A 46,210-nucleotide genomic window follows, 5' to 3' on the forward strand; every position below is an offset into this window, starting at 1 on the left:
AATACTTTTAATGGAGATGTTTTAAATGATACTGATGGGCTTATATCTGGAAATAATTTATCATTTAAATCAACTTTAGAAAATAATTCATATATTTTTATAGATAATAAAGCTAGTTTTAATGAAGTGATTAATAATGCTGTTATGGATGTAAATAATGCAGAATTTATTGGCGAAGTAATCAATAATGATACTATCAATGGGGATTTTTTAGAATTTAAAAATAATCTAAAAAATAATCAAAATAGCACTATTTCTGGAGAGAATTTAACTTTTGCAAATACTTATAATGATGGTATGATTTTAGGTGATATTACTACTTTTAATAAAGAATTAGATAATGATATTAATGGCTGGGTTATTGGAAATGATATTACCTTTAATGATAGGGTTATTAATAATGGTGATTTAGTAGGAAGCAATTTTAAGTTTAAAAATCAATTAGAAAATACTTTAAATGTAGATAGTATTTATTCTAGTTTTGAAAAGATAAATAATAGTGGATTTTTTACAAGTTATAAATCTACTTTTAATAATACCATTACTCAAAGCGATAATGCGTATTTTTATGCTAACGCATCTGCTATTAATGCTGATATTTTAGGTGGGGATATTGAGATTGCTTATAGTAATTTAGCTAATGAAGAATTAAAAGTAAAAAATGCGAAAATCAATAATTCTACAATTAATTCAAAAAATATGATTTTTGATAATTTGATTTTAAATTCTTCATCAATTTATGGTGGTTTTAGAGCTAAAACACTAGAAGCTAATAATAATAATTTTGTTCTTTATTTTAATGATGGTTTTAGTGGGGCTATTGTCGTTGATGAAGAGATAAAAGGCGTAAATAATGATATAAAAATTGTAAATTATCAAAATAATTTAGGATTTTTTCCTTTACTTTTAGCAAGGAGTAGTAAGGATTTAAGTAAAGATTTTGCTGTATATACTATAAAAGGCTTTAGTGTTTTTGGTTTTGATAAAGAAGTAATAGTAAAAAAAGAGCAAAATGGAGCTTTTTTGCTTGGGATAGGGGATTTTAACTCTTTAAATATTAGCGATATTAATGAATTATTTGATGATAAATATAAAAAGAATTTAGAAAATAATGCAATAAATAAAATTACAGCAAAAAATCCTGATATTGCAAAAATTGGTGTGGATAAAAAGCTAATTAATAATATAAAAAATAAATTCTATAAAGAAGATTTATTAAATTATTCTATTTCAAGATTAAATTTTGATAGCAAAAGGTTTGATTATTTAGATTATGAGTATTTAAGTGGGGATATAAATGATATAAATTATTGGCTAAATCTAATAAAAATAAATAAATCTAATGAATATAATTATTTTTATAATAATTTAGGATTATTTTTATATAGCTTAAATAATGAAAGCAAAAATCATAAAATCTATGGCGGCGGATTTTATGCTAATTTTAATTTTGATAATTTTTATATAAATACTGATTTTAAATACAATGAGCACGAAGTTGCGATAAATCTTGATGATTTAGGGATTATAAATAAAGATTATTTTAGCGTTAATTCAAAAGTAGAATTTGGATTAAGTTATGAAAATTATTTTGTATATAAGCCAAATATTGCTTTTGTTTTTGAATACTTACCAAAGACAAAATATAAAAATGAATATATAAAAGCTTTATTTAAAAGGCAAAATAATTGCTTTTTAAAATTAGGTTTTGCTTTAGAATACCTTAACAATGATTTTGCATTTTCGCTAAATAGTAATTATTTTAAAAGCTTAAGCAAGGATAAATTGCTTATTATAAGTGATGGATATTCTAAAGAAAATCTATATTTTAAAAATCTTAATAGTTTTGAGCTTGGAATACAAACTAAGTATTTATTAAATGATAGTTTAAGTTTGGATATTGATTTAAGTAAGCAGTTTTTTAAAGAATTTAATTCTTATTTTTTTAAGATTGGTTTTGGATATAAGTTTTAGGCAAAATTATATATTTTGCCTTTTTATAAATTAAACATATGATTTAATGGGCCTCTGCCACTTCCTAAGTTTGGAGCAAATTCCATTGCATTTTGTGTATATAATTTAGCATCTTTTACAGCTTGTAGTTTAGAAAGTCCATTAGCTAAATTAGCAGCTATAGAAGCACTTAAAGTACATCCTGCTCCGTGATCGTTTGTGGTATTTAAAGGTTTGCCGTAAAGCTCGTAAAAGTCTTTTCCATCATAAAAATAATCTATCGCTAAATCAAAATATTTTCCACCTTTAGCAATCACGCTTTTAGCACCTAAGTCTATTAATTTTTTAGCAGCATCTTTTAGTTTTTCTTTAGAATTAATCTCAAATCCACATAAAAGTTCGGCTTCTAATTTGTTAGGCGTTAAAATATCAGCGAATTTGATAAACTCATTTACATAAAGCTTAAAATCTTCATCTCCTATTAATCTAAAACCACTTTTAGCAAACATAACAGGGTCAATTACTATATTTTTAGGTTTATATTCTTTAAATTTTTCAATAGTTAATCTTATTAAATTAGCATCCCCCATTAATCCTGTTTTTAGTGCTTTTGGTGGAATATCTTTAAATACTGCATCAAATTGAGCCGATACAATATCTTCATTCATAACACAAGCACCATAAACTCCTTGAGTATTTACAGCATATACTCCTAAAACTACTGCCATTCCAAAAGTTTTATGCATAGTAAAGGTTTTTAAATCAGCTTCAAGTCCGCTACCACCACTGCAATCACTTCCTGCAATTGTTAGAACTGGATTTAACATATAAACTCCTTATATTGGTTAAAAGAGAAATAATACTCTAAAAATTTATAATTTTATTATAATATTTGCCTTTTTTATAAATTTATTAGGAACAAAAATGTTTAACCTTGATATAAACTTATTTTCTTACATTAGCGTTAGGGCTTTTTTAGCGTTTTTATTATCGTTTATTATTACATTAATTATTATGCCACTTTTTATTTCTTGGGCAAAGAGTGTAGGGGCTAATCAGCCAATTTTAAGTGATGCACCACTAAATCATCAAAAAAAATCTAATACTCCTACAATGGGTGGGGTTGTTTTTATTTGTGCTGCTTTATTATCTAGTCTTGTTTTTACTACATTTAATGTTTATAGTTTTAGTGCGATTTTGTGTATTGTTTGTTTTGGTGCTATTGGAATAATTGATGATTTAGGCAAGGTATTAAAAAAGGCAAATAAAGCTGGGTTAAAACCACGCTCTAAAATGATTTTAATGTTAATTGCATCTTTAATAACAATATTACCTATTATGATATATGGGAATTTTAGCACAGAACTTTTTGTCCCATTTTATAAATATCCTATAATTGATATGAAGTATTTTGCTTTATTATTTTGGGTATTGGTGTTAATTTCTAGCTCAAATGCTATTAATCTAACTGATGGACTTGATGGACTTGCTTGTGTGCCTAGTGTGTTTTCACTATTTACATTATCAGTGTTTTTATATCTTAGCTCAAATGCTGTTTATGCTAATTATTTATTGTTACCTAGAGTAAGCGGGAGTGAAGAATGCGTTGTGATTGCACTTGCATTAATTGGTGCTTTACTAGGATTTTTATGGTATAACTGCCATCCAGCACAAGTATTTATGGGAGATAGCGGTTCTCTTACATTAGGAGCTATTGTTGGATATTTAGCGATAATTTCAAAAAATGAGATTTTATTAATTTTAATAGGTTTTGTTTTTGTTCTTGAGACTATTAGCGTTATTTTACAAGTTGGAAGTTTTAAAATATTTCATAAAAGGATTTTCAAAATGGCTCCAATTCATCATCATTTTGAGCAAATTGGTTGGAGTGAAAATAAAATCATAGTTAGGTTTTGGCTAATTGCATTTATTTGCAATGTTTTAGCGTTAATTACTATTAAATTAAGGTGAGTTTTATGTTATCAATGTTTGGATATGGAAATGTTGCTAAGGCGATTACAAGCACTTATAAAAAGGGTGAATGGTATATATATGATGATAAATTTAGCGTTTGTAGTGAAGATGAATTTGGTAATAAGCTTTTACCTACAAGCTATTTTAATCCTGATAAAAGTAGCATAGAAGTAGTTAGTCCTGGAATTGCGCCTAATCATATTTTATGTAAAAGTGCTAAGAATTTAACAAGTGAGATTGATTTTTATAACGAAGCTTTAGGGCTTAGTATTTGGGTTAGTGGGACTAATGGTAAGACTACTACAACGGAAATGATTTCTTATTTGCTTAATATTGAAGCAGGAGCAAATATAGGAAAACCAATTGCATTAATGAATCTTAAAGCACCTTTAGTTGTCCTTGAGATGAGCTCTTTTGCCCTTCATTATACTAAGGTTGCAAGACCTGAGCTTTATGTATTATTACCTATTTGTGATGATCATATTTCTTGGCATGGAAGCTTTAATAATTATGAAAAAGCAAAACTTGATTTAATTTTTAGAATGAATAAAACAGCAAGTATTATTGTGCCTAAAAAATATGAAGAGTATTTAAAGAGTGCAAATTGTATTAAATATTTTTATGAGAATTCTAGTGATTTAGCTAAACTTTTTGATATTGATTTAGCTAGATTAAATTACAATGAGCCGTTTTTATTAGATGCGTGTTTAGCGTTGGCTGCTTGTAAGATTATTAGTGGCAAAATTGAATATGAAAAAATATCTAAGTTTAAAATTGGTCGTCATAGAGTTGAGATTTTTAAAGATAGCAAAGATAGAATTTGGATTGATGATAGCAAGGCTACTAATATTTCAGCTGCACTTGCTGCTATTAATAGTTTTAAAGAGCCTTTACATTTAATTGCTGGTGGAGATGCTAAAGGTCAAGATTTAAATGAGTTTTTCTCAAAATTAGATAAAAATATAAAGCTTTATTTAATAGGCAAGAGCGATTTTAGCGATATTGCTAAAAAGCACGGATTAAACCCAATTAGAACCAATCTAAAAGAAGCTGTAAGTATGATTTATAAAGATTTAACAACTAAAGAAATAGCATTATTAAGTCCTGCGTGTGCTAGTTTAGATGAGTTTAGTTCTTATGCTGAGCGTGGGGATTTGTTTATAAAATATATGAAAGATTTAGATGTTTAGCTTTTTAAGACTTGCAAAAAGTGCTTTAATTACAAGTGAGTATAGTGTGAAAAATAATAAATTACTTTATAAAAATAAAGAATTTATAATCCAAGATGAATTAAAAAATTGCGAAAATACTTATTTTGTAGTTGCTATTGATAGAGTGATTTTATTTAAAAATCAAAATGAAAATAATTTTGATAAGGCTAAAAAAAGACAAATAAAAGCGATAAGTCTTAGTTTTTTAGTAATGATTTTATGTTTGATAATTTTATTTTTTCAAGAATTTGAAACAGGAATTTCATTTTTAAGTATTGCTAGTATTGTAGTTTTTATACTTTCAATACTTAATTATTCGTTTTTAAAACAACAAATTTTCGCATTAGAAAAAATTTAAGCATAATTTAAGAATTATCATATATAATAACGGCTTTTACTTCGGTGGTTGGATAGCTCAGTCGGTAGAGCAGCAGACTGAAAATCTGCGTGTCGGCAGTTCGATTCTGCCTCTAACCACCATTTTAAATTTCCCACTTTTTATTATTTTTTTGTTTGAGAATTTGAAATAGGAATTTCAAAATAATTTTTCTATACATTAAATATTTTTTCATATACTCCCCAAATGATTAAGGCAAAAAAGAAATTCGGACAAAATTTTTTAAAAGATGAGTTAGTAAAACAGCAGATCATCCAAGCGATACCCAAAGATTTAAAAGCAAAATTAATTGAAATTGGGCCTGGCTTAGGTGATTTAACTGCTCCAATACTTAAAAGCGGTTTTAAATTAACAAGTTTTGAAATAGATGATAGTTTAATTCCTATTTTAAACGAGCGTTTTAATAAAGAGATTTTAAGTGGAGATTTTACGCTAATAAATGCTGATGTTATGAATGTAAAAATTAGCGATGAGCCTTATTTTATATGTGCTAATTTGCCGTATTATATTAGTTCTCAAATTATTATAAATGCTTTATTTGATGATAACTGCATAGGTATGCTTGTGATGATTCAAAAAGAATTAGCAGATAGATTTTTTGGGATTGATTATTGTGCTTTAAGTGTTATTACGGATTTACTTTGTGATAAAGTTAATGTTTGTGAAGTGCCACCTAGTGCATTCACTCCTATGCCAAAAGTAAATTCTAGTGTAATTAAGCTTATTAAAAAGCCTAGTTTGTTGGATAAAAAAGATTTAAAAGCTTTTAATTCTTTTATCAAGATAGCCTTTAATCAACCAAGAAAAAAAATGCTTAGTTCATTTTCAAATAAAACAAAGGTAAAACAAGCATTAGATAAGCTAGAAATTGATGAAAACAAAAGAGCTCATGAAATATCTGTTAAATCATTCTTAGAACTTTTTAAATTACTAAAGGATGAAAATGAATATTGAAGATTTAGAAAAAACAAAAGTAGCAAGAAGTTATGAAAACGCTGAAAACGAAGATGAACTTTTAGAAGAATTAGAAGAAGAAATTGACGATAAAAAAGCTAAAAAGAAAAAAAAGCGTAAGAAAAAAATCTTACCAGCTTCTTTAAAAGGTGATTTAGATTGGCAAAAAGCCTTAGCTGAATCGATGAAAGAAAACGAAAAAGCTCAAGAAAAAAGGCTATATCCTTGGATAAATTACAAAGGTAATGCAAGTGTTAAATTTACTCCATTAGGCGGACTTGGTGCTATTGGTGGAAATATGAGCGTAATTGAGTATGAAGATGAAGCTATTATCATTGATGTTGGAATGAGCTTTCCTGATGCTGATACTTTAGGTGTTGATATTGTAGTTCCTGATTTTTCTTATATTAGAAAGATAAAAGATAAAGTAAAAGCTGTTCTTATCACTCACGCTCACGAAGATCATATTGGAGCAATGCCTTATTTTTATAAAGAATTTGATTTTCCGATTTATGCTACGCCGCTTCCACTTGGAATGATTTCAAATAAATTTAGCGAACACGGGCTTAAAGATAAATGCAAATTATTTAGACCAATTACAAAAAGACAAATTTATGAAATTGGCTCTTTTAAAGTTGAGTTTATGCATATAACTCATAGTATTATAGATAGCTGTGCATTAGCTATAAATACTCCTGCTGGAACTATTATTCATACGGGAGATTTTAAGATTGACCATACTCCAATAGATGGTTATGCTAGTGATTTACATCGTTTAGCTTATTATGGCGAAAAAGGTGTTTTATGTTTATTTAGCGATAGTACTAATAGTTACCGCGAAGGTGTAACTAAGAGCGAAAGCACCGTTGGTGGGACTTTTGATTTGATTTATTCAAGATGCAAAGGTCGTGTGATTATGAGTACATTTAGCTCAAACATTCACAGAATCCATCAAGCAATCACACACGCACTTGTATATAATAGAAAAGTTTGTATTATAGGTCGTTCTATGGAAAGAAATCTATTTACAGCAATTGAGCTTGGATATTTAAAATTTGATAAAAAGATTTTTATAAGTGCTGATGAGCTTGATAAATATCCTGATGAAGAGATATTAATAGTAACTACAGGCTCACAAGGTGAGAGTATGAGTGCATTATATAGAATGGCTACAAGCGAACACAAACATGTAAAAATTAAGCCTAATGATCAAGTAATTATAAGTGCTAAAGCAATTCCTGGTAATGAAGCAAGTGTATCAGGTGTAATTGATTTATTAATGCGTCATGGAGCAAGTGTTGCTTATCAAGAATTTAGTGAAATTCATGTAAGCGGTCATGCAGCAAGTGAAGAGCAAAAGCTAATCTTAAGACTTGTAAAACCTAAATATTTCTTGCCTGTGCATGGAGAGTATTCTCATATCAGTAAGCACAAAGCTAGTGCAATTGCTTGTGGTGTGAATGAAAAAAATATATATTTATTAAATAACGGCGATCAAATGGAGATTAGCTGGAATAAATTAAGAAGATTAAAAACCGTTAAAACAGGTAAAACTTATATAGATAATCAAGTAGATAGAGAAGTGCATGATGATTTATTAAATACTAGAAAAAATCTTGCAGAGCATGGAATAGTGCAGCTTAATCTTCATATTAATATGGGTGCAAGGACACTAAATCACGCACATATAATCAATTTTGGTTTAGTATCAAATAAACTAGCTCAAGATTTTGCAACTGATGTTAGCAATTATATTAAATTATTTATAGCTGATGCAAAAGATACTTTATTAAAGGATAAAAAGGCATTTGAACCTGCACTTAGAAATGCACTTAAGAAGTATTTTTTCAAAAAATATAAAAAATATCCGTATTTATTATTAAATATTCATTAAGGATAAAATATGCTAGAAATTGCAAAAAACATTCTAAAGCGAGAAGCCTTCGCTTTAGAAGAAGCGTCAAATTCTTTAGATGAGAGTTTTTGTGAAGTTGCTAAGATAATTAGTGAATGCAAAGGGAATTTAATCATTGTTGGAGTTGGTAAAAGTGGTATCGTTGGACGCAAAATTGCAGCTTCGTTTGCTAGTTGTGGGGTAAGGTCATTTTTTATTCATGCTAGTGAGTTAATGCACGGAGATTTGGGAAATATTTGTAAAGATGATGTGGTAATTTTAATTTCTTTTAGTGGTAAAAGCGAAGAAGTGTTAAAAATATTACCATTTTTAAATGATAGAAACGCTACTTTAATTAGCATTTCTCAAAGCAATTCTCCATTAGCAAATGCTTGTAGTTTCAATATTGCTACAAATTGCAATGAAGCAATCACAAATCTACCAGCACCTACTAGCTCAACTACTCTAACTCTAGCTTTAGCTGATGCGCTTTTAGCTTGTGTTATTAATTTAAAAGATTTTAGCGTTAGTGATTTTGGTATAAATCATCCAGGTGGAGCATTAGGTAAAAAGTATTATGTAAAAGTTAGTGATTTAATGCATAAAAACAATCTACCGATAATAAGCAAAAATGCTAGTTTAAAAGACGCTATTATTTGTATGAGCAAGGCAAGTTTTGGTTGTGCTTTATTAGTTGATAATGAAAAATTAGTTGGATTTTTAAGTGATGGGGATTTAAGAAGAGCTATGGCTAAGGATGATTTTTCTTTAGAGCAATTAGCCTTAGAATATGCTAGTAAAAATCCTAAAACCATAGAAAAATCAGTTTTAGCACATAAGGCGTTTTCTTATATGAAAGAAAACAAAATATCAATTTTAGTAGTTCTTGAGAATGAAAAAATAATAGGATTATTACAATTATTGGATGAGTGATGAGACTTAATAAATTTATAGCACACAATAGCAAGTATTCAAGAAAAGAAGCTGACAAATTAATAAAAGAAGGCTTAGTAAAGATTAATAACAAAGTTTGCTTAGAAGACTGGAGTGAAGTTGGAATTGATGATAAAGTTTTTGTAAAAGGTAAAAGAATTTATAAAAAAAGTGAATTTAGCGTCATCGTATATCATAAAGATAAAGGCGAATTAGTAAGCCACAAAGATGAGCGTGGAAGAGCCTTAATATATGATAATTTGCCAAGAGATTTTAGACATTTTAATCCTGTTGGAAGATTAGATTTTTCATCAACGGGCATACTTTTATTAGTAGATAGTCCTGTAATAGCTGATTTTTTAATGCAAAGTAACTTAGAGCGTGAATATTACTTAAAAATTAAAGGAACTATCACAAAAGAAGTAATCAATGCTATGGAAAATGGACTTGAGATTGTAAATAGCTTAAAAGGAGCACACCCAAAAAGCAAAATCACAAATCTTAGTCTAAAGCCTTTTTTAGAATATGAGATTTTTGGAAGTAGTGGTGGATATACAAAACTAAGAGTTATTATTGATGAAGGCAAAAATAGAGAATTAAGACGCTTTTTTGCTGAATTTGATTTAGAAGTAGTGGAGCTTAAAAGGGTTGCTTTTGGTAGGGTTGATTTGGGTGTGTTAAAGCCTAAAAAATATAGATTTTTAACCAATAGCGAATACGAAGATTTAAGAAGCTTTTTAAAAGAAAATAAGGTGTATTATTAATGAAAGAATTAAATAATTTACATAAAGAATTTATAGAGTTAAGACATAACATACACGCAAATCCAGAGCTAGGATTTAATGAGTTTAATACCGCAAAATTAGTTGCAAATAAACTAAAAGAATTTGGTTATGAAGTTTATGAAGGCATAGGAAAAACAGGTGTTGTAGGAGTATTAAAGAAAGGAAATTCTACTAAAAGCATAGGTCTTAGAGCTGATATGGATGCACTTAGTATAGAAGAATGCACAGGACTTGATTATGCTAGTAAGAATGGCTGTATGCACGCTTGCGGACACGATGGGCATACGGCAGGATTATTAATGGCTGCTAAGTATTTAGCAAGTGCTAATTTTAATGGAACTCTTAATTTATTTTTTCAACCTGCTGAAGAATGTTGTGATAATGAAATGCTAAGCGGTGCTATGAGAATGATAAAAGATGGAGTTTTAGAACGCTTTAAGGTTGATTATATTTATGGAATTCATAATATGCCAATTTCACAGATGAAAGGCTATGAAAATAAGAAATTCTTTATGAAAAAAGGCGTAATGATGGCAGGTGTAAGTGCTTATAAAGTAGATTTTATAGGCTTAGGCGGACACGCATCGGCTCCACATTTATGCAAAGACCCAATAAGCGTTGCAAATAATTTTGTAAATGCTTTATATACTTTTAAATCTTTAGAATTAAAAGATAGCGTTGTAAATGTTACAGGCTTTCTAGCAGGGACTACAAAAGCATTTAATATAATCCCAAATGAAGCTAGTGTTATGATAAATGTAAGAGGTCTTAGCAATCAAGAGCTTGAATTTATTGATACAAGAATTAAAGAATTAGCAACAAACTTAGCAAATGCTTTTAATATAAAAGCCATAGTAAAAAGAGCTGAAAATATAAAAGCTACTATTAATAACGATGAAGCACACGAGTTAGCAAGACTTGCTGCGATTGAGAGTTTTGGTGAAGATGAATGTGAGTTTGAACACCCGCATTTAATGGGTAGTGAAGACTTTTCTGCATTTTTAGATGAGGTTAAAGGAACATATGCTTTTATAAATAACGGAGATAGTGCAAATCTTCATCATCCAGAATATAATTTCAACGATGAAGTATTGCTGCTAGCTAGTAAGTATTTTGCAAATTTAGTATTAAATTATTTAAAATAAATTTATTTTTATTAAAAAATTAAATAAATTTATTATTTAGCCGATATAAAAAAGACTATATTTAAAAGGAGAAGATTATGAATGTAGGTTCTGTTAGTAATTCAGGTTTTACGAGTGGCTTACCAAAAAGTGTAAAAACTCAAGATGATGCAAGAAATGCTATAAAAGATAATTTAAAAAATATAGGCATTGACTTAGGAGATAGGGATTTAAGTAGTATTAGTGGTAAGGATATTACAAATGCTTATATAGCACAAAGTATGCAAATTAGCTTTTCTCAATTTAATACTCAAGGAAGCATATTTAGTTTTTCAAAAAATGAAATGCAACTTAATACTTTTCTTGGAACTTTAGGTAAATTAGGTGATGGTTTTGAGAATTTACAAAACTTAACTCCTGCAAAAGCTAAAGAATTAATTAGCGAAGATGGCTATTGGGGTAGTAAGCAAACTGGCGATAGAATAGCTGGTTTTGTTCTAGCTGGTGCTGGAGATGATATTGAAAAGCTAAAAGCAGGTCGTGAAGGAATTATGCGTGGTTTTAAAGACGCCGATAAGACTTTAGGTGGTTTTAGTAAAGGATATGCTGATATTGCAAATGCTACAATTGAACGCGCTGTAAAAGCTATAGATGATAAAATAGCTGAATTAGGCGGCAATGTAGTAGATATAAAAGCTTAATTAAATGCCTATTTTTAGGCATTTAATACTTATAAATATAATTAATTTTAAAATCTTAAAAATAAATATTCTTATATTAAGACAATTTAAAATAAAAAATTTTCATACTAATTAGATAATTCAATCAATTAATTTTAGCTTTTATAATAAAGTAAAATCATTATATTTTGCACTTATAATTAATTATGAATAATTAAATTCTTAAACTTTTAATAATAAATATTTATTAATACTATAAAACAAAAATTATTCTTTATATAGCTCAATAATTAATACTATTTTAAAACAACTTTAAATAAAATTACTATTATTTTATTTAAAGGATTAAAGATGATTTCTTTTTTAAGACCTGTCAAAAAGGATAGGGTGATTAAAGATGATGAGTTGCTAAGCACTTATTATAAGTATAGAAAGCTTTCATTAAGTGGCGTGTTTGTTGGTTATATGGGATATTATTTAGTAAGAAATAATATTACCCTATCTACTCCATTAATTAAGACTGATTTAGCAGTAAATAATTCTGATATAGGTTTAATTACTGGTTCTATGCTAATTGCTTATGGTATTAGCAAAGGCGTTATGAGTGCTTTAAGTGATAAGGCTGACCCAAAAAGATATATGGCTTTAGGTCTTATTTTATGTGCGTTAATTAATGTATTATTAGGCTTTTGTAATGCTTTATATGCTTATGTAGGTGCTGTTATTGCACTTGGAGTTTTTCAAGGAATGGGCGTTGGACCTAGTTTTATTACTCTAGCTAATTGGTATCCTAAAAAAGAAAGAGGAATTTATACTGCTATTTGGAATATAAGCCATAATATTGGAGGGGGTTTGGTAGCTCCAATTATTTCTAAATCTGTTTTAATATTATCTCCTGTATTAGGGATTGCTGCAGCTGATTTTAATGCTACTTATTGGAAAGTAAATCACTTTTATGTCCCAGCAATTTTAGCCTTGTTAATTAGTGTTTATGTTTTATACGCTGTTAAGGGTAATCCTAAAAATGAAGGGTTAAAAGAATTAAACGAGATTAATAAATTAAGAGGTTATGAAGAAGATATTAAAAACTCAGCTTCAACTACTGATTTAAGTAGTAAAGAAATATTTGTTAAATATGTTCTAAAAAACCCTAATGCTTGGTATGTTGCTTGGATGGATACTTTTGTTTATATGATTAGATTTGGGTTGATAAATTGGCTTCCTATTTATCTTTTATCTGTAAAAGGCTTTAGTAAAGAGCAAATGCATACAGCGTTTTTATTCTTTGAATGGGCTGCAATTCCATCAACAATGTTAGCAGGAATTATATCTGATAGATTATTTAAAGGATATAGAATGCCACCTGCAATTCTTGCTGTTTGTATAATATTTTTTATGATTATTGGATATTTTACGAGCGATAATATTTACTACACTATATTTTTTGCAGCAGCAGCTGGGTGTTTAGTATATGTGCCACAATTTTTAGCAAGTGTTCAAACTATGGAAGTTGTTCCTGCTTTTGCTGTAGGTTCTTGCGTTGGTCTTCGTGGATTTATGAGCTATGTCGTAGGAGCTTCTTTAGGAACTATGCTTTTAGGTGCTATGGTTGATGCTTTTGGTTGGAATGCAGGTTTATATATGCTTTTATTTGCTTGTATTATGTGTATTGTGTTTTCTTTACTTTGCCACTTTGGTGCTAAGAATAAGAAATTTTAATTTATGAGATTATATTTTTTATTATAACGAAGTTCTAAATTCTTAGAACCAATTAATCCGCCTTGATGAATATATAAGATATTTTCTTTTAGTTCATCAAGGTTTTCATAAATTGCCTTTAAGCAAACGCTATCATAAAGCAAATCAAACTCAATATCGCTAATATTTTTTGTTAAAATAAATAGCTCTTCATAAAGATTTGCAAAATGATATTTTCTAGCAGTTTTTAATAGTTTTAGCTTGGAATTTGGATTAAGTTTGTTTATTTGTTTTACAAAATATTCATTAGCATTTACGCAAGATGCTGTAAAAACTCTAGCATTTGAGAGTGTGCTTAGATATTTTTCAAGATAAATCGCACTTGTATAAGTCCCACTTGCTAATACCACATCACAATCTAATTCATTTACAATTTTTGCTATTTCTTTTGCCATTTTATAAAAGCCAAATCTAGCATAATCTTCACAAACACCTTCGCTAATTAAAAAGCTATTATTATCATTTTTATGCAAAGTTTTTGCAAATTCTTTAGGATTATTCGCATAATAAATCACAGCATTATTTTCTAATGCACTTTTTAAATTCCCACTAATTTCGCATCTTCTAGCACAGACAAAAGAAAAATTATAATTATTATTTTTAGTCCAGAGTGCTAGTGCTTGCATAGCATTTGATTGACTTGAACCATAGCAGATTATGTGTTTATAAGGGAGTTTTAAGTCTTTAAATATATCTAATTTTCTTGCTTTATTGCCGTTAATTTCGCCTAATAAATCATCTCTTAAAATAATCATATTTTTATTAAAAATCTTAAGAGTTGAAAACATTTAATACCTTGATAAAATCTTTTTCCTAAAGCAAATCTTAGAAATTATTAGCGAAGTGAAAAATACAAAAGTAATAGTATAAAAATGATAATTTAAAAACATCATCATAGGAACTAGATAAATTATCAAAAACACAAGCATAGCTAAATACTCGTGGCTTTTTTCATACCTTGAGCTAATAATACTAAATGCTAGTGCGTAATGAACACTTGCAATAGGAAGTAGGCTAAGTAGGACATAAATTACTAATTCTTTTGATTTTGAAGGGGTTTTATAATCTTTCCAATAGTCTTTAAATGATTGAATATTGGTAATTTTTGAATTAATTAAGGTGCTAAAGCTAAGGTTTTTAATCTTTGCAATTTCTGTATTTTGCTTGAAATTATATAGCATTACATTGTCTAAATTAAATGTGATTTTATTATCTTCGTTTAGGATTGTTCCTTGATTGGCTAATAATATTTGTTCGTTTTTAGAATTTGTTTTTGGCAAATATAAAACAATATTTTTATAAATTCCATTCTCTAATTCATCTGCAAAATATATATAATCTCCTAATTTTTGACCAAAATTAGCATTTTTAAGATTAATTTTAGAAAAGGCTTTTTTATAATCAATAAAATTATCATATAAAGAAAAGCTAAGTGGCATTAAAACTATGCTAATTACTAATAAAACCAAACTTACTATAAAGGCTAAAAAGCTAATAAAATTAGCTATTTTTCTAGGGTTTAATCCTAGAGAAAAAAGCATAATTATTTCGTTTTCTTTAGATAATCTTAGAATACACATAAAACAGGTAATAAAAAAGCTAATAGGAGTAGTAAAAATGATGAGTTTTACACTCATAAGAGAATATAATTTAAATAATTCATATAAGCTTAATTCTATATAAGAAGTAATTTTTGCTATTTGAAATAAGACAATGATAGAGCTTACTAAAAATAGCGTTAAAAATATTGATAAAAAAGAGCCTATGAATTGTCTAAATAAATATTTTTTAATCATTGCACATAATCTAAACAAAATTGCCCAACGCTAGGGAAAAACCATACTAAAGCAAGTCCTATGCTTAAAAATGGTATAAAAGGAACTTGTATATTTTCCTTGCCTTTTATTCTAAGATACATAAAAACAGGCAAACTCACAACAGCTCCTAAAAATATAGCCACAAAACCAAGTTTAATTCCTAATAACGCTCCAATTAATGCCATTATTTCAATATCAGCTTCGCCCATTACTTGAATACATTCATCATCGCTTTTTGCTTTTGCATTCATTATGCTCTCTATTAAAGATTTTAGCAAATACGCACCACCTGCAAAGATTAAAGCATCTTTAAAACTACTTATTGAATGAGTATAAATTAGAGCAAAAATCAAAGTTAGCATTAAAGTAAAGCTAGGCACAGCAAGGTAGCGAACATCAATAATGCAAAGTGCAAATAATAAGCTAAATGATAATGCTAAGCAAATAGAATAAGCAAGATTTTCTAAACTACTAATATCTATGCAATATAAAAATATAAAGCCAACAATTAGCTCAATTAATGGATACTGAATGCTTATTTTACTTTTACAAAACCCACATTTACCACCTAAAACTAGCCAAGAAATAATAGGGATATTGTGATAGAATTTCAATTTGTTATTACAGCTTCCACAAGAACTTGGCGGATAAAAAACACTTTTTCTCTCAGGTAGTCTTAAAATCAATACATTTAAAAACGAGCCAAAAACAAGCCCAAATATAAAAACTAAAATACTAAACTCCACCGAAATTCCTTTTACAAATTCTATAATTTTTAATAATTTCTTTTAATTCATCTTCTTTAAAATCTGGAAACAAAGTAGGGGTAAAAACAAACTCTGCATAAGCACATTGCCAAAGTAAGAAATTTGAAATCCTAAAATGTCCGCCCGTTCTAATCAATAAATCAACATTGTTTTTAATATCTAAATATTTATTAAAATTATTTTCATCTATTTCTTCATCACTTGCTTTTAATTTTTTAAAAGCTCTTAAAATCTCATTTTTTCCGCCGTAATTTATGCCTAGATTAAAAATAATTCTTGAGTAATTTTTAGTTTTTTCTTCAAACTCATTAATTAAATTCTTAGTATCCAAATCAAGAACACTAATATCTCCAAAGCTTTTAAATCTAATTTCGTTTTTTATAAAATTGTTTAATTCACTAGATAAGTATTCTTTAAGTAGTTTGAAAATAAACTCAATTTCTTCTTTAGGTCTTTTCCAATTTTCGGTAGAAAATGCAAACAAACTAAGCTCTAAAACGCCTTCTTCAATACAAGCTTTTACCAATCTTTCAATAGTTTTTGCACCTGCTTTATGCCCGAAACTTCTTAATAAACCTTGATTTTTAGCCCATCTACCATTACCATCCATAATGATTGCTAAATGATTTAACTCGTTCATAAATTTCCTTTATAACTAAGGCTAAAAAAATCATCTTTATAAGTAGTCAATTCTACATTTTGCGAATATTCAAAGCAGATTTTTTGAACCTTAGAAAAGCTAGTTAATATTTTATTATCATTTAAAAAAAGGCTTAATTTAGCAAAAACATCATAATAAATTGCTAATTCATTTTTTTTCTTTCTATATTCAATTAATATAGGTTTTCCTTCAAGCAAACAAGGTAAATATAAAATATCTTCATTCAAAGCAAAAAGCATTGTTTTATAGCATTCATAATCTGATTTTTGATTTGTTTGGATTAATGAATTAATTAGCGTGTATTTAAAATCATCTCTAAAAGCGATTTTTAATAACTCAAAACAATCATAATCAATATAGGCAAAAACCTTATCAGCTTGAAGATTTTTAAAGACTAAACTATCATAAATTTCAGCTAAATAATAAGTGTTTGGCTCTAAATTAATGTTTGATTTTGTGGTTAATTCTTTTTTACCAATTAATAATTTGTAGCGATTAAACATTAATTTATCAATTACTTTAAATTTAATTGGTAAAACATCATTAAACATCAGCTTTTACTCTATCAAAAATAATTTTTGCTAAGTTTTCTTTAGTATCAAAATACCCTTCACTAATGCCTGAATAATCACAGAAAAATATTTCGTTTTTACTTGAGCCAAATTGAGTATGTTCTCCTAAAATATTAAGACATAATAAGCTTAAACCTTTATTTACTAAAGCTTTTTTTGCATTATCATAGGCAGTCTTTTCATCACACTCTAGCTTAAAGCCGATTTTTTTACCAGAAAAATTAAAAGTAGCTAATAAATCATCATTAGGTCTTATTTTGATATTAAATTCTTCATCAAATTCATCTCTTTTTATTTTTCTTTCTTGTTTGATAGGGATAAAATCACTAACTGCAGCACACATAAATAAATAATCAAATTCTTTATAATCTTGCATTAAGGCTTTTAATTCAGCACTTGTATCGTAGCTTAATTGTGTGAAATTTTCATTTTTAATCTCATCACATCTAGCTTTTAAATACACCACATTTGCACCCCTTAAATAAGCTTGTTTAGCTAGTGCATCTGACATAGTTCCACTTGAATAATTTCCTATATTTCTTACCAAATCAATGCTCTCACGAGTGCCGCCACCTGTTATTAAAATATTTTTTCCCATATAGAATTTATCTTTATAAATTTCTCTTAAAGTTGCTAGAAAAATATCTTTTGTATTAGCTAAAGCTCCTATGCCAAATTCTTTACAAGCTAAGGTTTTGCTAATTGGCTTTACTATTTTTACACCTAAACTCTTTAAATATTCTAAGCTTTTTTGTGTTTGACTTGCTAAATACATATTAGTATTTGCTGCAGGTGCTATTATTAGTGGTTTGTTTGAAGCAATTAAGGTGCTTAAAAATACATTATCACAAACTCCATTAGCTAGTTTATTTATTGAATTAACACTAGCAGGAGCAAATACAACAGCATCACAATCTTTTGAAAACATTATGTGATTTTTATCATTTTCCCAGCTTTCATTCTCACTTGTTAAAACGCTCTCGCATAATGCTTCATAAGCTAATTTATTTACGAATTTCAAAGCCCCATCACTTAATAAAGCTTTTACTTTAATTCCTTCTTCTTTAAACATAGAAATTAATTCAAAGCTTTTATAAAAGCTAATACTTCCACTAACACATAATAATACTTTCATTAAAAATCCTTAAAATTATTAAAAATCACGCCTTTATTACGCTCTATAAATAAATCTTTTGCTTTTAATTTAGCAGCGTCTTTATTGCTAATCGTGCTACCTGCTGCAATTAAAGTATCGCTAGGTATGTTAATTGGTGCTATTAGGTTTGAGTTTGAGCCTATGAAGACATTTTTACCGATTTTGCTTAGGTGTTTGTTTTTGCCATCGTAATTACAAATTATTACACCACAGCCAATATTTACACCGCTACTAATCTCGCAATCTCCTAAATAAGCTAAATGCCCAGCTTTTACATCTTCTAATTTTGCATTTTTGCATTCTACGAAATTACCGATTTTACTATCTTTAATAACGCATTTTGGACGAATTCTAGCCATTGGCCCTATGCTTGAATTAATTATCTCACTATTTTCTATAACGCTATTTGCTAAGATTTTTGAGCTTTTTATAATAGAATTTGCCTTAATCACAACTCCACTTTCAATCTCACAATCATTACTAATTTGTGTATCAAGCTCTATGAAAATACTATCTTTATTATGCATAATAACGCCATTTATAAGCAATTCATCTTTTATTCTTTTTTGCATAATTTGCTCGGCTTGTTCTAAATCTAATTTATTATTAATGCCTAAAAACTCAATCTCATCAAAGGTGCATTCACTAACGCTTATTTTATCATCTATAGCCATTTTGATAATATCAGTTAGATAATATTCTTTTTGAGCGTTGTTGTTGTTTAGCTTAGGAATGTAAGTTTTTAATATATCTTTACTGATTTTATAAATTCCAGCATTACATAAAGTGCATTTTAATTCTTCATTGTTTGCATCTTTTGTCTCTACAATTTTACTTATTTTGTCATTTTCTTTAATCACTCTTCCGTAAGAATTAGCACTATATTTATTAAAAGTGCTTAAAACTATTTTAGAATTTGTATTAGCTATAATTTTTAGACTATTTTGTGTGATTAAAGGCATATCAGCATTTAAAATCAACGCTTCTTCGTATTTTGGCTCATAATTTATTAAAGCCCCGCCTGTGCCTTTATGATTTTGCATATCTTGATATATATATTTTAAATTAGAATAATCTTTTAAATGCTCTTTTATAGCGTCTGCTTGATGGTGTAAAATCAAAGTTATATCATCACTAAGTTGCAAAGCATTTTCAATAATAATTTTAATTAAAGATTTACCACAAATTGTATGCAAAGGTTTTGCTAAATTACTATTCATTCTAGTGCCAAAACCAGCTGCTAGTATTACTATGCTTAATTTCATATTTTTCCTTTAGATTTTAAGAAAATGTTAGCAAGTTTTGGATAACATTTTTAAAAACTATTTAAGGAAATTAGTGAAAAAACTATTGCTTTTATTATTGTTTTCAGTGTTTATTTACGCTGATACTCCACTTAGCGTTCCTACATTAAATCTAAATCTAAGCGCACCAGAAACGCCTAGTCAATTAGTAACTACTTTAAATGTAGTCATAGTTTTAACTATATTGGCTTTAGCTCCTAGTATTATATTTGTATGCACTTCGTTTTTAAGATTAGTTATAGTGTTTTCGTTTATGAGACAAGCTATGGGAACACAAGCAATGCCGCCTAATACAATTTTAATATCTTTAGCACTTGTGATAACTTTTTTTATAATGCAACCAGCTGCTAATAAATCTTATGAAACAGGAATTAAGCCTTATTTGGAAGAAAAAATAGGCTATGAAGAAGCATTTGCATTAAGTGTTAAGCCGTTTAAAGAATTTATGCTTAAAAATACTAGAGAAAAGGATTTAGCACTATTTTATCGCTTAAGAAATATTGATAATCCTAAGAGTATTGATGATGTAGATTTAGTAACTTTAGTTCCTGCTTTTATGATTAGTGAATTAAAAACTGCATTTGAGATAGGATTTTTGCTATACTTACCTTTTTTAGTAATTGATATGGTTGTATCATCAGTATTAATGGCTATGGGTATGATGATGTTGCCGCCGGTTATGATATCTTTACCATTTAAAATTCTAATTTTTGTCTTAGTTGATGGTTGGAATTTATTAATTGGTAATTTGGTTAAAAGTTTTACATAGGAAAAAATATGAAAAAATTATCTTTAATTTTATTAAGTCTTAGTTTGCTGAATGCAACTAGCTTAAAAACTATGCTAGAAAGTATTGAGAATAATGAGCAATTAAAAGCTAAAAATTATGAAACTTTAAGCAAAGAAGAAAGTGCAAAAAGCGTAAAATACAAATACTATCCTAGTGCTACTTTACAAGTTGGATTTGTTAGTTTTGATTATGATAGATATATAATAAATCCAAATAATTTAACAAATGTAAGTGTAGCAATAGATGCTTTAATTTATGATGGTAAAAGAAATTCTAATATAAATCTTGCGAAAAAAAATCACGAATTAAGTCAAATTGAATTAGAAAAGGCTAAAAATGAATTGGAATTTAATTTAACAAGTTTATATTATTCTTATTTAGCTTTAATGGAAAATATTGAATATAAAGAGCAGAATTTAAAATATTTAAATGCAAGTTTAGATAGACTAAAAAGTCTTAATAAAGTAGGTTTAAGACCTAATGATGAATTAGAAATCTTTAATGCAAAAGTTGAATTAAATAAAAGTGAATTAGTTAATTTAAACTATCAAAAAGATGAGATATTAAGTAATATTTATTTGATAACTAATAATAATTTTATTCCTACAAAAGGCAGTGCTATTATTTATGAAGATAGTGCTAATAAATCTTATGATATTAAAATAAATTCTTTAAAAGAAGAGATGAGCGAGCTTAATAAGGATTTATCATTAGCACCATTTAAACCTACTATTTTTGTAAAAAATATTGTGGGATTTTCAAAAAATAATTTCAATTATTCTTTATATGCTCCGTTTGATATGATAGTAAAAGAAAGAGTAAAAGAAAAAATGTTTTCAAATATATTTATGCTAGGTTTATCTTGGAATGTTTTTTCTTTTGGAGCTGATAAAAAAGCTTATGAGAGTGCAAAACTTAGTAATTTAGCTGCTAAAGAAATGAATATATATAGCAAAAAATCAGTTAGTGAAAAGGAAAAACTATTAATTCAAAAAATTGCATCTATACAAGAAGAAATAAATGCTAATGAAAAGCTTTTAAATGCTAGCAAAATTGCTTATGAGAGTATTGCTAAAAAATATGAAGCTGGACTTGTTGGATATGTTGAATATTTAAATTCTTTAGAAACTATGCAAGGAGCTTTGGCGAAGCTTAGCTTAAGTAAAGCTAAATTTGAAATATCTAAGGCAGAATTATTACTTGCTAAAGGTATCATTATTAAAGATTTTGTAATTGATTTATAGGAGAAATATTGAAAAAATTAGTAATTTTATTGATTAGTATTAATTTATTTGCTGATTCTATTTATGCGAGTTTTGATGTGGTTGCTCAAAAAAGTGCTAAATTATCATTGCAATCTTTTGGTATTGTAAATAAAATAAATGTAGATGTTGGTAGTAGTGTAAAAAAAGGCGATGTTTTATTAGAACTTGATAGCTCAATTGAGCAAGTTGGATTAGAAGAATCAAATGTTCAACAAAAATTAGCAAATGAAGCTTTAGTTTTAGCTACAAGCACTCTTAAAAGATATGAACAAGTAAAATCAGTATTAAACGAACAAATTTTAGATGAAATTAACTTTAAAAAAAGTGAAGCAGAACAAAAATTAAAATCAGCAAAAATGTCTAGTAAAAAATATGAAACATTAATAAATCAAAAAAAATTAAAAGCCCCTTTTGATGGAATAATTACGGCAAAATATATTGAAGTTGGAGAAGGCGTAGCAAGCCCTAATCAGCCATTATTTATTTTGGATAGTTACCCTGAAGTTAAATTACTTTTAAGTTTTGATGAAAAGTATTCTGATAAGGTTAAAGTAGGTAATACTTATGAATATAGTATAAATGGTTTAAATATGAAGGGTGTAATTAGTAAGGTATATCCAAATATAGATATAAAAACTAGAAAAATTTATGCAGAAGTCTTAGCAAATGATATACAAATTGGTTCATTTGGAGATGGTTATATTATTACGGATAAATAAATGTTAAAAATTGCAATTAATAGACCTGTTACTATTTTGATGACTTTTTTAGGGTTATTGATTTTTGGTGTTATATCAATTTTTACAATGCCAATTAATTTATATCCTAATGTTGATATTCCACTTGTTAAAATCACTACATTTGCAAATGCTGATTTAAGCTATGTAGAATCTCAAATTACTAAAAAGTTAGAAAATCAAATTTCAGGTGTTAGCCAGATAAAAAGAATTAGTTCAAAAAGTTTTAATAATCTAAGCGTAATAGTCGTAGAATTTGAACTAGGTAAAGATTTAGAAATAGCAGTAAATGATATTCGTGAAAAAATATCAAAAATGAAATTAGAATACCCACCAAGTGTTGAAAAAGTCTCATCAGATGCAGGTGCAGTTATGAGTATTTTTATCTCATCTAAAGATTTAAACGATAAAGATTTAATGCAGTTGATTGAAGATGATTTAGAAGGTGATTTCCAGCGTATAAAGGGCGTTGGAGAAGTTAAAATGGTAGGTTATTTAAAAAATAACATAAAAATAGATTTAAATTTAGATGAATTAAATAAATACCATATTAATTCTTTAGATGTAGCAAAACTAATAAAAATGCAGAATTTTAAAACTTTTTTAGGAAGTATTGAAAATGAAGCTAAAAATATAACTATTAAAGGTTATTTCGACTCAAATAGTATAGAAGAATTAGAGCAATTAAGAATAGCTCCAGGAGTATTTTTAAAAGATGTAGCAGATATTAGTATAGGATATACTTTAAAAGATAGTTATGCTCATTTTAATGGAGATAATGGGGTTTTAGTAGAGCTTAAAAAAATCACAGGTCAAAATAGCTTAGAAGTTGCTAAAAATATTAAACAAGCCTTAATAGGTATTCAAGATTATCATAAAAATATAGAATTTGAAGTTGTTTATGATAAATCAGAAAATATTACAAAGCATATAAATCAAGTTGTATTTGATATGTGTTTAGGGGTGATTTTAACAATTTTAATAGTATTTTTATTTTTAAGAAATATTAGTGCTACTATTATTGCTAGCATTGCAATTCCTACTTCAATTATTTCAAGTTTTTTTCTAATAGATTTATTTGGATACGATTTAAATCGTTTGACATTAATAGCACTTACTTTATCTATTGGTATATTCGTAGATGACGCAATAGTTGTAATTGAAAATATTAGTAAAAAAATTAAGGCAGAGAAAAATGCTTTATATGCAAGCTATGAAGGTATTAAGGATATTGCTTTTTCTGTATTTAGTATCAGTATAGTTTTATTATGCGTGTTTATTCCGATTTCGTTTATGAATAGTATTTCTGGTTTGTTTTTTAATACATTAGGAATGAGTGTTGCCTTTGGAGTAATTATATCGTTTTTAGTTTGTGTATTTTTAGTCCCAACCATTAGTGCTAGGTTTTTAAATACCAACGAGAGTAAATTTCACGATAGAACAGAAAAATATTTTATTAAATTAGAAAGTTGGTATGAAAATACACTTGATACTATATTAGAATATAAAAAGATTTTTATAGGTATTATTTTAATTTTATGTGCTTTATCTTTTTCTTTAGCACCTAAAATAGGACTTGATTTCTTACCTATGGAAGATGATAGCGAACTACAAGTTCAAATAGAATCTAAAAAAGATTTATCAATAGAAGTTATGGAAGCTAAATCTTTAGAAGTCTTAAAGCAAATTAAAGAAAATAAAAATGTAGATTATGCTTATTTATTAGTAGGCTACGATGATGCAAAAGATAGAAAAAAATCTAAAATATATGTTAAGCTAAAACCTTTAAATGAAAGAACCGAAAGACAAAAAGAAGTAGTATCTAATCTAAGAGATAGTTTGAGTTTAAAAGAATTTAAAATCAAAGTTTTAGAAATACCTAAATTTGAAGGTGCAGGTATTGATGAGCCAGTTCAATTTGTATTATTGGGTGATGATTTTTCTTCTTTAGTAAGTGCTAGTAGAAGAGCAAAAAATATTTTAAGCGAATTAAAAGGCGTTGTTGATATTAGCGATGATATTGATGCTTATGCAGATGTTTTAGCTATTTATATAGATAAAGAAAAAGCAAGAAAATTAAATGTAAATACCCAAGAATTAGCAGGGATAATTCAAACTTCTTTTGCACACGCTAATGTCGGGGTATTAGATGGTTTAAAAGATAGTAAAGATATATTTATTCAACTTGAAAAAGTATCTAAAGAAGATATGAAATCGCTTGAGAAAATACAAATAAGAACTATGGATAATAATTTAATTAGCCTATTAAATGTAGTAAATATTAGGCTAATTAAGGATAGTAGTAGTATTAATAGACTTAACAAAACTCGTTCAGTAAAAATTACTGCAGGGGTTGATAGAGTTTCTTTAGATGAGGTAAAAACAAAACTAGAAACTAATATGAGTAAGATTATGCAAAATACTGGATTAAGATATACTTTTACTGGTTTTATTGACCTTTTAGAAGAAACAATGATAGGGTTTGCTATGGTTATGCTTTTATCATTTTTATTAATTTATTTAGTATTAGCAGCCCTTTACGAAAGCTTTATTGTTCCATTTGTAATAATGATTACAATGCCACTTGCGTTTGCAGGAGCTTGTATTGGTCTTTATTTGACAGGCAATACATTTTCTTTATTTGTTTTGGTTGCTCTTATTTTGTTATTTGGAATGGTTGGCAAAAATGCAATTTTATTAATTGATGTTGCAAATAAATTATGTGATAGCGGAATAGGGGTTAAAGAAGCTCTTAAAATAGCGGGCAAAAGTAGAATTAGAGCGATATTAATGACTACGATTGCTATGATTTTTGCAATGCTACCTTTAGCTATTTCACACGGAGCTGGTTATGAGAGCAATTCTCCTATGGCAGTTGCAGTAATTAGTGGTCTTATTAGTTCAACTATATTAACACTTTTTGCTATTCCTGCAATTTATGAAGTATGCTATAAATTAGATAGAAAGTTAAAAAGAATTTATAAAAGAGATTTAATTTAAGGTTTTTTATCTTTTGGATAAAAAACCTAAGTTTTAAAATGAATAGCCTAATCCTATTCCAAAATTAACACCTTTACCTACTAAATTATTATCATAGCCTACTTTTACTTGAGTATAAAATCCATTAAGTTGTCTTGAAATACTATAACCTAATGATATATCTCCTGCTAGGACTGATTTTTCTTTTATATTATTGTTTGTGTAGTGCTTAGTAAATAATCTCATTCCAAGTATTAAATTGCTGTCCAAATACGATTTAGCAGCAATTCCTAGCGTTAATAGATTTGATTTTAAATTCTTATTAAAATTAGCGTTTTTTATAATATCACTACTTAAATTATATTTAGCCTTTTCATATCCTACACCGCCTAATAAAGAAAGTGATATATTGTAAATATCATTATAAAATCCATATCCACCTAAAGCTGTGAAATTATATAAATCAATATCAGTTTTGCTTCCTTGATTGCCTATAAAAAACCTTGAATATATATTAAAATGGCTAAAGTCTATTCCACCTACAAAATCATTATCATAATTATCCATTTTATATAAATATACACTTGCGTTTAAGGTGCTAGATAAATCATTATCAAAAATATTATTTTTGTCTTTAATACTTGCACCTAGAGTGTTAAATTCTATAAAAGTTTGAGATATTAATAAATTGCTACAACAAAGTAAAGAAAAAATGATTTTTTTCATAAAAACTCCTTAAATAATTTATACAAATAATATTTGCATAGGTAATTATATTTTAAATATTATATCTATGGATAATATAAATAATAATTTTTATTAATTAGTATTTTTATTAAATAATAAAGCTTTTTTGATTTATAAGATACAATTTTAAATTCTTTTAATAAAAATATAAATATTTATGATAATTTTAAGTCTTTATTATAAGTAGTATATTTTGTAGATAAAAATAAGGCTTTAGGTAATTTTTGTGATTAAGCATATTAAATCATATATTATTTTTATATTTTTTTAAGGATATATAAAATCTCTTTTACATGGATTTTACGATTATTTAGATTTCTACTTGCTCTAAAGGTATTATATTTTTGCTCTAATATATTTAAGCTACCAAATTTTAAAAGAGTGTTTTTAAATTCATCTTCACTTATTATGCCTTCGTTGTTATATGAGATTAAAATTATTTTTGCTTTTAGATTGTTTATTAGCTCAAAAAAGCTTTCGCTGGCTGTTTTTTTAGAATTATAAACGCTTTTATTCCAATCCTTTGTAATACCTGAAACCTTAGAAATATCTTGTGGTTTAATATAATTTGTAATTAGATTTAGCATAAAATAATTTGAGCCATAAGGGTGCTGATTGTAAGGCGGGTCGATATAGCACAAATCACAATCAAGCTCGTTTGCTAAAATATTTGCGTCGTTTTGAAACACATTAAAAGCTACATTATGGTTTGAAAAAATAGGCATTGCTAATTCAATATTAGCAATAATTCTACTAAGAGCATTTTTGCCACTTCCGCCCCATTCTCCTATGCCGTTTTTATTTTTATAAAAGCCTTTAAAAACACCACTTGTATTTACTTTTACACTAGCTTCATATAAAAGTGGTGCTAAAAAGTATTTTTTATATTTGTGATTTTCTAGCAATAATCTTGCTGTATCAATATAACTAGCATTATAATTTGTATAAAAAGCTCTATCATTTTGAGTGATATTTAGCTCATCTTTAGGAGAGTAAAGCTCTCGTATAAAGCCGTTTTCATTAAAATTATTAATGATTTGTTCTTTTAGTTTTTTATGCTCTATTTCAAGCTCTTTATAAAAATTATTATCAATATTTGATAAATAGCATTCATTGATTGCTTTGCTATAACTTTCTAAATCATTTGCTATTAAATAGCTTGAGTGTTGTTTTAAAAATCTTGCGACAATGCCACTACCACTAAACAAATCAACCGAGCTTAATTTATCTTTTTTAAGCTCGGTTTTTGCATATTTTACGCCTTTTTCAATAAAGCCTAATAATGAGCGTTTATTGCCTAAATAAGTAATTATTTGTTCGCTTAAATAGGCTTTGTTTTCTTGCATTAAAACGCTTTTTTAGCTAGATTTATAACAGCTTCGTTAAACTCACTAACTTTAGCAAATTCTAAGCCTTGAGCAAGTGCTGCGGTGCCATAAGCTATAAATGCTAGATTTTTAAGGCTATCTTCGTTATTTTCGTTTATTAGTTTTGCTACTAATTCGTGTTTTGCATTTAATTGTAAAACGCCTTTAGCATTCATTTTTTCTCCGTTAAATTGAGCCATCATTTTAGCCATCATATATTCTTGGTCTTTAGTATCATAAACTAAGCTTGATAATGAGCTTTCTAAAGAATTAGATAAAACTACTTCTTTTACATCATTTTCTAATATTTTGCTTAGTTTTTCACAAAAGCCTTTTTGCTCATCGTTTAATTCATCTTTTTTGATTTCATCAACTTCGTTTATAGCTTTTAAATCAAAATCTTTATATTTATGAACCATAGGAATTACGATTGGGTCAATCTTGTCGCTTAAAAGCAATACATTTATGCCATTTTTTTTGTAGCTTTCAAGTAAAGGTGAGTGTTTTAATAATTCTTTATTTTCACCGATTAGATAATAAATAGTTTTATTTTCGCCTAAATTAGCACAATATTCATCAAGTGTGATTTGAGTATCGTTTTGACTATTATCAAATTTGCATAATGCTAAAATTTCATCTTTGTTTGCACTTGGGTCAAACAATGCTTCTTTTAATACAGCACCAAATAATTTATAAAACTCATCATATTTATTAGCGTCATTTTTTTGTAATTTTTCTAATTCACCTAAAATCTTTTTAGTGCTGATTTCTTTGATTTTTCTTAAAATTACATTTTCTTGTAGTATCTCACGACTTACATTTAAAGGTAAATCCTCAACATCAAGCACACCTTTAACAAATCTTAAGTAACTTGGTAAAATCTCTTCTTTTTCGCTAATTAATACTCTTTTTACATAAAGTTTTATACCTTTTTCATAATCTACTCTATATAAATCGTGTGGAGCATTTGCAGGGATAAAAAATAAGCTTGAATATTCTAAAGAACCGCCTTCGCTTTTAGTATGAACATATAAAATCGGCTCTTTACTATCATAACTTATGCCTTCATAGAATTTTAAATAATCTTCTTTTTTAAGACTTGCTTTGTTTTCTCTCCATAAAGCTTTTGCTTTATTGATTTGCTCGAATTTTAATTCAGTTTTAGCGTTTTCTCCTTCGCCAACACTTATCTCTTTTTCTAAGAAAATCGGATAAGAAATATGATTTGAATACTTGCTAACTAGGTTTTCAATAGTGTGAGTGTTTAAAAACTCATCATCTTTTAAATGTAGAACTATTTTTGTGCCAAAACTATCTTTATTTGTTTTAGTGATTTCATAACCATTTGTATCAGAACTCCACAAAAACGAATCATTGCTTAAGGCTTTTTTAGTATAAACTTCAATTTTATTTGCAACCATAAATGCTGAATAAAATCCAACACCAAATTGACCTATCAAATCGCTATTTTTCTTAGCATCTTCGCTTAAATTTTCTAAGAATTTCTTAGTTCCACTTGAAGCAATTGTGCCTAAATTATTATTTAAATCAGCTTCGTCCATACCTATGCCGTTATCTTCTATGATTAATAATTTAGCGTCTTTATTAATGCTAATTTTAATACTAGGATTAAAGCTAATTCCTTTATAAGCTTCATCGCTAAGGCTTAAGAAATTTAGCTTATCTATAGCGTCGCTTGAGTTTGATATAAGCTCTCTTAAAAATATTTCTTTATTTGAGTAAAGTGAATGAATCATTAAATTAAGTAATTGATTTACTTCGGTTTTAAATTCCATATTTTCTCCTATTTAAAAAAATTTAAAGCAATATAAGTTGCTATTAGTCCAAATACTACATTTAAAATAATATTTGCACTAAAGGCAACGAAGCCTAATGATTTTAATAATGTTATGCTCTCATAAGTAATTGATGAAAAAGTAGTAAAAGCACCTAAAAATCCTACTACTATTAATAGTCTTATCTCGTTTAAACTCTCGTAATTTTTAGCTAGTGCATAAAATAATCCTATCAAAAAACAGCCTATTAAATTAACGATTAATGTCCCAGCTATAAAGAATTTAAAATCAAAATTACGATTTATAAAAGTGCTTAAAATATATCTTAAAACAGCACCAATGGCTCCACCTAAAGCAACCATAAAAATATTCACTCATTAGCCTTGAAATATTCATTAATTGCTTCTTGCATTAAGTCTTTTGCATTGTCTAATTCATTAGCTTTTAGTGGTTGTAAAGGTATTATTGTAAGTTTTTTACCTAAGTGAATTGTTATTCTTTTACTATCTAAAATCTCTTTTGAACCAATAATTACAACAGGTTGAACTAAAACATCTAACTTAGTAGCTAGCATTGAAGCGCCTTTTTTAAATCTTAATAACTCATAGCCATCACTTCTAGTTCCTTCAGGAAACATAGATATGTTTCTATTATTATTTAATCTATCGTTTGCTTCATTTATAACTCTTACAAAATCTCTTGCGTTTTCTCTATCTATTGAAATCATTTTAGGTAATTTTATGATATTTCCAAAGAAAAATAATTCTTCAATCTGTTTTTTTGCAATCCAAGCTAAATCGTATGGATATATATCTTCAAGTGCGATAATATCTAGCATTGAGCGATGATTTAGGATAATCATTCTTGCATTAGGATTAAAATCGCCTTTTATTTCTATTTTATAACAGCACAATTTACGGATAAATTTTGCCCAAGTTTTTCTAATAACCCAATTTTTTTTAGGGAAAATAAACATTAAAACAATTACAAAAGCAATGCTGATTGCTATGATTATTGCTAGAAAAATACTTAAGATTTTATTCAATATCTTCATTTTTTACCCAACCACTTGTATTTTCATCAAGTGCTATTTTCACAAAATTGTCTTTTTTGGTTATGATTTTTACTTCTTTTATGTCAGTATTTTTATAAAAAATAGTTGAATTATTAGTTGGTAAAATTCTAACACTTGCACCTGATTTTAATTTAGCACTACTAAAATTACCACCATCAATAAAGCTAAAAGCCACAAAAACTATAGCAAGTGCTATTAAAGAAAAAAACCTTTTAAAAATTACTACAATTATGAGACAAATTACAGCTAAGATTAAGCTTCCAATTTGTAAATAAAAATTAATTTCTTTTGTTATTGGATTTAAGTCTGTTTGAGTGCTTATTTCTTCAGATTCTACTATGATTTTATTAGAATATTCTATGAATTTATTTTCTAATGGGTCATAATATGAAAAAGAGAAATTTTTCATATTATTAGGAAAAATTAAAGCAATTGAGCATTTTGCATTTTCATAGTCTTTTCCGACATTTGTAATGCTTTGCGATTTTGCAGTTTTTAAAGAAAAATTATTAAAATTAGTGTTATTTGCTTTTGCGTCCATTCCACATATAACGCTAGTTTCATCATATTCAGTGCATTTTAAATTCGTAATTTTTAAATCACTTGCAACCAACTCTACATAATCTTTATTAAATTTTAATTCTTCAATTTTTAAATTATCTAGGCTGATTTTAGCATTTCCTACTTCTTGAGTATTTCTAAATAACTTAGCATCAATTGAGTTTAGTTTAGCATTTGCTGTATTTGCTTGAAAATAAACACGAGTAGTATAAATTCCATTTTCGCTATTAAATTTAATATCTTTATTTAATTGTTGCATATCAATACTTTTTTCAAAATTAATTTGCGGAGTAAAATTTGTTTTGTAATTAGAATTAATTGTTATATCTATATAAAAAACTTCTTTAGTTTTTACAGAATTTTTTGAAAAATTAGCATTAATAGCAAGTTCTACTTTATCATTAAATTCTTCTTTAATATCGCTAGTAAAACTATTTGCATCTTCATTATTTTGATTAAGGTTTGTATAAACTTGAGCGTCCATTACACTTAATTCTTTTGATGGAGCTGCAAATAAAATACTAGCAAATATCAAAAAGATTATTTTTTTCATTAATTTCCTTTAATTACTAAGATTTTTAAAGCGTCAATTGCTGATTTTAATTGAGAATCTTCATTGATTTGCTCTTGAGTTAGCGTATTTTTATCGGTTTTGTTTTCTTTTTTACCATCAATTTTTTCTAATTCATTTTCTAGGTGTTTTTTAAGTTCGCTTTCTTTTATACTAAAGCCACTATCTTCAGTATTTACCTTACCAGGATACACAATAATATCAGGAGTAACTCCTACTGCTTGAATTGTTCTTCCACTTGGTAGGTAGTATTTTGCGATTGTTAGTTTTATACCTTCTTTATCATTGATTTCTCTAATCATTTGAACACTTCCTTTACCAAAAGTCTTCTCACCAACAATAATCGCTCTTTTTCTATCTTGCATAGCTCCACTTACGATTTCGCTTGCACTTGCACTTCCACCATTTACAATTATACTAATAGGTATTTTTGTATTTATTGCAGCACCTTTAATTGCTAAAGTATCTATTTTAGCACTTTCATCTCTTCCTTTTTGAGATACTAAAATACCTTTATCAATAAATAAATTCAATAAATCTGTAGCTTGGTTTAATAAACCACCTGGATTGTTTCTTAAATCAATTACTATCCCTTTAATATCCTTATTAATAGCTAATGCGTCTTTTACTTTACTTACAACATTTCTATCAAAACTTGTAATTCTAATGTATAAAAAGTCTGTATTTTCTATTTTTTTAGTATAAACGCTTTCAACTTTTATAATATCTCTTGTTATCGTAAAATCTAGTGGCTTTTTCTCGCCTTTTCTATATATTGTAATATTAATCTTAGTATTTGGTTTGCCACGCATTTTAGAAACTGCGTCATCAAGATTCATTCCTATCGTGCTTTCATTTTCAATTTTTAAAATAACATCGCCTGATTTTATACCAATTTTATCAGCAGGTGTTCCTTCAATTGGTGCAATAACGGTTATTGCATTATCTTTAATTGATAAAGTCATTCCAAGACCGCCAAATTCTCCGTTTGTGCTTTCTTGTAAAGATTTGAAATTCTTTTCATTTAAAAATGCTGAATGTGCGTCAAGATTACTCAATAATCCTTCTAAAGATTTATCCACAAGTTGCTCTATACTGATTTCATCAACATAATTTGCTTCAATCATTCTAAAAGTTTTAATAAGCTTTGAAAATGCTTGTCTTTCAGCTTCTTCATCAGTTTTTGCAAACAACGAAATTCCAAGTGCAACACACAAAAATATCTTTTTATTAAAATTCACGATAGCTCCAATAAGATTTAAGATTAAAGCTGTGATTTTAACGCAATTTTTTAAATACAAGTAAGCAATTATGTGTATTTTTAAATAAAAAACTTAGCACTTAATATATTTAAGTGATAAATTTAATTTTATACTTGACAATAATAGACTAAAGTAATATAATGCGAACCATATCAATTAAAGGAGATAATATGAATATTCAAGATAAATTAACAAATCAATTTAATGAAACTTTAAGTCAAGCAGTAAGCTTATGTGTATTTAATAAAAATCCAAATATAGAACCATTTCATATTTTATGGGCTATTGCTAATGATTCAAGCTCTATTCTTAATCAAGTATTTAATAAATTATCAATAGATAAAACCGCAATTTCACTAATGCTAAAAAGTAAGGCTGATAATTTAGTAAAAAGCGATGGAGTAAATGCTAATAATGTAAAACCTAGCAATGCACTTTTAACTTCACTTGAAAAGGCTATTGGATTTGCTTTAAGCAAAGGTGATAGCTACTTAAGCACTGATATGTGGATAATTAGTGAGTGTGATAAGGGTGGAATTTGTGAGTTATTAAAAGATTATTTAGATTTACTTGTATTAAAAAGCGAATTAAATGCTTTAAGAGGCGATAGAAAAATTAGCGAAAAAGAGCAAGATGACATAAGCAATAAAGAATTAGAAAAATACACCACAAATCTAGTTGAATTAGCAAAATCAGGCAAACTTGACCCAATTACAGGAAGGGATAATGAATTAGAAAGGCTTATGCAAATCTTAATTAGAAAAAGCAAAAATAATCCTATTTTATTAGGTGAGCCAGGAGTTGGTAAAACAGCTATAGTAGAAGCTCTAGCTCAAGCAATTGCTAATAAACAAGTGCCAAGCTCTTTAGCTAATAAACAAATATTAAGTCTTGATTTAGCAGCACTTGTTGCAGGAGCAAAATACCGCGGAGAATTTGAAGAAAGACTTAAAAATATAATTGAAAGTGTAAAAGCAAATCCTAATATTATAATTTTCATTGATGAAATTCATACAATATTAGGTGCAGGTGCAAGTGAAGGAAGTATGGATGCTGCTAATATACTTAAACCTGCTTTAAGTAGGGGCGAGTTTAAAACCATTGGTGCAACCACTTTAAAAGAATATAAAAAATATTTTGAAAAAGATGCTGCAATGCAAAGAAGATTTCAAAGCATAATTGTGAATGAACCAAGCGTAAATGATGCAATAGCAATGCTTAGGGGTCTTAAAGAAAGATTAAGCGCTCATCATAATGTAAGTATTAATGATAAAGCTTTAGTAGCTGCTGTTAAGCTTAGTAATCGTTATATTCAAGGAAGATTTTTACCTGATAAAGCAATAGATTTAATAGATGAAGCTGCGGCTGAACTTAAAATGCAAATTGAAAGTGAGCCAAGTGCTTTAAGAAATGTAAAAAATAATATCGTTAGATTAAGAGTTGAAAAAGAAGCTTTATTAATGGAAGGCGAAGAAAAAAATAAAGAAAGATTAAAAGAAATTGAAAATGAATTAAGTGAATTTAGCGAAGAAGAAAGAAAATTAAGAATGAAATTTGAAAACGAGCAAAGAGTATTTGCCGAAATTTCAAAGAAAATGAACGAGATTAATAATTTGCAAAATGAAGCGAATATTGCAAAAAATAAAGGAGATTATCAAAAAGCAGGAGAGATTGAATACGGAAAAATCCCACAAGTTAAAAATGAGCTTGAGAATGCTAAGGCAAATTGGCAAGAGTTAAAACAAAGCGGAACTTTACTTAAAAACGAAGTTGATGATGAGCAAGTCGCTTTAATTTTGGCAAAAATGACAGGAATAAAGGTTAGTAAATTACTAAGCAATGAGAGTGAAAAATACTTAAATCTTGAAAATAATTTACAAACTCGTGTGGTAGGACAAGATAAAGCTATAAAAGCTCTAGCTCGTGCAGTAAGGGCAAATAAAGCAGGGCTTAGTGATAGCAATCGTCCTATAGGAAGCTTTTTATTCTTAGGGCCTACAGGAGTTGGTAAAACTGAATTAGCAAAAGCAATTGCAAAAGAGCTTTTTGATGATGAGAAAGCTTTAATTCGTTTTGATATGAATGAATATGCTGAAAGTTATAGAGTAAGCAATTTAATAGGTTCTGCGGTTGGTTATGTAGGAAGTGATGAAGGCGGACAATTAACAGAAGCTGTTAAAAATAGACCTTATTCGGTGCTACTTTTTGATGAGATAGAAAAAGCTCATCCTGAGATTTTTAATATATTTTTAAATATGTTAGATGAAGGAGCTTTGAGTGATAATAAAGGCTTTAGGGTTGATTTTAAAAACACTTTAATAATATTTACAAGTAATATTGGAGCAGCTAAGTTTGTAGATATTAAAAATGAAAAAGAAAGAAATGAATTAATAAATAAAGAATTATTAAAATACTTTAAACCTGAATTTGTAAATAGGCTTGATGAAATAGTAGGATTTAATGCTTTAAATAAAGATTTATGCTTACAAATTATTGATATTTTGCTTAAAAATACTAGCAATAAATTAGCTGAACTTGGAATTGGCTTTAGTATTAGTGAGAATGCAAGATTAGAAATTTTAAATCTAGGATATAGTGATGAATATGGTGCTAGAGCCTTAAAAAGAACTATATATCAAGAAATTGATTCAAGACTTAGTGAGCTTATTTTACAAGGGAATTTGAAATCTTTTGTAGAAGTTGATTTTGATAAGGAATTTATATTTAATACGAAATAATTTTATCCCGATTAAATTCGGGATAATTCTTTAAAAACTACTAAAATTATTAAAAATACAATATTTATCCAAGTAAAATTGATTATGTATTTAAAAGCTTTATTTTTATAAGAATTAATGTAATATTTATAAGAAATTAAACTAGCCATAGAAGCTATTAAAGTCCCTAATGAGCCAATATTTACCCCTAATAATAATTCTTTATAATCATTTGTAAAACTAGCTAAAAACACACAAGCAGGAACATTGCTAATAATCCAAGATAAAAATATACTTAGATAAAAAATATCAAATTCTTTAATACTTATAAAATAACTTATATTTTTTACAAATATAAAAAGATTTATAAAAATTATAATAAGAGAAAAATCAGCTTTAAAAATTGCGTTTTTATTACTAATAAATAAGCTTATAAAAACTATAAAAAAACCTAAAAATATATTTAAAATATCACTAACACATAAAATTGATATGAAAAATAATGCTAGGTTTTGGATAAATAATTTTTGATTTATTTGAGTTTTTATAAGATTTTTTAGTTTTATGTTTTTGTTTTTAATGTTTATGGTAAAAATAAATAATAATATTAAAGATATAAAGCAGTAAATATAAGTGCTTTTAAAAAAGCTTAAAAAATCTAAATGAAAATATGTGAATATAAATAAATTTTGTGGATTTCCAAATGGGGTTAGCATTGAGCCAAGATTTGCTGCTATTGTTTGTAATATTATGATTTGCATAGTAAATTTTTTCGCTTTTAATTCTTTTAATAAATAAATACTAAAAGGCACAAAACAAAGCAACGCTACATCATTAGTAACTAACATAGAGCTAAAAAAACATATTAGTATTAGTAAAATTGCTATGGTTTTTAATTTGGTAATTTTGTTTAATACATAAAAGGCAAGTAGCTTAAATGCTCCTATTAATTCTAAGGATTTATTAACAGCTATAAACATAGAAAGTAGGGCAAGTGTCTTAAAGCTTATAAAATCATATAAAGAATTTAAATAAGTAAAATTAATACCTTTAAAAATAATTAAAACAACAAAACTAATTAATGAAAGAATAAATGTAAATAGCATAAGTTTAATTCATTCCGAAAAACGGAATGAATATTAATAATCGTCTTTTTCGCTTACTTGATATTCAAGCTCTTCAATTCTATCTTCTAAACCATAAATAATCTCTTTTAATTTTTCAAGTTCCATAAAGATTTTATCGCTTGAGTTTTTATCACGATTATTGTTGAATTGTTTCATAATACCAAGTTCAGCTTTTAATTTTTCAATTTCATTTTGTAATTCTTCAACTTTACTTACTTCGTTAGACAATGTAGTTTCCTTTGATTTAGATTTAACAGCTTTATCTTCAACTACTTCTTTTTCTACTTTTTCAGCTTTTGTTGCAGTTGGTTTTTTTGCTACTTCTTTAGAAGTTTCTTTTTTACTTACTTCTTTTTTAGCCGTTTCTTTTTTAGCAGTAGTTTTTTTAGCTGTTTGCTTTGTTTCTTTTTCGCTAGTTTTTTTAGTAGCCATTATTTCTCCTTTATATATTTAAAAACCGAATTGTAAAAGTAAATAGTTAATTATTACCTAAAAATTCGCTAATTTTTTTCTTAACATTCGCATTTGTTAAATTGCTTATTTCTCCTTTGAAATTACCATCTTTATCAATTATATAAAAACTTGAGCTATGAGCTACGGTGTATTCAGCAGCACTATCTTGATAAATATACTCATATTTTACCCCATAGTTTTTTGAAATTCTTTTAAGCTCATCTTCGCTAGGCACAAGTCCTAGTGAGTTTTTATAAAAATATTGTACATATTCATTTATATCATTTGCCGTATCTCTTTTAGGGTCAAGACTAATAAATAATATTTTTATATCATTTCTATTTAATTCATTTAAAGCTTTAGTGGCAATAGCTAAAGAAGTAGGGCATATATCAGCACACAATGTGTAGCCAAAGTAAATTAATAAATTATCTCCTTTAAAATCTTTAAGGGTATAAGTTTTATCACCTGCTCCTTTTAAATTAAAATCATATTTATTATTAAAACAAGCAGTTAAGATTAATCCTAAAAAAATAAAAATAATTAGCTTTTTCATACTATCTCCTAACATCAAAATCTATAGATAAATCAAGGCTTTTATTGTCATTAAATAATTCTAATCTATATCTCATAGTATTTTCAGTACAAGCACTAAAAACAATATCTGCAATATAAGCATTATCAATCTTTTCAAATTCTCCTACAATATCTCCCATATACATATTAAGCCCATAAAGTCTTGCATTTAATTTGGGAAAATCTTCTAAATTTTTAATAATCACTTTTGTTTCTTCTAAGGTTTTTAGCGGTTTTGGACTTAAATCAAATATGATTTTTTTACCATTATAATCTACTTCACACTCGCTTACATTTAAATCGCAACTAAGTGGAGTTAATGTAGTGATTAACTCCCTTTTTTTAGAATTTGGATAAAAATAAAACAAACTTGCAAAAATAGCAATTATTACTAATAAAAATATTAATTTTTTCATTAATGAGCGTGAATTATTGATTTTGCTGGAATGTCTTTTAATTCAACTTTTTCACCATTACTAAAGCTTAGTTCTAAATTAAGTTTAGTATCTTCTTTAATGCTATCTTTAATATCCATTAGCATAATATGATAGCTTTTTGGTTTTAGTTCTAAAGTATCATTTGCCTTGATTGTTGCGTCTTGTATTCTAATCATTTTCATCATACCATCTTCGTGAATATGCGTGTGGATTTCTGTATTTTTTGCAAAATCACATTTAGCATCAACTAATTTTATATCTTCATTTGAGTTGTTTTTAATACTCATAAAAATAGCTGAATTTTTTGCATTTGGTGGGGTAATTTTAACATAAGGCTCACTTATTTCTATATTGTTTGCAAATAAACTTGCACCTAAACTTAACGCTAATAATATCTTTTTCATTGAATTCTCCTTTTTAATAAAAACGATAAGGATTATAAATAAATTTTTCTTAATGAAAGCAATAATCAAAAAAACATTTTTGGTATTAACTTAGCTTTAAAATTACTTTTTATAATTAGTCCTTAACTTTTATAGGAGCTAATAGTGAAAAAAATCATAATTTTATTATTATCAATTTATTTATATTCAGACAATTTATTACAAATTTATTTAAAAGATGGCATAGGTGCAGTTGAAAATAAGCTTGAAGCTGGACTTAGTGATGTTAAGTTTTGGCAAACTCAATTGCAAGGACTTGATTTAAAATATGGATACTATAGCGATGATGCTATGGTGGTAGTAGTTGATAAAGATAAACAAAAATTAGTTTTATTTGAAGAAAAAAACAACAAATTAACACCTAAATTCGAGCAAAGCGTAATAACAGGTCTTATGGGTAATAAAGAAAGAGAAGGGGATTTAAAAACCCCTATTGGAGCTTATCAGGTTTTAAACAAAATGGTTCCACCTGATAATTATTATGGACCTTATGCTTTTGTTTTAAACTATCCTAATTTATATGATAAAGTTCGTAAAAAAACAGGCTCTGGAATTTGGATTCATGGTTTTCCACTTGAAGGCGATGTAAGATATGATGCTTATAAGACTAAGGGTTGTGTTGTAATGACTAATGATGTTTTGCTAGATTTTAATGGCATTGTAAATAATAAAAAAATATATGTATTAATCAATGAAAAAGGCGTTGTTAGCACAAATGCTGATGAAATTGCTTTAATATTGGCTAATTTATTTGACTGGAAAAATGCTTGGACTAATAATGATTATAAAACATATCTTAGTTATTATAGTGATGAGTTTATTAAATATGATGGCACGAAAATATCTGCTTTCAAGGAGCAAAAAAAGGCAATTTTTAGTAGAAAGCAGGATAAAACAATACAATTTAAAGATATAAATATAATTCCTTATCCTAATTTAGAGCAAAGAAAAATATTTAAGATTACTTTTTATGAAAATTATGCTACTTCAAGTTATACTTTTAATGGTGAAAAAGTTTTATATATTGAATTAGTAAATGGAAAAATGTCAATCTTAACGGAGCAATAATGGCATTTATCACAATTAATAAAGCAAATTATTTTTATAATTTAAATGAGTGCTTAAAAAAAGTTAGTAGCATTGATAAATTAATCATTATTTTAAAGGACAATGCTTACGGGCACGATATTAATATAATTAGTGATTTGGCTTTAGAATTTGGTATTAAAAATGTCGCAGTAAAAAACATAAATGAAGCTAGTATTATTCAAAATAAATTTAAAAATATATTAATACTATCTCAAATTCCAAAGCATTATAAAGCTTGCGATAATTATATTTTAGCTATTAATGATTTGAGTTATTTTGATTATTTAAATAATGAAGATAAAGTCGCTTTAAAACTTGATACTAATATGCATAGAAGTGGAATATGTGAAAACAATTTAGAATTAGCTCTAAAAGTTATTAAAGAAAAAAAGCTGAAATTAGTATCAGCTTTCACTCATTATTCAAGTCCAAATAATATTAAAAATCAAAAACCACTTTATATAAAAATGTGCGAGTTTATAAAGAATAATTATTCTGATGAAGTGTTTTTTCACTCTGCAAATTCTAGCACTTTATTTTTAGATGAAAATGAATACGATAAGGCTGCTAGAGTAGGCTTAGCACAATTTGGGTATTGCGATGTAAAGGCTAATTTAAAGCCGGTTTTAAGTCTTTGGGCTGAAAAAATTAGCTCAAGAATTATTAGTGCTGGAGATAGTATTGGATATGATGAGATTTTTGTATCTAATAAGGATTTAAAAGTTGCTAATTATGATTTAGGATATGGAGATGGGCTTTTATATTATAAAGGTTTAAAAGAATTTAAATTAGCAAATAACGAACAGGTTTTAGGCAAAATCTCAATGGATAGCTTTAGCATTGAAGATACTAATAAAGAAAATATCTGCGTATTTAACGATGCTTTAAAATACGCAAATTATTTTAATACTAATGTTTATGAAGCTTTAGTTAGATTAAATCCAAGCATTAAAAAAATAATAATTTAATGCTTTTCTATAATTAATACATAAAGTTTTACAACTGATAAAAATAAAGCCAAAATAGCAGGCCCTAATATAACTCCCCAAAAGCCAAATGTAGAAATACCAGCAATCATTGCAAAAAATATCAAAAGCTCATTTACATTTGCTGGAGTTTTTAACAATTTTTCATTAATCCATCTAATTATTAATGGCTTTACAAAAGTATCTGCAATAATAGAAATCATAATAATTGAATAAAGTGCAATTATTATAGCATTTGCTGTATTGCCGTGAGAGTATTCATATAAACTAACAGGAACCCAAAGTAAAGCACCGCCTATTAATGGAATTAGCGAAGATATTGCATATAAAATACCCATTAAAAGTCCGTTATATCCAAAATACATTAAAAATACTGCAAATAATAAACCTTCAAAAACAGCAGTAATAATTACAGAATAAAACACAACGCTCATTACATTAGATACTTCGCCTAATACATTTTCAAATTCACTTTTTTTAAGCGGCATAAGTTTTCTAAAAAATCCTACAAGTTCTACTCCATAATAATTTGCGAAGAAATAAAATATTATTATTAATATAAGTTCAGTAAAGAATTTAACACCTGATTTTGTAAAATTTGAAGCATAATTTAATATATTTTTACCTACATTATTTAAATCTATTTCATTTAAAGCTTCTTTTACTTTTGGCTCTATGTAGTCTAAATTGCTTGGTAAATTAAATTCTGCTGATTTTAATTTTGTAATTGTTGTTTGAATTTGAGCTATATCTAAGTCTTTAATTGAGCTTGCTAAAGAAAAGCTAGTGTATGCAAGTGGAGCAAAAAATAATAAAGACATCATAGTTGTTAAGATAATTGGAGCTACATATTTTCTTTTTGTTTTTATGAATATTTTATGATGAAGATTTGCAGTAGCAACTGCCATTAAAACAGCGATTGCAATAGTTAATAAAAAAGGTTTAAATAAATAAAGCAAACAACATAAAACCAATAAAACAATAGCTGTTATAAAATATTTAGCATTCATTTATTTAGCCTTTGTGGTAGGTGAATAATTTTTGGATTTAAAGCTGATAGATAAGGATTATTATCATTAAAATCTCTTTTATATATCATAAATTGGTCAGTTACAAAAAGTAGCCAATCTACTAATTCATCGCTAGCAGGACCTCTCATATCTCTAGCTTCATCTAAGACATCTTCAACAATTTTACAAATATTTACGAATTGATTAATTTTTAAAAAACCACTAGCGCTTTTCATATTATGAAACATTCTAAAAAGCTCATTTACTTTATTTTTATATTTATCTTCATCTTCAAGTGCGATAATAACAGGCTCTAAAGAATCGCAAAAAATATTAAAATGGGTCATAAAATCATCAACGATATCAAAATCAAATTCTAATTCTAATTGCCCTAAAAGTCCTAAATTTTTATTCATGTAATCACTCGTTTTTATATTTTGCTAAGATTATACAAATTATTTACAAACATTATTTAAGGTAAAAAATGGAAAGAATAGTTGAAATTGAACAATTTAAAGATGATAGCAAATATGAAATTAGCCTAAGACCAAGCACTTTTGATGAATATGTAGGTCAAAACAAAACTAAAGAGAATTTAAAAGTATTTATAAAATCAGCAAAGTTAAGAAATGCTCCGCTTGATCATACTTTATTTTTTGGCCCTGCAGGTCTTGGAAAAACCACTTTAGCAAATATAATTGCAAATGAAATGGGAGTAAATATTAAAACAACAGCAGCGCCTATGATAGAAAAAAGCGGAGATTTAGCTGCAATTCTGACAAATCTTGAAGATGGAGATATATTATTTATTGATGAAATTCATCGCTTAAGCCCTGCTATTGAAGAAGTTTTATATCCAGCGATGGAGGACTTTCGTCTTGATATTATAATAGGAAGTGGCCCTGCAGCTCAAACCGTTAAAATTGATTTAGCTAAGTTTTGCTTAATTGCTGCTACTACTAAAAGCGGTGGAATTTCAACTCCGCTTAGGGATAGATTTGGGATTAATTGTAGGCTAGAGTTTTATACCCCTGATGAACTTGCTTTAATTATTAGCAAAGCTGCTTTAAAGCTTGATATTACCTGTGATAACGACGCTAGTAAAGAAATAGCTAAAAGATGCAGAAGCACCCCAAGAATTGCCCTTAGACTTCTTAAAAGAGTTAGGGATTTTGCCATAGTAAATAATGAAACAAAAATCACTTTAAAAAGAGCTAAATTAGCGCTTGAGAGTTTAGGTGTAAATGAATTAGGTCTTGATGAGTGCGATTTAAATTATCTTGAGTTTTTATGCAAGGCTAAAAAAGCAGTGGGCTTAAATACTATTGCAGCAGCTTTAAGCGAAGATGAAAGAACTATTGAAGATGTAATCGAGCCTTATTTGATAGCAAATAATTACATAGAAAAAAGTGCAAAAGGAAGGGTAGCAACCACTAAAGCTTATTCGCTTTTAAAATTAAGTGGTTATACACCTTCTTTATTTGATATAAATTAAGAATTAAATTCTTAATTTATTTTTACACTAAATCTTTTTCTTTTGCTAATTTTAAGGCTTTAAAAAATACATTTAATTCTTCAATATTTCCTACGCTAATTCTGTTAAATAAAGGATAATTATGTATTTTTCTACCTACTTTAACGCCGTTTTCTAGCATAAAATTATGATAATTTTCACTTTTTATTTTATGCAAAATAAAATTAGCATTAGATTTAAAATAAAAAATATCCAATTCATTTAAAACCTGCTCTAATTTAGCCTTATTTTCTAAGGTCATATCTCTTGTTTTACTTACAAATTCTTCATCTTTTAAAGCATTTATAGCACAAAATAAAGCATAAGCATTGATATTGTCTATTAAAATAAACTCATCAATAAAAGAAAGCAATTCATTTTCAGCAATAGCATATCCTATTCTAAGTCCTGCTAGAGCATAGATTTTAGAAAAGGTTCTAGTAATTATTATATTTTTTTGGCATTTTTTAATACTTACAAAATTAGTATTGTATTCAGCATAAGCTTCATCTAAAATCATATAAGTATTATCCTTACAAATTGAGCATAAATACTCTAAATCATTTTGGCTAAGCTCTTTTGCACTTGGGTTGTTTGGATTGGTAATGTAAATTAAATTATATGAGTTTTTTAATGGTTTTATATCATTTACATTTAGGATAAAATCATCTTTTAAATAAATATAAGTGATTTTTATTTTTAAAGCTTTTGCAATGCTTAAAACTAAATCAAATGTTGGCATAGGAACTATTAAATTAAGCTCTTTATTTTCGCTTTTTGCTCTTGCATTTAAAGCACAAATTGTTCTATAAATAATATCGCTTGAGCCACAACCTAAGCTTATGTTATGTGATTTTACATTATGCTTTTTGGCTAGTTCTTCTTTTAGCAAATACTCGCTATCGCAAGGGTATTTACACATTAAATCATAATCATTCATAATGCTTTTAAAATCGTGCTTTATTAAGGTATTTTCATTATTTGATAAATCAATCATCTTTTAACTCCTTGTTTAAATAATTTGCTAATTTTTTTGCACTAGCAAATGCAAAATGTATATTAAATCCGCCTAAAATCCCTGCTACATTTAAACATTCACCTATGAAAAATAAACCTTTATTTTTTAAGCTTTCATAATGCTCATTTAGGCTTTTTAGGCTAACTCCACCTTTACAAACTTCTGCTTTATTAAAGCCTAGATTTCCTGCTGGTGCGAACTCATAATTATATAATTTATTTATAATCTCTTTTTCTTCTAAATTATATTTATTCATTGCTTTATCGCTTAAATTATTTGCGTTTAAGTATTCTTTAATAAAAGCTTTAGGTAAAGATAAATGTGTGCTAGCTTGCTTTAAACTACTAAAATCTATTTTAAAATCATTTAAAAAATTAATTTTGATTTTGCCTTTAGTCCAAAACAATGAAGCACTCAAAACCACAGGGCCACTAATACTTTTATGGGTAAATAGCATAGAACCTTTAAAAATATCATTAATGCAAACTTCAATGCTAATTCCACTAAGATTTTTCATAAAAAACTCATCTTTTTGTAAAGTAAGTGGCACTAAAGCAGGTAAAAACTCGCTAAATCCTATTTGAAATTCTTTTGCAATTTTTAATGCAATATCGCTTACTCCTAAAGTAGCAAAAGAAATTCCACCGGTAGCAATTACTACATTTTTAGCTAAAAACTCGCCTTTATTTGTGATGATTTTATAAGAATTATTTGCCTTTTCTAAGCCTAAAACTTTAGTATTTAGCATAATTTTTGATTTATTTTGACTTAATAATCTATCAAGGATTAATGAAGAATTAGGAGCAAAAAACTGCTTATTTCTAATTTTATTAAACTTAATTCCTTTAAAAAAATTAAGATTATCTTGATAGCTAAACTCATCTAAACTTTGCTTTAATTTATCATAATCATCGCATAAATACGATTTAATATTGATATTTTCATTTGTTACATTGCATTTGCCACCACCACTTATTAAAAGTTTTTTAGCAACGGCGTTATTTTGCTCTAAAATTAAAGCATTTTTTTTTAAATTAGCAGCCAAAAATAATCCCGCTGCTCCAGCTCCAATAATTATTAAATCTTTAATGGTTTGTCCTTTTGGTATTTTTATTACTTATAATACTAAAAATTATAAAGGATAGATAATGAAAATAATAATTGCGAGTTCAAATAGTGGTAAATTAAAAGAATTTAAAGAATTATTAACAAATTGTGAGCTTTATTTAGCAAGTGATTTTGTGAGTGATTTTAATCCTATTGAAAATGGAAATAGTTTTAAACAAAATGCAAAAATTAAAGCAAAAGCATTGTGGGATAAATTAAGCGAAGAAGATAAGAAAAATTATGCAGTATTAGCTGATGATAGTGGTCTTTGCGTTGAGGCTTTAGATAATGCTCCAGGTATTTTTTCTGCTAGATACGCAAATGATTTTAGTGATGAAAAAGATGCTAAAAATAGAGAAAAATTACGCCTTGAATTAACAAAAGTTGGAGTTGATTTTAGTAAGGCTAGTTTTGTTTGTGTTTTATGCTTAATTACTAATTCAAAGATAGAATTTGCAAAAGGCGTTTGTGATGGAACGATTAGTAAAATAGAAAGCGGTAATAATGGTTTTGGCTATGATAGTATGTTTATTCCTTTAGGATTAAGTAAGACTTTTGCAGAGCTTAGTCAAGATGAAAAAAATAAAATTAGCCACAGATTTAAGGCTTTAGAAGAATTAAAAAAGATTTTTTAATAAATTATA

The 46,210-nt window shown here is 27.1% G+C and carries 44 protein-coding genes and 1 tRNA gene (1 of these 45 running past the window's edge); 21 read left to right on the forward strand and 24 right to left on the reverse strand.

The window, feature by feature from the left end; all coding sequences use genetic code 11:
* On the forward strand, positions 1-1,974 hold the 3' portion of the coding sequence (locus AVBRAN12640_RS03405; RefSeq protein ID WP_336608395.1) for a hypothetical protein. 450 nt of this gene lie to the left of the window's left edge; only the last 1,974 of its 2,424 coding nucleotides appear in the window; its start codon lies beyond the left edge, outside the window; the stop codon is at positions 1,972-1,974.
* Between the two features lie 23 nt (positions 1,975-1,997).
* On the opposite strand, the gene thiD is transcribed toward AVBRAN12640_RS03405, so the two are convergent.
* A complete protein-coding gene (thiD, locus tag AVBRAN12640_RS03410) occupies positions 1,998-2,780 on the reverse strand; it encodes a bifunctional hydroxymethylpyrimidine kinase/phosphomethylpyrimidine kinase (RefSeq protein WP_214117352.1) in 783 nt (260 codons plus the stop codon).
* 97 nt (positions 2,781-2,877) lie between these two features.
* On the opposite strand from thiD, the gene mraY reads away from it, so the two are divergent.
* From mraY to AVBRAN12640_RS03465, 11 genes are all read left to right on the forward strand, one after another.
* Positions 2,878-3,924 (forward strand): phospho-N-acetylmuramoyl-pentapeptide-transferase, encoded by a 1,047-nt coding sequence (mraY, locus tag AVBRAN12640_RS03415; RefSeq protein ID WP_214117351.1) that lies wholly within the window; start codon positions 2,878-2,880, stop codon positions 3,922-3,924.
* A 5-nt stretch (positions 3,925-3,929) separates the two neighbouring features.
* On the forward strand, positions 3,930-5,117 hold the full coding sequence (gene murD, locus AVBRAN12640_RS03420) for a UDP-N-acetylmuramoyl-L-alanine--D-glutamate ligase (RefSeq protein WP_239802990.1): 1,188 nt from the start codon (positions 3,930-3,932) through the stop codon (positions 5,115-5,117).
* Positions 5,110-5,496: a hypothetical protein gene (locus AVBRAN12640_RS03425; protein ID WP_336608394.1), complete on the forward strand. Its 387-nt coding sequence runs from the start codon at positions 5,110-5,112 to the stop codon at positions 5,494-5,496. Before murD ends, AVBRAN12640_RS03425 begins: the two co-directional genes overlap by 8 nt.
* Positions 5,497-5,542: 46 nt before the next feature.
* Positions 5,543-5,618: transfer RNA gene (locus tag AVBRAN12640_RS03430), tRNA-Phe, on the forward strand.
* Between the two features lie 103 nt (positions 5,619-5,721).
* Entirely contained in the window at positions 5,722-6,489 is a 768-nt protein-coding gene (gene rsmA, locus AVBRAN12640_RS03435) for a 16S rRNA (adenine(1518)-N(6)/adenine(1519)-N(6))-dimethyltransferase RsmA (protein ID WP_214117348.1), read from the forward strand.
* A complete protein-coding gene (locus AVBRAN12640_RS03440; protein ID WP_239802988.1) occupies positions 6,479-8,383 on the forward strand; it encodes a ribonuclease J in 1,905 nt (634 codons plus the stop codon). Before rsmA ends, AVBRAN12640_RS03440 begins: the two co-directional genes overlap by 11 nt.
* Positions 8,384-8,392: 9 nt before the next feature.
* Positions 8,393-9,316 carry a KpsF/GutQ family sugar-phosphate isomerase gene (locus AVBRAN12640_RS03445; RefSeq protein ID WP_214117346.1) on the forward strand — a complete coding sequence of 308 codons (924 nt, stop codon included), beginning with the start codon at positions 8,393-8,395 and terminating at the stop codon, positions 9,314-9,316.
* Positions 9,316-10,080, forward strand: coding sequence for a pseudouridine synthase (locus AVBRAN12640_RS03450; RefSeq protein ID WP_336607094.1), 765 nt, complete (start codon positions 9,316-9,318; stop codon positions 10,078-10,080). Before AVBRAN12640_RS03445 ends, AVBRAN12640_RS03450 begins: the two co-directional genes overlap by 1 nt.
* Entirely contained in the window at positions 10,080-11,246 is a 1,167-nt protein-coding gene (locus tag AVBRAN12640_RS03455; RefSeq protein WP_267523282.1) for an amidohydrolase, read from the forward strand. Before AVBRAN12640_RS03450 ends, AVBRAN12640_RS03455 begins: the two co-directional genes overlap by 1 nt.
* 77 nt (positions 11,247-11,323) lie before the next feature.
* Complete coding sequence (locus AVBRAN12640_RS03460) at positions 11,324-11,926, forward strand: hydrogenase-4 component G (RefSeq protein ID WP_214117343.1); 603 nt, start codon at positions 11,324-11,326, stop codon at positions 11,924-11,926.
* A 330-nt stretch (positions 11,927-12,256) separates the two neighbouring features.
* Complete coding sequence (locus tag AVBRAN12640_RS03465; protein ID WP_214117342.1) at positions 12,257-13,624, forward strand: MFS transporter; 1,368 nt, start codon at positions 12,257-12,259, stop codon at positions 13,622-13,624.
* On the opposite strand, the gene AVBRAN12640_RS03470 is transcribed toward AVBRAN12640_RS03465, so the two are convergent.
* The 7 genes from AVBRAN12640_RS03470 to glmU are packed head-to-tail and all read right to left on the reverse strand — an operon-like array spanning position 13,621 to position 19,901.
* A complete protein-coding gene (locus AVBRAN12640_RS03470) occupies positions 13,621-14,451 on the reverse strand; it encodes a 1-aminocyclopropane-1-carboxylate deaminase (protein ID WP_214117341.1) in 831 nt (276 codons plus the stop codon). The genes AVBRAN12640_RS03465 and AVBRAN12640_RS03470 overlap by 4 nt on opposite strands.
* Positions 14,452-15,477, reverse strand: a complete 1,026-nt coding sequence (locus AVBRAN12640_RS03475) for an LptF/LptG family permease (RefSeq protein WP_214117340.1) — start codon at positions 15,475-15,477, stop codon at positions 14,452-14,454.
* The gene (locus tag AVBRAN12640_RS03480) at positions 15,456-16,226 is read right to left on the reverse strand and encodes a prepilin peptidase (protein ID WP_214149818.1); all 771 of its coding nucleotides are present in this window, start codon (positions 16,224-16,226) and stop codon (positions 15,456-15,458) included. Before AVBRAN12640_RS03480 ends, AVBRAN12640_RS03475 begins: the two co-directional genes overlap by 22 nt.
* The gene (gene uppS / locus AVBRAN12640_RS03485) at positions 16,216-16,887 is read right to left on the reverse strand and encodes a polyprenyl diphosphate synthase (RefSeq protein ID WP_336608393.1); all 672 of its coding nucleotides are present in this window, start codon (positions 16,885-16,887) and stop codon (positions 16,216-16,218) included. Before uppS ends, AVBRAN12640_RS03480 begins: the two co-directional genes overlap by 11 nt.
* On the reverse strand, positions 16,884-17,459 hold the full coding sequence (locus AVBRAN12640_RS03490) for a hypothetical protein (protein ID WP_214117337.1): 576 nt from the start codon (positions 17,457-17,459) through the stop codon (positions 16,884-16,886). The genes uppS and AVBRAN12640_RS03490 overlap by 4 nt, the downstream gene beginning before the upstream one ends.
* Complete coding sequence (coaBC, locus tag AVBRAN12640_RS03495; RefSeq protein ID WP_214117336.1) at positions 17,452-18,615, reverse strand: bifunctional phosphopantothenoylcysteine decarboxylase/phosphopantothenate--cysteine ligase CoaBC; 1,164 nt, start codon at positions 18,613-18,615, stop codon at positions 17,452-17,454. Before coaBC ends, AVBRAN12640_RS03490 begins: the two co-directional genes overlap by 8 nt.
* Entirely contained in the window at positions 18,615-19,901 is a 1,287-nt protein-coding gene (gene glmU, locus AVBRAN12640_RS03500) for a bifunctional UDP-N-acetylglucosamine diphosphorylase/glucosamine-1-phosphate N-acetyltransferase GlmU (protein ID WP_214117335.1), read from the reverse strand. Before glmU ends, coaBC begins: the two co-directional genes overlap by 1 nt.
* Before the next feature lie 73 nt (positions 19,902-19,974).
* Between glmU and fliP the strand changes: the two genes are divergently transcribed.
* From fliP to AVBRAN12640_RS03520, 4 genes are read left to right on the forward strand one after another with little or no spacing between them, the layout of a single operon-like run.
* Entirely contained in the window at positions 19,975-20,709 is a 735-nt protein-coding gene (gene fliP / locus AVBRAN12640_RS03505) for a flagellar type III secretion system pore protein FliP (RefSeq protein ID WP_214117334.1), read from the forward strand.
* Between the two features lie 8 nt (positions 20,710-20,717).
* Positions 20,718-21,974 (forward strand): TolC family protein, encoded by a 1,257-nt coding sequence (locus tag AVBRAN12640_RS03510; RefSeq protein ID WP_336608392.1) that lies wholly within the window; start codon positions 20,718-20,720, stop codon positions 21,972-21,974.
* Between the two features lie 8 nt (positions 21,975-21,982).
* On the forward strand, positions 21,983-22,714 hold the full coding sequence (locus AVBRAN12640_RS03515; RefSeq protein WP_336608391.1) for an efflux RND transporter periplasmic adaptor subunit: 732 nt from the start codon (positions 21,983-21,985) through the stop codon (positions 22,712-22,714).
* Positions 22,715-25,732, forward strand: coding sequence for an efflux RND transporter permease subunit (locus tag AVBRAN12640_RS03520; RefSeq protein WP_336608390.1), 3,018 nt, complete (start codon positions 22,715-22,717; stop codon positions 25,730-25,732). It begins immediately after the preceding gene.
* 33 nt (positions 25,733-25,765) lie between these two features.
* Here the strand turns inward: AVBRAN12640_RS03520 and AVBRAN12640_RS03525 are convergent, their stop codons facing one another.
* The 7 genes from AVBRAN12640_RS03525 to AVBRAN12640_RS03555 form a co-directional block, all read right to left on the reverse strand.
* On the reverse strand, positions 25,766-26,437 hold the full coding sequence (locus tag AVBRAN12640_RS03525) for a hypothetical protein (RefSeq protein WP_336608389.1): 672 nt from the start codon (positions 26,435-26,437) through the stop codon (positions 25,766-25,768).
* Positions 26,438-26,715: 278 nt separating this feature from the next.
* On the reverse strand, positions 26,716-27,804 hold the full coding sequence (locus tag AVBRAN12640_RS03530) for a DNA adenine methylase (RefSeq protein ID WP_336608388.1): 1,089 nt from the start codon (positions 27,802-27,804) through the stop codon (positions 26,716-26,718).
* The gene (htpG, locus tag AVBRAN12640_RS03535) at positions 27,804-29,621 is read right to left on the reverse strand and encodes a molecular chaperone HtpG (protein ID WP_336608387.1); all 1,818 of its coding nucleotides are present in this window, start codon (positions 29,619-29,621) and stop codon (positions 27,804-27,806) included. The genes AVBRAN12640_RS03530 and htpG overlap by 1 nt, the downstream gene beginning before the upstream one ends.
* An 8-nt stretch (positions 29,622-29,629) precedes the next feature.
* The gene (gene crcB, locus AVBRAN12640_RS03540) at positions 29,630-29,995 is read right to left on the reverse strand and encodes a fluoride efflux transporter CrcB (RefSeq protein WP_214117327.1); all 366 of its coding nucleotides are present in this window, start codon (positions 29,993-29,995) and stop codon (positions 29,630-29,632) included.
* Positions 29,992-30,675 carry a lysophospholipid acyltransferase family protein gene (locus AVBRAN12640_RS03545; protein WP_214117326.1) on the reverse strand — a complete coding sequence of 228 codons (684 nt, stop codon included), beginning with the start codon at positions 30,673-30,675 and terminating at the stop codon, positions 29,992-29,994. Before AVBRAN12640_RS03545 ends, crcB begins: the two co-directional genes overlap by 4 nt.
* Entirely contained in the window at positions 30,659-31,810 is a 1,152-nt protein-coding gene (locus tag AVBRAN12640_RS03550; protein ID WP_214117324.1) for a hypothetical protein, read from the reverse strand. The genes AVBRAN12640_RS03545 and AVBRAN12640_RS03550 overlap by 17 nt, the downstream gene beginning before the upstream one ends.
* Positions 31,810-33,105, reverse strand: coding sequence for a S41 family peptidase (locus tag AVBRAN12640_RS03555; protein WP_442862234.1), 1,296 nt, complete (start codon positions 33,103-33,105; stop codon positions 31,810-31,812). The genes AVBRAN12640_RS03550 and AVBRAN12640_RS03555 overlap by 1 nt, the downstream gene beginning before the upstream one ends.
* A 155-nt stretch (positions 33,106-33,260) precedes the next feature.
* On the opposite strand from AVBRAN12640_RS03555, the gene AVBRAN12640_RS03560 reads away from it, so the two are divergent.
* The gene (locus AVBRAN12640_RS03560; RefSeq protein WP_336608386.1) at positions 33,261-35,828 is read left to right on the forward strand and encodes an ATP-dependent Clp protease ATP-binding subunit; all 2,568 of its coding nucleotides are present in this window, start codon (positions 33,261-33,263) and stop codon (positions 35,826-35,828) included.
* Positions 35,829-35,839: 11 nt separating this feature from the next.
* On the opposite strand, the gene AVBRAN12640_RS03565 is transcribed toward AVBRAN12640_RS03560, so the two are convergent.
* Genes AVBRAN12640_RS03565 through AVBRAN12640_RS03585 form a run of 5 tightly spaced genes read right to left on the reverse strand, consistent with a single transcriptional unit; the run spans position 35,840 to position 38,804 of the window.
* Entirely contained in the window at positions 35,840-36,913 is a 1,074-nt protein-coding gene (locus tag AVBRAN12640_RS03565) for an SLC13 family permease (RefSeq protein WP_336608385.1), read from the reverse strand.
* Positions 36,914-36,946: 33 nt separating this feature from the next.
* Positions 36,947-37,366 (reverse strand): hypothetical protein, encoded by a 420-nt coding sequence (locus AVBRAN12640_RS03570; RefSeq protein WP_214117318.1) that lies wholly within the window; start codon positions 37,364-37,366, stop codon positions 36,947-36,949.
* A gap of 46 nt (positions 37,367-37,412) precedes the next feature.
* The gene (locus tag AVBRAN12640_RS03575; protein WP_214117317.1) at positions 37,413-37,943 is read right to left on the reverse strand and encodes an SCO family protein; all 531 of its coding nucleotides are present in this window, start codon (positions 37,941-37,943) and stop codon (positions 37,413-37,415) included.
* Between the two features lies 1 nt (position 37,944).
* Positions 37,945-38,379, reverse strand: a complete 435-nt coding sequence (locus AVBRAN12640_RS03580; RefSeq protein ID WP_214117315.1) for a hypothetical protein — start codon at positions 38,377-38,379, stop codon at positions 37,945-37,947.
* The gene (locus tag AVBRAN12640_RS03585) at positions 38,379-38,804 is read right to left on the reverse strand and encodes a copper chaperone PCu(A)C (protein WP_214120431.1); all 426 of its coding nucleotides are present in this window, start codon (positions 38,802-38,804) and stop codon (positions 38,379-38,381) included. The genes AVBRAN12640_RS03580 and AVBRAN12640_RS03585 overlap by 1 nt, the downstream gene beginning before the upstream one ends.
* A 144-nt stretch (positions 38,805-38,948) precedes the next feature.
* On the opposite strand from AVBRAN12640_RS03585, the gene AVBRAN12640_RS03590 reads away from it, so the two are divergent.
* Together AVBRAN12640_RS03590 and AVBRAN12640_RS03595 are read left to right on the forward strand one after the other, a co-directional pair.
* Complete coding sequence (locus AVBRAN12640_RS03590) at positions 38,949-39,911, forward strand: L,D-transpeptidase family protein (protein WP_214117312.1); 963 nt, start codon at positions 38,949-38,951, stop codon at positions 39,909-39,911.
* Positions 39,911-40,900, forward strand: a complete 990-nt coding sequence (locus AVBRAN12640_RS03595) for an alanine racemase (protein WP_214149805.1) — start codon at positions 39,911-39,913, stop codon at positions 40,898-40,900. The genes AVBRAN12640_RS03590 and AVBRAN12640_RS03595 overlap by 1 nt, the downstream gene beginning before the upstream one ends.
* Here the strand turns inward: AVBRAN12640_RS03595 and AVBRAN12640_RS03600 are convergent.
* Together AVBRAN12640_RS03600 and AVBRAN12640_RS03605 are read right to left on the reverse strand one after the other, a co-directional pair.
* Positions 40,897-41,928 carry an AI-2E family transporter gene (locus AVBRAN12640_RS03600; protein WP_336608384.1) on the reverse strand — a complete coding sequence of 344 codons (1,032 nt, stop codon included), beginning with the start codon at positions 41,926-41,928 and terminating at the stop codon, positions 40,897-40,899. The genes AVBRAN12640_RS03595 and AVBRAN12640_RS03600 overlap by 4 nt on opposite strands.
* The gene (locus AVBRAN12640_RS03605; RefSeq protein WP_214117301.1) at positions 41,925-42,344 is read right to left on the reverse strand and encodes an Hpt domain-containing protein; all 420 of its coding nucleotides are present in this window, start codon (positions 42,342-42,344) and stop codon (positions 41,925-41,927) included. Before AVBRAN12640_RS03605 ends, AVBRAN12640_RS03600 begins: the two co-directional genes overlap by 4 nt.
* 68 nt (positions 42,345-42,412) lie before the next feature.
* On the opposite strand from AVBRAN12640_RS03605, the gene ruvB reads away from it, so the two are divergent.
* Entirely contained in the window at positions 42,413-43,423 is a 1,011-nt protein-coding gene (ruvB, locus tag AVBRAN12640_RS03610; RefSeq protein WP_214117299.1) for a Holliday junction branch migration DNA helicase RuvB, read from the forward strand.
* 22 nt (positions 43,424-43,445) lie between these two features.
* Here the strand turns inward: ruvB and AVBRAN12640_RS03615 are convergent, their stop codons facing one another.
* Both AVBRAN12640_RS03615 and AVBRAN12640_RS03620 read right to left on the reverse strand, forming a co-directional pair.
* Positions 43,446-44,438, reverse strand: coding sequence for a pyridoxal phosphate-dependent aminotransferase (locus AVBRAN12640_RS03615; RefSeq protein ID WP_336608383.1), 993 nt, complete (start codon positions 44,436-44,438; stop codon positions 43,446-43,448).
* Entirely contained in the window at positions 44,431-45,573 is a 1,143-nt protein-coding gene (locus tag AVBRAN12640_RS03620) for an aminoacetone oxidase family FAD-binding enzyme (RefSeq protein WP_336612950.1), read from the reverse strand. Before AVBRAN12640_RS03620 ends, AVBRAN12640_RS03615 begins: the two co-directional genes overlap by 8 nt.
* Before the next feature lie 34 nt (positions 45,574-45,607).
* On the opposite strand from AVBRAN12640_RS03620, the gene rdgB reads away from it, so the two are divergent.
* Positions 45,608-46,201, forward strand: a complete 594-nt coding sequence (gene rdgB, locus AVBRAN12640_RS03625) for an RdgB/HAM1 family non-canonical purine NTP pyrophosphatase (RefSeq protein ID WP_214117295.1) — start codon at positions 45,608-45,610, stop codon at positions 46,199-46,201.
* Positions 46,202-46,210: the final 9 nt, after the last annotated feature.

Source organism: Campylobacter sp. RM12640, from assembly GCF_020137595.1.
Lineage (GTDB): Bacteria > Campylobacterota > Campylobacteria > Campylobacterales > Campylobacteraceae > Campylobacter_E.

What these genes read in the sequence shown, in the direction of transcription:
- thiD (WP_214117352.1), bottom strand. Translation starts at nt 2,780, where the DNA reads ATGTTAAATCCAGTTCTAACAATTGCAGGAAGTGATTGCAGTGGTGGT.
- mraY (WP_214117351.1), top strand. Translation starts at nt 2,878, where the DNA reads ATGTTTAACCTTGATATAAACTTATTTTCTTACATTAGCGTTAGGGCT.
- murD (WP_239802990.1), top strand. Translation starts at nt 3,930, where the DNA reads ATGTTATCAATGTTTGGATATGGAAATGTTGCTAAGGCGATTACAAGC.
- AVBRAN12640_RS03425 (WP_336608394.1), top strand. Translation starts at nt 5,110, where the DNA reads ATGTTTAGCTTTTTAAGACTTGCAAAAAGTGCTTTAATTACAAGTGAG.
- rsmA (WP_214117348.1), top strand. Translation starts at nt 5,722, where the DNA reads ATGATTAAGGCAAAAAAGAAATTCGGACAAAATTTTTTAAAAGATGAG.
- AVBRAN12640_RS03440 (WP_239802988.1), top strand. Translation starts at nt 6,479, where the DNA reads ATGAATATTGAAGATTTAGAAAAAACAAAAGTAGCAAGAAGTTATGAA.
- AVBRAN12640_RS03445 (WP_214117346.1), top strand. Translation starts at nt 8,393, where the DNA reads ATGCTAGAAATTGCAAAAAACATTCTAAAGCGAGAAGCCTTCGCTTTA.
- AVBRAN12640_RS03450 (WP_336607094.1), top strand. Translation starts at nt 9,316, where the DNA reads ATGAGACTTAATAAATTTATAGCACACAATAGCAAGTATTCAAGAAAA.
- AVBRAN12640_RS03455 (WP_267523282.1), top strand. Translation starts at nt 10,080, where the DNA reads ATGAAAGAATTAAATAATTTACATAAAGAATTTATAGAGTTAAGACAT.
- AVBRAN12640_RS03460 (WP_214117343.1), top strand. Translation starts at nt 11,324, where the DNA reads ATGAATGTAGGTTCTGTTAGTAATTCAGGTTTTACGAGTGGCTTACCA.
- AVBRAN12640_RS03465 (WP_214117342.1), top strand. Translation starts at nt 12,257, where the DNA reads ATGATTTCTTTTTTAAGACCTGTCAAAAAGGATAGGGTGATTAAAGAT.
- AVBRAN12640_RS03470 (WP_214117341.1), bottom strand. Translation starts at nt 14,451, where the DNA reads ATGTTTTCAACTCTTAAGATTTTTAATAAAAATATGATTATTTTAAGA.
- uppS (WP_336608393.1), bottom strand. Translation starts at nt 16,887, where the DNA reads ATGAACGAGTTAAATCATTTAGCAATCATTATGGATGGTAATGGTAGA.
- AVBRAN12640_RS03490 (WP_214117337.1), bottom strand. Translation starts at nt 17,459, where the DNA reads ATGTTTAATGATGTTTTACCAATTAAATTTAAAGTAATTGATAAATTA.
- coaBC (WP_214117336.1), bottom strand. Translation starts at nt 18,615, where the DNA reads ATGAAAGTATTATTATGTGTTAGTGGAAGTATTAGCTTTTATAAAAGC.
- glmU (WP_214117335.1), bottom strand. Translation starts at nt 19,901, where the DNA reads ATGAAATTAAGCATAGTAATACTAGCAGCTGGTTTTGGCACTAGAATG.
- AVBRAN12640_RS03510 (WP_336608392.1), top strand. Translation starts at nt 20,718, where the DNA reads ATGAAAAAATTATCTTTAATTTTATTAAGTCTTAGTTTGCTGAATGCA.
- AVBRAN12640_RS03520 (WP_336608390.1), top strand. Translation starts at nt 22,715, where the DNA reads ATGTTAAAAATTGCAATTAATAGACCTGTTACTATTTTGATGACTTTT.
- AVBRAN12640_RS03525 (WP_336608389.1), bottom strand. Translation starts at nt 26,437, where the DNA reads ATGAAAAAAATCATTTTTTCTTTACTTTGTTGTAGCAATTTATTAATA.
- AVBRAN12640_RS03530 (WP_336608388.1), bottom strand. Translation starts at nt 27,804, where the DNA reads ATGCAAGAAAACAAAGCCTATTTAAGCGAACAAATAATTACTTATTTA.
- htpG (WP_336608387.1), bottom strand. Translation starts at nt 29,621, where the DNA reads ATGGAATTTAAAACCGAAGTAAATCAATTACTTAATTTAATGATTCAT.
- AVBRAN12640_RS03545 (WP_214117326.1), bottom strand. Translation starts at nt 30,675, where the DNA reads ATGAAGATATTGAATAAAATCTTAAGTATTTTTCTAGCAATAATCATA.
- AVBRAN12640_RS03550 (WP_214117324.1), bottom strand. Translation starts at nt 31,810, where the DNA reads ATGAAAAAAATAATCTTTTTGATATTTGCTAGTATTTTATTTGCAGCT.
- AVBRAN12640_RS03560 (WP_336608386.1), top strand. Translation starts at nt 33,261, where the DNA reads ATGAATATTCAAGATAAATTAACAAATCAATTTAATGAAACTTTAAGT.
- AVBRAN12640_RS03565 (WP_336608385.1), bottom strand. Translation starts at nt 36,913, where the DNA reads ATGCTATTTACATTTATTCTTTCATTAATTAGTTTTGTTGTTTTAATT.
- AVBRAN12640_RS03570 (WP_214117318.1), bottom strand. Translation starts at nt 37,366, where the DNA reads ATGGCTACTAAAAAAACTAGCGAAAAAGAAACAAAGCAAACAGCTAAA.
- AVBRAN12640_RS03575 (WP_214117317.1), bottom strand. Translation starts at nt 37,943, where the DNA reads ATGAAAAAGCTAATTATTTTTATTTTTTTAGGATTAATCTTAACTGCT.
- AVBRAN12640_RS03580 (WP_214117315.1), bottom strand. Translation starts at nt 38,379, where the DNA reads ATGAAAAAATTAATATTTTTATTAGTAATAATTGCTATTTTTGCAAGT.
- AVBRAN12640_RS03585 (WP_214120431.1), bottom strand. Translation starts at nt 38,804, where the DNA reads ATGAAAAAGATATTATTAGCGTTAAGTTTAGGTGCAAGTTTATTTGCA.
- AVBRAN12640_RS03595 (WP_214149805.1), top strand. Translation starts at nt 39,911, where the DNA reads ATGGCATTTATCACAATTAATAAAGCAAATTATTTTTATAATTTAAAT.
- AVBRAN12640_RS03600 (WP_336608384.1), bottom strand. Translation starts at nt 41,928, where the DNA reads ATGAATGCTAAATATTTTATAACAGCTATTGTTTTATTGGTTTTATGT.
- AVBRAN12640_RS03605 (WP_214117301.1), bottom strand. Translation starts at nt 42,344, where the DNA reads ATGAATAAAAATTTAGGACTTTTAGGGCAATTAGAATTAGAATTTGAT.
- ruvB (WP_214117299.1), top strand. Translation starts at nt 42,413, where the DNA reads ATGGAAAGAATAGTTGAAATTGAACAATTTAAAGATGATAGCAAATAT.
- AVBRAN12640_RS03615 (WP_336608383.1), bottom strand. Translation starts at nt 44,438, where the DNA reads ATGATTGATTTATCAAATAATGAAAATACCTTAATAAAGCACGATTTT.
- rdgB (WP_214117295.1), top strand. Translation starts at nt 45,608, where the DNA reads ATGAAAATAATAATTGCGAGTTCAAATAGTGGTAAATTAAAAGAATTT.